The 57,671-nt window shown below is 65.1% G+C and carries 49 protein-coding genes and 1 tRNA gene (2 of these 50 only partly in view); 23 read left to right on the forward strand and 27 right to left on the reverse strand.

Going from position 1 to position 57,671, the window contains the following annotated elements; genetic code table 11:
• The 4 genes in view from KUV74_RS03695 to KUV74_RS03710 are tightly spaced (at most 60 nt apart) and all read left to right on the forward strand, a layout consistent with a single transcriptional unit that may run on beyond the window.
• Positions 1–486, forward strand: the 3' portion of a protein-coding gene (locus KUV74_RS03695; RefSeq protein WP_045991771.1) for a (2Fe-2S)-binding protein. Its footprint begins 60 nt before the window's first position; the window shows 486 of its 546 coding nt (coding positions 61–546); the start codon falls outside the window, past its left edge; the stop codon is at positions 484–486.
• Positions 473–2,848 carry a xanthine dehydrogenase family protein molybdopterin-binding subunit gene (locus KUV74_RS03700; protein ID WP_222515649.1) on the forward strand — a complete coding sequence of 792 codons (2,376 nt, stop codon included), beginning with the start codon at positions 473–475 and terminating at the stop codon, positions 2,846–2,848. The genes KUV74_RS03695 and KUV74_RS03700 overlap by 14 nt, the downstream gene beginning before the upstream one ends.
• Positions 2,849–2,908: 60 nt before the next feature.
• Positions 2,909–3,913 carry an XdhC family protein gene (locus KUV74_RS03705; protein ID WP_222515650.1) on the forward strand — a complete coding sequence of 335 codons (1,005 nt, stop codon included), beginning with the start codon at positions 2,909–2,911 and terminating at the stop codon, positions 3,911–3,913.
• Positions 3,903–4,568: an NTP transferase domain-containing protein gene (locus tag KUV74_RS03710; protein WP_222515651.1), complete on the forward strand. Its 666-nt coding sequence runs from the start codon at positions 3,903–3,905 to the stop codon at positions 4,566–4,568. Before KUV74_RS03705 ends, KUV74_RS03710 begins: the two co-directional genes overlap by 11 nt.
• Before the next feature lie 50 nt (positions 4,569–4,618).
• On the opposite strand, the gene denD is transcribed toward KUV74_RS03710, so the two are convergent.
• The 5 genes from denD to ltnD all read right to left on the reverse strand — a co-directional run bounded on the left by denD (position 4,619) and on the right by ltnD (position 9,519).
• Positions 4,619–5,590 carry a D-erythronate dehydrogenase gene (gene denD / locus KUV74_RS03715; protein WP_222515652.1) on the reverse strand — a complete coding sequence of 324 codons (972 nt, stop codon included), beginning with the start codon at positions 5,588–5,590 and terminating at the stop codon, positions 4,619–4,621.
• Between the two features lie 112 nt (positions 5,591–5,702).
• The gene (gene otnI / locus KUV74_RS03720) at positions 5,703–6,500 is read right to left on the reverse strand and encodes a 2-oxo-tetronate isomerase (RefSeq protein WP_222515653.1); all 798 of its coding nucleotides are present in this window, start codon (positions 6,498–6,500) and stop codon (positions 5,703–5,705) included.
• Positions 6,501–6,583: 83 nt separating this feature from the next.
• On the reverse strand, positions 6,584–7,231 hold the full coding sequence (gene otnC, locus KUV74_RS03725; RefSeq protein WP_045990915.1) for a 3-oxo-tetronate 4-phosphate decarboxylase: 648 nt from the start codon (positions 7,229–7,231) through the stop codon (positions 6,584–6,586).
• On the reverse strand, positions 7,228–8,520 hold the full coding sequence (otnK, locus tag KUV74_RS03730; RefSeq protein ID WP_124802841.1) for a 3-oxo-tetronate kinase: 1,293 nt from the start codon (positions 8,518–8,520) through the stop codon (positions 7,228–7,230). The genes otnC and otnK overlap by 4 nt, the downstream gene beginning before the upstream one ends.
• 57 nt (positions 8,521–8,577) lie before the next feature.
• The gene (gene ltnD / locus KUV74_RS03735; protein WP_045990913.1) at positions 8,578–9,519 is read right to left on the reverse strand and encodes an L-threonate dehydrogenase; all 942 of its coding nucleotides are present in this window, start codon (positions 9,517–9,519) and stop codon (positions 8,578–8,580) included.
• A gap of 502 nt (positions 9,520–10,021) precedes the next feature.
• On the opposite strand from ltnD, the gene KUV74_RS03740 reads away from it, so the two are divergent.
• Positions 10,022–11,053: a LacI family DNA-binding transcriptional regulator gene (locus KUV74_RS03740; protein WP_045990911.1), complete on the forward strand. Its 1,032-nt coding sequence runs from the start codon at positions 10,022–10,024 to the stop codon at positions 11,051–11,053.
• Between the two features lie 106 nt (positions 11,054–11,159).
• Here KUV74_RS03740 and KUV74_RS03745 read toward each other — a convergent pair whose 3' ends face one another.
• The 3 genes from KUV74_RS03745 to zapE all read right to left on the reverse strand — a co-directional run bounded on the left by KUV74_RS03745 (position 11,160) and on the right by zapE (position 13,490).
• A complete protein-coding gene (locus KUV74_RS03745) occupies positions 11,160–11,363 on the reverse strand; it encodes a CsbD family protein (RefSeq protein ID WP_045990910.1) in 204 nt (67 codons plus the stop codon).
• A gap of 187 nt (positions 11,364–11,550) precedes the next feature.
• Complete coding sequence (locus KUV74_RS03750; RefSeq protein ID WP_222515654.1) at positions 11,551–12,027, reverse strand: GNAT family N-acetyltransferase; 477 nt, start codon at positions 12,025–12,027, stop codon at positions 11,551–11,553.
• Positions 12,028–12,155: 128 nt separating this feature from the next.
• On the reverse strand, positions 12,156–13,490 hold the full coding sequence (gene zapE / locus KUV74_RS03755) for a cell division protein ZapE (protein WP_222515655.1): 1,335 nt from the start codon (positions 13,488–13,490) through the stop codon (positions 12,156–12,158).
• 153 nt (positions 13,491–13,643) lie between these two features.
• Here zapE and KUV74_RS03760 point away from each other — a divergent pair, with 153 nt between their 5' ends.
• Positions 13,644–14,234 (forward strand): DUF2946 family protein, encoded by a 591-nt coding sequence (locus KUV74_RS03760; RefSeq protein ID WP_222515656.1) that lies wholly within the window; start codon positions 13,644–13,646, stop codon positions 14,232–14,234.
• 73 nt (positions 14,235–14,307) lie between these two features.
• Positions 14,308–15,681: a PepSY-associated TM helix domain-containing protein gene (locus KUV74_RS03765; protein WP_222515657.1), complete on the forward strand. Its 1,374-nt coding sequence runs from the start codon at positions 14,308–14,310 to the stop codon at positions 15,679–15,681.
• A gap of 343 nt (positions 15,682–16,024) precedes the next feature.
• On the opposite strand, the gene KUV74_RS03770 is transcribed toward KUV74_RS03765, so the two are convergent.
• Positions 16,025–16,954 carry a DUF808 domain-containing protein gene (locus KUV74_RS03770; RefSeq protein WP_108131280.1) on the reverse strand — a complete coding sequence of 310 codons (930 nt, stop codon included), beginning with the start codon at positions 16,952–16,954 and terminating at the stop codon, positions 16,025–16,027.
• A 95-nt stretch (positions 16,955–17,049) separates the two neighbouring features.
• Here KUV74_RS03770 and KUV74_RS03775 point away from each other — a divergent pair, with 95 nt between their 5' ends.
• The 5 genes from KUV74_RS03775 to KUV74_RS03795 all read left to right on the forward strand — a co-directional run bounded on the left by KUV74_RS03775 (position 17,050) and on the right by KUV74_RS03795 (position 25,204).
• On the forward strand, positions 17,050–17,424 hold the full coding sequence (locus tag KUV74_RS03775; RefSeq protein ID WP_261395057.1) for a hypothetical protein: 375 nt from the start codon (positions 17,050–17,052) through the stop codon (positions 17,422–17,424).
• A gap of 335 nt (positions 17,425–17,759) precedes the next feature.
• Positions 17,760–18,905 carry a non-hydrolyzing UDP-N-acetylglucosamine 2-epimerase gene (gene wecB, locus KUV74_RS03780; protein ID WP_261395058.1) on the forward strand — a complete coding sequence of 382 codons (1,146 nt, stop codon included), beginning with the start codon at positions 17,760–17,762 and terminating at the stop codon, positions 18,903–18,905.
• Entirely contained in the window at positions 18,898–21,090 is a 2,193-nt protein-coding gene (locus tag KUV74_RS03785; RefSeq protein ID WP_222515659.1) for a glycosyl transferase family protein, read from the forward strand. Before wecB ends, KUV74_RS03785 begins: the two co-directional genes overlap by 8 nt.
• Entirely contained in the window at positions 21,087–24,236 is a 3,150-nt protein-coding gene (locus KUV74_RS03790) for an NfrA family protein (RefSeq protein WP_222515660.1), read from the forward strand. Before KUV74_RS03785 ends, KUV74_RS03790 begins: the two co-directional genes overlap by 4 nt.
• A gap of 44 nt (positions 24,237–24,280) precedes the next feature.
• Positions 24,281–25,204 (forward strand): DUF4434 domain-containing protein, encoded by a 924-nt coding sequence (locus KUV74_RS03795; protein ID WP_222515661.1) that lies wholly within the window; start codon positions 24,281–24,283, stop codon positions 25,202–25,204.
• A gap of 78 nt (positions 25,205–25,282) precedes the next feature.
• On the opposite strand, the gene astB is transcribed toward KUV74_RS03795, so the two are convergent.
• Genes astB through KUV74_RS03820 form a run of 5 tightly spaced genes read right to left on the reverse strand, consistent with a single transcriptional unit; the run spans position 25,283 to position 31,479 of the window.
• Positions 25,283–26,638, reverse strand: coding sequence for an N-succinylarginine dihydrolase (astB, locus tag KUV74_RS03800; RefSeq protein ID WP_222515818.1), 1,356 nt, complete (start codon positions 26,636–26,638; stop codon positions 25,283–25,285).
• 5 nt (positions 26,639–26,643) lie between these two features.
• Complete coding sequence (astD, locus tag KUV74_RS03805) at positions 26,644–28,113, reverse strand: succinylglutamate-semialdehyde dehydrogenase (RefSeq protein ID WP_222515662.1); 1,470 nt, start codon at positions 28,111–28,113, stop codon at positions 26,644–26,646.
• Positions 28,113–29,156 (reverse strand): arginine N-succinyltransferase, encoded by a 1,044-nt coding sequence (gene astA / locus KUV74_RS03810; protein WP_045990904.1) that lies wholly within the window; start codon positions 29,154–29,156, stop codon positions 28,113–28,115. The genes astD and astA overlap by 1 nt, the downstream gene beginning before the upstream one ends.
• The gene (locus KUV74_RS03815) at positions 29,156–30,226 is read right to left on the reverse strand and encodes an arginine N-succinyltransferase (RefSeq protein ID WP_222515663.1); all 1,071 of its coding nucleotides are present in this window, start codon (positions 30,224–30,226) and stop codon (positions 29,156–29,158) included. Before KUV74_RS03815 ends, astA begins: the two co-directional genes overlap by 1 nt.
• A 38-nt stretch (positions 30,227–30,264) precedes the next feature.
• Positions 30,265–31,479, reverse strand: a complete 1,215-nt coding sequence (locus tag KUV74_RS03820) for an aspartate aminotransferase family protein (RefSeq protein ID WP_108448006.1) — start codon at positions 31,477–31,479, stop codon at positions 30,265–30,267.
• A 266-nt stretch (positions 31,480–31,745) separates the two neighbouring features.
• Here KUV74_RS03820 and KUV74_RS03825 point away from each other — a divergent pair, with 266 nt between their 5' ends.
• Positions 31,746–32,477: a class I SAM-dependent methyltransferase gene (locus KUV74_RS03825; protein ID WP_222515664.1), complete on the forward strand. Its 732-nt coding sequence runs from the start codon at positions 31,746–31,748 to the stop codon at positions 32,475–32,477.
• A 91-nt stretch (positions 32,478–32,568) separates the two neighbouring features.
• Here the strand turns inward: KUV74_RS03825 and KUV74_RS03830 are convergent, their stop codons facing one another.
• The 6 genes from KUV74_RS03830 to fabV all read right to left on the reverse strand — a co-directional run bounded on the left by KUV74_RS03830 (position 32,569) and on the right by fabV (position 38,694).
• Positions 32,569–33,063: an isochorismatase family protein gene (locus KUV74_RS03830; RefSeq protein ID WP_222515665.1), complete on the reverse strand. Its 495-nt coding sequence runs from the start codon at positions 33,061–33,063 to the stop codon at positions 32,569–32,571.
• Between the two features lie 357 nt (positions 33,064–33,420).
• Positions 33,421–33,645 carry a hypothetical protein gene (locus tag KUV74_RS03835; protein WP_124802861.1) on the reverse strand — a complete coding sequence of 75 codons (225 nt, stop codon included), beginning with the start codon at positions 33,643–33,645 and terminating at the stop codon, positions 33,421–33,423.
• A 722-nt stretch (positions 33,646–34,367) separates the two neighbouring features.
• Positions 34,368–34,589, reverse strand: a complete 222-nt coding sequence (locus KUV74_RS03840; protein WP_045990898.1) for a hypothetical protein — start codon at positions 34,587–34,589, stop codon at positions 34,368–34,370.
• Between the two features lie 442 nt (positions 34,590–35,031).
• Positions 35,032–35,544 carry a DUF417 family protein gene (locus KUV74_RS03845; protein ID WP_045990897.1) on the reverse strand — a complete coding sequence of 171 codons (513 nt, stop codon included), beginning with the start codon at positions 35,542–35,544 and terminating at the stop codon, positions 35,032–35,034.
• A gap of 793 nt (positions 35,545–36,337) precedes the next feature.
• Positions 36,338–37,315: a GlxA family transcriptional regulator gene (locus tag KUV74_RS03850; RefSeq protein ID WP_181248576.1), complete on the reverse strand. Its 978-nt coding sequence runs from the start codon at positions 37,313–37,315 to the stop codon at positions 36,338–36,340.
• Between the two features lie 182 nt (positions 37,316–37,497).
• Positions 37,498–38,694, reverse strand: coding sequence for an enoyl-ACP reductase FabV (fabV, locus tag KUV74_RS03855; protein WP_045990896.1), 1,197 nt, complete (start codon positions 38,692–38,694; stop codon positions 37,498–37,500).
• A gap of 256 nt (positions 38,695–38,950) precedes the next feature.
• On the opposite strand from fabV, the gene KUV74_RS03860 reads away from it, so the two are divergent.
• Entirely contained in the window at positions 38,951–39,340 is a 390-nt protein-coding gene (locus KUV74_RS03860; protein WP_108131267.1) for a hypothetical protein, read from the forward strand.
• Between the two features lie 12 nt (positions 39,341–39,352).
• Here KUV74_RS03860 and KUV74_RS03865 read toward each other — a convergent pair whose 3' ends face one another.
• Positions 39,353–39,838 carry a glutathione peroxidase gene (locus KUV74_RS03865; protein WP_045990894.1) on the reverse strand — a complete coding sequence of 162 codons (486 nt, stop codon included), beginning with the start codon at positions 39,836–39,838 and terminating at the stop codon, positions 39,353–39,355.
• Between the two features lie 84 nt (positions 39,839–39,922).
• Positions 39,923–40,474, reverse strand: a complete 552-nt coding sequence (locus tag KUV74_RS03870) for an NUDIX hydrolase (RefSeq protein ID WP_315900715.1) — start codon at positions 40,472–40,474, stop codon at positions 39,923–39,925.
• Between the two features lie 171 nt (positions 40,475–40,645).
• Here KUV74_RS03870 and KUV74_RS03875 point away from each other — a divergent pair, with 171 nt between their 5' ends.
• Positions 40,646–42,292: an acyl-CoA dehydrogenase family protein gene (locus tag KUV74_RS03875; protein ID WP_222515666.1), complete on the forward strand. Its 1,647-nt coding sequence runs from the start codon at positions 40,646–40,648 to the stop codon at positions 42,290–42,292.
• A 52-nt stretch (positions 42,293–42,344) separates the two neighbouring features.
• On the opposite strand, the gene KUV74_RS03880 is transcribed toward KUV74_RS03875, so the two are convergent.
• Positions 42,345–42,953, reverse strand: coding sequence for a LysE family translocator (locus KUV74_RS03880; RefSeq protein ID WP_083970155.1), 609 nt, complete (start codon positions 42,951–42,953; stop codon positions 42,345–42,347).
• Between the two features lie 248 nt (positions 42,954–43,201).
• Here KUV74_RS03880 and KUV74_RS03885 point away from each other — a divergent pair, with 248 nt between their 5' ends.
• On the forward strand, positions 43,202–43,924 hold the full coding sequence (locus KUV74_RS03885; protein ID WP_108131263.1) for a response regulator transcription factor: 723 nt from the start codon (positions 43,202–43,204) through the stop codon (positions 43,922–43,924).
• 525 nt (positions 43,925–44,449) lie between these two features.
• Here the strand turns inward: KUV74_RS03885 and KUV74_RS03890 are convergent.
• A complete protein-coding gene (locus KUV74_RS03890) occupies positions 44,450–44,854 on the reverse strand; it encodes a GreA/GreB family elongation factor (RefSeq protein ID WP_045992777.1) in 405 nt (134 codons plus the stop codon).
• A gap of 366 nt (positions 44,855–45,220) precedes the next feature.
• Between KUV74_RS03890 and KUV74_RS03895 the strand changes: the two genes are divergently transcribed.
• Complete coding sequence (locus tag KUV74_RS03895) at positions 45,221–45,826, forward strand: exopolysaccharide biosynthesis protein (RefSeq protein WP_108448535.1); 606 nt, start codon at positions 45,221–45,223, stop codon at positions 45,824–45,826.
• A 149-nt stretch (positions 45,827–45,975) separates the two neighbouring features.
• Here KUV74_RS03895 and KUV74_RS03900 read toward each other — a convergent pair whose 3' ends face one another.
• Entirely contained in the window at positions 45,976–47,679 is a 1,704-nt protein-coding gene (locus KUV74_RS03900) for a dihydroxyacetone kinase family protein (protein ID WP_222515667.1), read from the reverse strand.
• A gap of 369 nt (positions 47,680–48,048) precedes the next feature.
• On the opposite strand from KUV74_RS03900, the gene KUV74_RS03905 reads away from it, so the two are divergent.
• Entirely contained in the window at positions 48,049–48,654 is a 606-nt protein-coding gene (locus KUV74_RS03905; protein ID WP_222515668.1) for a hypothetical protein, read from the forward strand.
• Positions 48,655–48,732: 78 nt separating this feature from the next.
• Here the strand turns inward: KUV74_RS03905 and KUV74_RS03910 are convergent, their stop codons facing one another.
• Together KUV74_RS03910 and KUV74_RS03915 are read right to left on the reverse strand one after the other, a co-directional pair.
• A complete protein-coding gene (locus tag KUV74_RS03910) occupies positions 48,733–50,394 on the reverse strand; it encodes an amidohydrolase (protein WP_222515669.1) in 1,662 nt (553 codons plus the stop codon).
• Between the two features lie 1,133 nt (positions 50,395–51,527).
• Positions 51,528–51,614: transfer RNA gene (locus KUV74_RS03915), tRNA-Leu, on the reverse strand.
• A gap of 344 nt (positions 51,615–51,958) precedes the next feature.
• Here KUV74_RS03915 and KUV74_RS03920 point away from each other — a divergent pair.
• From KUV74_RS03920 to secD, 5 genes are all read left to right on the forward strand, one after another.
• Positions 51,959–53,413, forward strand: a complete 1,455-nt coding sequence (locus tag KUV74_RS03920) for an SLC13 family permease (protein ID WP_249742803.1) — start codon at positions 51,959–51,961, stop codon at positions 53,411–53,413.
• Positions 53,414–53,599: 186 nt separating this feature from the next.
• Entirely contained in the window at positions 53,600–54,628 is a 1,029-nt protein-coding gene (gene queA, locus KUV74_RS03925; RefSeq protein ID WP_108131254.1) for a tRNA preQ1(34) S-adenosylmethionine ribosyltransferase-isomerase QueA, read from the forward strand.
• An 87-nt stretch (positions 54,629–54,715) separates the two neighbouring features.
• Complete coding sequence (gene tgt, locus KUV74_RS03930) at positions 54,716–55,852, forward strand: tRNA guanosine(34) transglycosylase Tgt (protein ID WP_045992762.1); 1,137 nt, start codon at positions 54,716–54,718, stop codon at positions 55,850–55,852.
• A 66-nt stretch (positions 55,853–55,918) separates the two neighbouring features.
• A complete protein-coding gene (gene yajC, locus KUV74_RS03935; protein ID WP_045992761.1) occupies positions 55,919–56,257 on the forward strand; it encodes a preprotein translocase subunit YajC in 339 nt (112 codons plus the stop codon).
• Positions 56,258–56,442: 185 nt separating this feature from the next.
• Positions 56,443–57,671, forward strand: the 5' portion of a protein-coding gene (gene secD, locus KUV74_RS03940; RefSeq protein WP_108131253.1) for a protein translocase subunit SecD. The gene runs 622 nt beyond the window's last position; only the first 1,229 of its 1,851 coding nucleotides appear in the window; the start codon lies at positions 56,443–56,445; its stop codon lies off the right edge, out of view.

Raw genomic sequence — 57,671 nt, forward strand, 5'->3', positions numbered from 1 at the left:
CTGCTGTGGGTACTGCGCGATACCCTGGGCCTGACCGGCACCAAGTTCGGCTGCGGCATCGCCCAGTGCGGCGCCTGCACCATCCACTTCAACGGCTCGGCCACGCGTAGCTGCGTGCTGCCGCTGGCCGCCGCCGAAGGTGCCGAGATCACCACCATCGAAGGCCTCGACGCCGACGGCAACCACCCGCTGCAACAGGCCTGGCGAGAAGAGCAGGTGCCCCAGTGCGGCTACTGCCAATCCGGTCAGATCATGCAGGCGGCCGATCTGCTCAAGCGCAAGCCTTCCCCCAGCGATGACGAGATCACCCAGGGCATGAGCGGCAACCTGTGCCGCTGCATGGCCTACGTGCGCATCCATCGCGCGGTGAAACGCGCCTCCTCGCTTCAGCAGGGTGGCGTCGAGACCTTCGACCCCGCCTCCGCTACTGCTGCCCGCAGCGAAACCCGTACCAGCGCCGAGGAGCCCCGCCATGAGCCGGTTTGATGACACCCTGGCGGCCCATCGGGGCGCTTCCGCAGTCCGCAGCGATACGTCACCAGCCGACCGCCAAGCTGGCCCCGGTCTTAGCCGCCGCGGCTTTCTGATCGGCACCCTGGGCGCCAGCGCAGTGCTCGCCTTTGGCCTGCCCGGCATGGCCTTCGGCGCCGCCGACGCGGCCAGCGAGGCCCTGGCCAAGGGTCGCTTCGAGCCGACCCTGTGGTACGCCATCGACGCCCAGGGTCACGTCACCCTGCACTGCACCAAGGCCGAGATGGGCCAGCACGTGGGCACCAGCCTGGCCCGCCTGGTGGCCGAGGAGCTTGAGGTTGACCCGGCGACGATCGCCATCGAATACGTCGACAGCGACCCCAAGTGGGGTTACATGATCACCGGGGGCAGCTGGTCGGTGAACCACAGCTTCCTGCCGCTGTCCCGTGCCGGCGCCGCCGGACGCCAGGCGCTGATCGAAGCAGGTGCGCGCCTGCTCGAGGTCGACGCCGCCGACTGCCAGGCCCGTGACGGTCAGGTCATCAGCGGCGACAAGCGCATCGGCTACGGCGAGATCGTTGCCAGCGGCACCCTGTCGCGCAGCTACAGCGCCGAAGAGCTTGAAGCCATCGAGCTCAAGCCGGCCTCCGAGCGCCGCGTGCTGGGCACCTCCGGCCGGGCCCAGGACATCCCCGCCAAGACCACCGGTGAGGCCGTCTTCGGCATCGACGCCAAGGTCGAAGGGATGCTCTATGCCCGCCCGGTGCTGCCGCCTACCCGTTTCGGCTCCCGCGCCACCTCCATCGATGACAGCGCGGCCCAGTCCATCGCCGGCTATCGCCAGACCATCCGTCTGGAAGACCCCTCGGGCCTGTGCCAGGGCTGGCTGGCGGTGATCGCCGACAACTTTTCCGCCGCCATGCGTGCCACCGATGCGCTGAAGATTGAATGGGAAAACGGCTCCGGCATCTCGATCACAGAGGCCGACATTCTCGATGAAGGCCGCCGTCTGACCCAGTCACCGAGCCGTGACAACGGCGCCCTGTTCGTCGATATCGGCGAGGTGACGTCCACCCTCGAGCAGGCCGCGTCCGCCGAGGACGTGTCGCTGATCGATGCCACCTACACCACGTCCAGCGTGCTGCACTTCCAGCTCGAGCCGGTCAACGCCACCGTGGTCGAGCGCGACGGCCACTGGCACGTCCACTGCGGCAACCAGCAGCAGTCCGTGGCGGTGCCCCTGGTAGCCAAGGCGCTGGAAGTCGACGAGAGCCAGGTGACCTTCCACCAGTACTATCTGGGCGGCGGCTTCGGACGCCGTCTCTATGGCGACTATGCCGTGCCTGCGGCGCTGGCAGCCAAGGCCGTGGGTGCCCCGGTCAAGATGGTCTTTACCCGCCCCGATGACAGTCGCATGGATTGCGTGCGCTCACCCTCGGTGCAGCGGCTGCGCTCGGCCCTGGCAGCCGACGGCGCCATCCAGGCCAGCGAACACGCCGCCGCCGCCGGCTGGCCCACCGCCGATATCGCACCCGGCTTTCTCGGCGAATTCGTCGAAGGTGGCGGCAAGATCGATTCCTTTGCCATCAGTGGTGCCGACCACTGGTACGCACTGGGCGCCCAGCGGGTGTGGGCCCAGCAGAACCACAAGGCCCACGAGGCCTTCGTTCCCGGCTATCTGCGTGCGGTGGGGCCAGGCTGGACCACCTGGGCGGTGGAGAGCCATATCGACGAACTGGCACTGGCCGCCGACCAGGACCCTGCCGAGTTCCGCCGGAACCTGCTCAAGGCCGAAGGACGCAACGCCGGCGAGGCGCCCAACAGCGTCGGCGGCGCCGAGCGCCTCAAGACAGTGCTCGAACGCACCCTCGACAAGGCCGGCTGGAACGAGCGCGACGCCCTGCCCGAGGACACCGGTCTCGGTGTGGCGCTGAGCTTCGGCCAGGAACGCCATATGCCGACCTGGGTGGCCTGTGTCGCCCGCGTCAAGGTGGATCGTGCCAGCGGCGAGGTGACGGTCGAGAAGCTGACCTCGGTGGTGGATGCCGGCACCCTGGCCCATCCCGACGGTGCCATGGCCCAGTTGGAGGGCTCGCTGCTATGGGGCCTGTCGATGGCCCTGCACGAAGGCACCGAGTACGCCGAAGGCCAGCCTGCGGACCTCAACCTGAACAGCTATACGCCGCTGCGCATGCATCAGGTGCCGGAGCTGGACCTTGAATTCGTCGACAACGACCACACCCCGGTCGGCTTAGGCGAACCTGGCACCTGCGTTGTAGCGCCGGCCATCGCCAACGCCATCGCTCACGCCACCGGCGTGCGCCTGCGCGACCTGCCGATGCGGCCGGAGGCGCTCAAGGCCGCACTGGGGGCCTGACCCGCCACCCGAGCGCCACGCTGATCGCGTGGCGCTCGTCACACACAGGACACGCTGACCATGCAACATCTGGATCTTACGGTGGTGCGACGTGCCCTCGCCTGGCTGCGCGACGGGCGCACCCTGTGGCTGGCCACGGTGCTGTCCACCTATGGCTCCTCACCACGCGAACCCGGCGCCTGGCTGGCTGCTACCCGTGACGGTGATCACGTTGGCTCGCTGTCCGGCGGCTGCGTCGAGGAGGACTTTCTTGAGCGCCTTGGGCAGGGTGATTTCGATACGCCGGTCAGGCGGGTGCGCTACGGCGCCGGCGATGGCGTCGACTACCCGGCGCCCAGCCTTCCCTGCGGCGGCGTGCTCGATGTGCTGGTCGAACGCTTCGCCCCCGACCAGGCGGCACTGGCGCACTTCTCGGCCCTGGAGGCGGCGCTGGAAGGACGCAAGCCGCTGATTCGCCGGGTAGACCTGGACACCGGCACGCTCTCGCTCACTCAGGACGATGGCCTGGGTGATCGCGTCGTTCTGGTCGATGGGAATGGTGAGGCCAGTGCGCAACTGCGCGTCGGCCCGGCCGCCCGACTGCTGCTTGCCGGGGTCTCGCCGGTGGCCGTCGCCTGCGCCCAGTTCGCCGTGGGGCTCGGCTTCGAGGTGATCGTCTGCGACCCTCGGGAAGGCATGCTGGAGTCCTTTATCGATGAACTCGGGGGCGCCTCCGGCAACATCGAGAAGGTGGCGACCCTACCGTCACGCTTTATCGCCGAAGGTGGCTGCCATGCTGCCACGGCGGTAGTGGCGCTGACCCACGACCCGCGCATCGATGATCTGGCGATGATCGAGGCGGTACGCTCCGAGGCGTTCTACATCGGGGTGATGGGATCGCTGCAGACGTCCCGGGCGCGGGCCGAGCGGCTATTCCGCAGCGGTGGTCTGAGCGATGACGAGATCGCGCGTATCCATATGCCGATCGGCTTGAACCTGGGCAGCAAGACCCCGGCGGAGATTGCCCTGGCGGTGATGGCCGATATCGTTCGGGTACGCCGGGGCAAGGACCGCCATGCACTCTAGCGGCCAGTCGGGCACTCCTGCTTCAACCCCCTCTCGTGAGGATGGCCGCCATCCGTCCCACGCCACCCCGCTGATCTGTGTAGTAGCGGCGGCGGGTCGTTCACGGCGCTTCGGCGCCGCGGACAAGCGCCATGCACGCCTCAAGGATGGTCGTCGACTGCTGGCGGCAAGCCTTGCGGCGGCGGCCGAGCTGACCCCTCGGCGGCTGGTGGTGCTGGGCCCGGGCGAGAGCCTCTCCGACTGGGACCTTGCACCGTCAGCCAACCTCGAGCTGCTGTCGCTTGAACGTCCCAGCGACGCCCTCGGCGACAGCCTGTCGGCGGCCTTTCGCTGGCTGCTTCAGCAACGCCAGCAGCAAAGTCCTGAGCTCACCGCAGCGGCGGTATGGCTCGGCGATATGGCCTGGATCTCGGCGCCGACTTGCCGCCGGCTTGCCGCCAGCGCCAGGGCCGACCGACTGGTCCGGCCGCGCTTTCACGGCCAACCCGGCCACCCGGTGATCGTTGGCTGCGACTTCTGGTCCGAGATGACTCAGCTTCACGGCCAGGACGGCGCCCGAGCGTTACTACACCGCCACCGCCAGGCACTGCTCGAGATCGACGTCGATGATCCCGGCGTGGTGCGCGACCTGGATACCCCCGAAGACCCACGCTAGGCTCCCTCGCCAGACCCTGGGCAACCACCGTCAGCCCCGATTCCCCACCGCTAGCCCGTCGCCTGATCCTCGACAAAGGCCTCGACGATGGCATCGAAGTCGCTGTCACCGACAAAGCCAAGGGCCTCGGCCTTGTCGGTACGAAAGCGCCCAGGCCAGCTCTCGACGATGGCGCGGATACGCTCATCCGGCTCGAAACTCACCAGCTCCCGCGCCTGAGCGCCACCCTGACGCTCCAGCGCGTCGAGCATGGCCGCCACGCTTACGCTGATACCCGGCAGCATGAAGGCGCGGAAGTCACCCAGGGCATCGGCGGCGACTTCGGCGCCGTGGACCAGCGCCTGAACCACCTTGCCAGGCGACATCACGAACAATTCGAGTTCGGTGGGCACCGGGCACACCGCTGCCTCGCCGTTCAGGGGCTCACGCAGGATACTCGAGGCAAAACTCGAGGCCGCGGCGTTGGGCCGGCCTGGACGAATGACGATGGTCGGCAGGCGAAGCACCAGACCGTCGACCAGGCCGCGCCGGCTGTAGTCGTTGATCAACAACTCGCACATGGCCTTCTGGCTGCCGTAGGAGCTCTGGGGCCGCAGCGCGGTCATGTCGTCGAGCACCTCGGGCAACTCGCCGCCGTACACCGCCACCGAGCTGGCCATGATCACCCGGGTCGCGGCCAGGCCACGCTGGCGACAGCCATCGAGCAGCGCCCGGGTGGCGTCGAAGTTGACCGCAAGCCCCAGCTCCAGATCGGCCTCGGCGGCGGAGCTGACCACCGCCGCCAGGTGGTAGATCACGTCCGGGGCGCCATCCAGCAGGGCGTCCCAGGCTCCCTCTTCGGTAAGATCCCGAGCGGTGGACGTCACCGCCACCTGGCCCGCGTCATGCGGGTGGGGCGGCGTGCTCTGGTCGACCAGGGTCAGGCGCGAAAGCGGCTGGCCGTTGACCTCGCCCTTGGCCAGCAGCGCCTGAACCAGACGTTGGCCAAGGAAGCCGGCTGCACCAGTAATCAAGATATGCATGGGTGTTCTCCTCCTTTAGGGACGATGGCCCACGCCGGGCGCTGCCCCAGCGATACACCAGAGGCACCAGTCATCAAGATATGCATGGAAGCCCTCCTCCTTCTGCGGCGAGTTATTTGGCAACAACACCATGGGCGCGCGCCCAGCCCAGGCCATCGACGGTGTCACCTGCGGGGCGGTATTCACAGCCGACCCAGCCGTCATAGCCAAGGGCGTCGAGACGCTCGAGCACCGGGCCAAAGTTCACCTCCCCCTGGTCCGGCTCATGGCGCTCCGGGACCCCGGCAAGCTGCACGTGTCCCACCACATCGAACTGGGCTTCCAGGGTACGGATCAGGTCGCCCTGGACGATCTGGCAGTGGTACAGGTCGAACTGCAGCCGGAGGTGGGGCGAGCCGACGCGCTGGATCACTTCCCTGGCAAGCTCCTGGCGCTGCAACAGGAAGTCCGGCATGTCGCGGCCGTTGATCGGCTCGATCAACAGGGTACGCCCGGCCCGGCCACAGGCCTCGGCGGCATGGGAAAGGTTGTCGACGTAGGTGGCCAGATGAGCCTCTCGGGTGGCCTCGCTGGCGCCTTGCGGCAGCAGCCCCGCCATGGCATGCAGGCGCGGACAGTCGAGCGCCGCGGCGTAGTCGAGCGCACGCTCGAGCCCCTCGCGGAACTCCCCCTCGCGCCCCGGCAGGCTGGCAAGGCCTCGCTCACCTGCCTCCCAGTCGCCGGGGGGCAGGTTGAACAGCACCTGCGTCAGCCCATGTTGGTCGAGCCGCTCACGCAGCTCGTGCGCCTCGAAGTCGTAGGGGAAAAGGTACTCGACGCCGGCAAAGCCCGCCTTGGCGGCGGCGCCAAAGCGGTCGAGAAAGGCGTGTTCGGTGAACATCATGCTGAGGTTGGCGGCCAGGCGGGGCATCTCGCTCTCCTGATTGTCATTGTCGTGCGGGCCTCGCGTCGGGGGCCCAGTATCGAGGCATTGCCGACGCCAATAGCCCCGGGTCAGTCTCGGGGGAAGCGCGCTTCGAGTTCCTCTACCTGTTCTGGCGTCAACCCTCGAGGATTCTGGCCGCGCAGCAGCAGGAACAGCTTGGCGGTCTCCTCGAGCTCTTCTGTGGCGTAGACCGCTGCCTCCAGCGACTTGCCCGCCACCACCGGGCCGTGGTTGGCCAGCAGCACCGCGCTGTGCTTGCCGGCGAGCCCACGTACCGCGTCGCCAAGGCTGGGGTCCCCCGGCACGTGGTAGGGCACCAGCGGCAGGCGACCGACGCGCATCACGTAGTAGGCGGTCAGCGGCGGAATACAGTCGTGGTGGTCCACATCCGGCAGGCAGGATACAGCCACCGAGTGGGTCGAGTGCAGATGGACGATGGCCTCGGACTGGGGCCGCTCGGCGTACATCGCCATATGCAGGAAACTTTCCTTGGTCGGCTTGTCGCCATCGAGCCATTCCCCCGTCGCCGACAACGTCGAGATGCTGGCCGGATCGAGTCGTCCCAGGCAGGCGTTGGTCGGGGTCATCAACCAGCCGCCGTCGTCCAGACGCACACTGATATTACCGCTGGAGCCCATGGTCAGGCCGCGGTCGAACAGCGACTTGCCGTAGGTCGCGATCTGCTCGCGCAGACGATTGACGTCACGTGCACTCATTGGCTCATCTCCTTGAGCACCTTAAAGCCGCGGCTGAAGATATCGACGCCCCCGAAGTTGCCGGACTTGAGCGCCAGCGACAGGGTCGACCCGCCGACGCGGGCCTGGGTCCAGGGCACCCCGGCATCGATCTGCCCGCCGATATGCAACTGGTCCAGCGACAGCGCCGAGACCACCGCACCGGAGGTCTCGCCGCCGGCCACCAGCAACCTGCCGACACCTTCGTCCACTAGGGTGGCGGCCAGGGTCGCCAGGGCCCGCTCGACCAGCTCGCCCGCCTTGGCCACACCCAGGCGCTGCTGGGCGGCCTTGACCCGCTCGGGTGCAGCCGAGGCGTAGACCAGCACCGGTTCATCCGGCGAGTCACGATAGTGGCGACGCACGAAGTCCAGCGCTTCGGCGATGGGCGCGTCACCCTCGGCCAGCGCCAGCGGGTCCAAGGCGATCCCTGGATGGCGCTCGAGGAAGTGCTCGACCTGGGCCAGGGTCGCCCGCGAGCAGCTACCGGAAAGCACCAGGGCCTGCCCCTGGGCCGAGGCCAGCCGAGCCGCGTCGTCGACCGCCTCAAGCCAGCCCTTGCGCCGATACTCGGCGGGCAGCGCCTGGCCAAGGCCCGAGCCGCCGGTGACCAGGGGCAGCTCGACGCAGGCCGCAGCCAGCACCTCAAGGTCGGCGTCATCCAGGGTGTCACAGATGACGTGGCGGACCTTGTCACCTCCCAGGCGTTCGAGGTGGCTGGCACAGGCCTCGGCGCCCTGGCGGATCACCGAGTGGGACAGAAGCCCCACCGCATGCGACGTCTGCGCGCCCAGCACCCGCACCAGATCGGCGTCGGTCATCGGATTGAGCGGGTGATCCTGCATGCCGCTGTCGTTGAGCAGGCGATCGCCGACGAACAGGTGACCCTGATAGACCGTGCGTCCGGTGGTCGGAAAGGCCGGCACCATCACCGTCTGATCGCCGCCCAGACGCTCGAGCAGGGCATCGGCTACCGGGCCGATATTGCCCTCGGCGGTGGAATCAAACGTCGAGCAGTACTTGAAGAAGACCTGGCGTGCGCCCTGTTCGGTCAGCCAGTCCAGCGCCGCCAGGCTGTCGGCCAGCGCCTCCTCCACCGGGCAGGTGCGCGACTTGAGCGCGACGACCACGGCGTCGACACCTTCAGGCAGCGGCTTGCCGGTAGGCACGCCAAGCATCTGCACGGTGCGCATGCCGGAGCGCACCAGATTGTTGGCCAGGTCGGTGGCACCGGTGAAATCATCGGCGATGGCGCCGAGTACCAGAGTCATGGTCAGTCCTCGTCAAATACGGTGAATAAAGGGGAGGAACACAGCCGCGACGCGGCCTTATCCGGCGTCGTCGTCATTGGCCGCGGGCAGTGCGATCCCTGCGGTGGCGGCGTAGACCTTGACCACCGCGGCGTCGTCTTCGCGTCCCAGCCCCATGCCGCTGGCGGCGGTAAACTGCTGCAGGGCGCTGGCCGCCACTGGCATCGACAGGCGCAGTTCGCGGCCGGTGTCGTGGACGATGTTGAGGTCCTTGACGAAGATGTCCACGGCCGACAGCGGGTGATAGTCGCCGTCCAGAATGTGCGGCACCCGGTTCTCGAACATCCACGAATTGCCCGCCGACTGGGTAATCACCCGGTACAGCGCGCGACCGTCGATGCCCATCTTCAGGCCCAGCGCCATGGCCTCGGCGGCGGCGGCGATATGCACCCCGGCCAGGTGCTGATTGACCAGCTTGACGCTGGAGCCAGGCCCCGGCGCGTCGCCCAGCCGGTGGACCGTGGCCGCCATGGCACCAAGCGGTGCCTCGGCCAGGGCGAAGGCCTCGGCACTCCCGGAGGCCATCACCGACAGCTCTCCGCTGGCCGCCTTGGCCGCCCCGCCGCTGATCGGGGCGTCGAGCATCATCAGCCCAGCCTCTGCCAGTCGGCGTCCCAGGGATTCGGCGAAACTCGGAGCCACGGTGGCGCACTGGATCACCAGGCTGCCCGACGCAAGCGTCGCTGCCAGGCCATCTTCTCCAAACAGCACCGCCTCGACCTGATCGGCGTTGACGACCACCAGCAGCACCACGTCACAGCGCGGCGCCAGCTCGCGGGCCGACGCCACCGCCTCGCCACCGGCTTCCTCGAAGGCCTGACGGGAGGCGCTGGAAACGTCGCAACCGATCACCTCAAGGCCGCCACGCAGAAGGCTTCGGGCGATGCCCATGCCCATGGCGCCAAGTCCCACCACGCCACAGACAGGGGATCCGGCGGATGTCGTGGATGATTCGCTCATGCTGCTCTCCGGTAACGAGGCCGTCAGGGCCGACAAACAAGAGTATGGCCTGCTTCGACTTCATCTGCGGAAGGAGCAGGGAGGCGGTATCTGTCCCCGGCACACCGAAGGCCAGCGACCAATACCGATAACAGGACGATAGGGAATCCGGTCGGCGATGATGGGTGAAGATCAGCGCTGCTGCCCTGTAAAATGTTAGCGCTAACATTTTTAGTCCAGAGTCCCTTGTTGCACAAGCACGAAAGCGATAGGCATCGACCAATGTCTAACTACCGCCGTGATCCCGGTGTCGGGACCATGGGTGCCCCGAGGTGTGCAGCGCTTGATCCAGGGTGCCCTGCATGAAGCGCTCGGCATCAGCCGCTCGAGGCCGAGGCGCTGGGCCATGTCCCCACTGACCTGCGACGCAGGGACAGCCTGGGAACGAGCGAGCCAGCGCGCCCCATTCGGCATACCATGGAAGGCAGGCGTCCCTCTGATGCCATCGATCAAGGAGAGTCCGATGAACGAGACCCAGGGCGGTGATCGCCGCCGCCGCAAGGGCCTGGACAACCCGACGCTTGACGACGTCGCCCGTGAGGCTGGAGTTTCCTCGATCACCGTGTCCCGGGCGATTCACCGCCCGGACAGCGTACGCGAGACCACCCGCAACAAGGTGGAAGCGGCGATCGCCAAGGTTGGCTACGTGCCTAACATGGTGGCTGGTAGCCTGGCCTCGGCCAGCTCGCGCTTCATCCCGGTGATCGTGCCGTCGCTGTCCAATGTGGTGTTCGTCGAGGTCATCCAGGGGCTGCAGGCACAGTTCGACCAGCACGGCTACCAGATGCTGCTGGGCAACACCGACTACAGCATGCAGCGCGAAGAAGAGCTGATCCGCACCTTTCTCGGCTGGTCCCCCACCGCCCTGGTGACCACCGGCCTGCGCCACCAGCCGGGGCTAAGCGCGCTGCTGGAACGTTTTCCTCGACCGCTGGTGGAAATCATGGAACTGGGCCCGGCGCTGGACATGAACGTCGGCATGGACCACGAAAAGGCAGGCGCCGCCATGGCCGATCATCTGATCGCTCGGGGCTACCGTCATATCGTCTTCGCCGGCACCCGGCTCGAGTCCAACTATCGCGCCGCCCAGCGCTACGCCGGCCACCGCACCAGGCTCGAGAAGGCCGGACTTGCGGCCCCGCTGATGGAGTGGCACCAGGACAGCCACTTCGACCTCGGCGCCACGGCGCTGGACGAGGTCCGTCGCCACCACCCGGGCGTCGAGGCGATCCACTTCGTCGACGATGTGATGGCCAGCGGCGCCCTGCTGGGCGCACAGCGCCAGGGCCTGCGAGTGCCCAACGACATCGCCATCGCCGGGTTTACCGGGCTGCCCTTCGGCCGCTCGCTGATGCCGCGTCTGACCACCATCTCCTCCCCCCGCGAGGCCATCGGCCGGCTCGCCGCCTCGCAGATCATCGACCGTCTGGAGGGCCGTGACCCCGAACGCCAGATCGACGTCGGCTTCGCCCTGCTGGAAGGTGAGAGCACCTGAGGACACCAGACCTGACCCACAACGAACAACGGGGAGTCACGATGACTCCCCGCTGGTACAAGACGCTGCCTGCCCGCACGGGCGACAGAGCCCGCGGCACTCGCCGCTACTGATCGAGCCGACCCTTGAGCTTGTCGAACTCCTTCTCCACCTCTTCTCTGGCCAGGCCAAACTTCTGCTGGATGATGCCGATCAGCTTTTCCTTGTTGCCTTCGGCCTGCTGAATCTCGTCGTCGGTGAGTTCTCCCCACTTTTCCTTGGCGGCACCGCTCAGTTCCTTCCACTTGCCTTCGATGGTGTGCTTGTCCATGGCATGATCTCCGGGTCAGTCGATCTCATAAAGGTAGATGGCATACTCCTGACGAAGGCTAGCCTGCGGCAAACCCAGCGGCTAGCCCACCCCACCACACACCTTCGTTTTTTATAAACAATTCAATCAGATAACTTCCGTAAAAGACTGTTTGAGCACAGTCCATCCTCCGACCGACCTTTTCACTTCACCCATCAATCAGCCGCCGCCGCATGATGGTGACCCGCTCACCCAGATAGTCGAGCTCTTCGAGTTCTTCCCATCCCAACCGGCGATACAGTGACTGCTGATCCGGCGTGTAGAGGTGAAGCCACTCGATGCCGTGGTCGCGGGCCTCCCGCTCCACCCGTCGTACCAGCGCGGAGGCGAGCCCCTGACCGCGTTGTTCGGGCGGCACGTAGACCGAGGCGAGCCACGGTGACAGTTCCCGGCGAATACTCATGTCATCCGGCGACAGGCTCGCCGTGCCCAGGGCCTGTCCCTCCTTCATCGCCACGAACACCGAGGGCACCCCGGCCGGACCGCACATCTGAGCCACCGCCTGGCGCCAGCCGGCGATGTCGGCCTCCGGATGCAGGTGCCCCCAGGCGTCAAAGGTCCAGTCGGCGACCTGGTCAAGCTGTTGCGAAGCGGCGCTCAAGCGCTCGATGGTGATCCCGTTCATCTGTCGATTTTCGTCCATTGCTGTCCACTTCCGTCTATTGCCGTTCACTTGTGAGCGTTATTGTCCTTGCCGACACTTTTCGACGGCGCCTGCCGATCACGGCCTCGCCCAGGCTGACGCCGCAAGGATCAAGGCAACCGGCGCTGCCCGAAGCGCGCCAGCTGCATTTCGCCAAGCCGGCTCAGAGTGCGCCGGAAGGCAAACGCCAGATAGCCATCGGGATAAAGCTCCTCCATCGCCACCGACGCCTCGATCACCAGCGGTACCCGGCGGTCGTAGCATTCGTCGACCAGGGCAATAAAGCGACGCACGCTGTCGTCCCTGGCCCCCAGCGGCGGCAGTACGCGATCACCGGCGGCCACCCGCTCACTGGCGTCTTCTGTGCCACGAGCGATGGGACGCGGGGCGCCCGGTTGCCGATCCGGCGCGGCTCTGCCGTCGCTGTCATCCTCATCAGGCCTCGAAGCCAGGCACGGCACCTCCCCCAGCAACAGCGTATCGAAGCGATCACATAGCGCGATAAAGTCGAGCGCCGCCAGCGGCGCCTCGCACAAGGCCGCGAAGTCGCACCAGAGTACCTGGCCTTCGAGGCCTCTGGCCTCCAGCTTGCGGCCACCAAGCGCCAGTGTTCGGGACGTCGCCGCCTTGCCGCTCAGCCGAACAAACTGCTCGGACAGGATGCCGGGGTCGCCGGCCCTACGCACAAAATAGCGCTGGTGAACGTCGCCGGGATGGCGGCGATGATCCTGACCGCCATCCAGTTCGAGCACCTGAAGATGGGCCTGCATGGCGGCGATGGCCGGCAGGAAACGCTCGCGATTGAAGCCATCGCGATAGAGCTCGGCCGGCGGCTGGTTCGAGGTGGCCACCAGCGTCAGGCGTCTGGCGAACAGCTGCTGCATCAGCCCGCCCAGCAGCATGGCGTCGGCGATGTCCTCGACGAATACCTCATCGAGACACAGCACCCCGACCTCGGCGGAAAGCTCCTCGGCGAGCCTTGCCAGCGGGTCGGGCTGTCCGCGCCAGTAATACTGACGCTGGTGCACCCAGCGCATGAAGTGATGAAAGTGCCAACGACGCACCGTCACCGGACTGCATTCGACGAACAGATCCATCAGCCAGGTCTTGCCACGCCCCACCGGCCCCCAGAGGTACAGGCCCCGGCTCGTCACGCCGCCAGCGAGCTCCTGCTGCAAGGCGTCCAGCGCCTCGACCGCCCGGGCCTGGGCGGCATCGGCAACCAGATGTCCCTCCTCCAGCAGCGCCTGATAGCGCAGCGACAACGGCTGACATCGAGACTGGTTCAACGGCCCATGGAGCGGCCGATCCAGCCGTTGACTGCCAAGCGATGGCGCCTCTCGGTCCGGCCCAGGATGCGGTTGCAGGCCTTCACCGCTTGCTTCATCGATCCCGCCGCCGATCCTGTCACCGGTCCCTTCGCCCTCTTTGTAGCCGTCACTCATCGATAGATCCCTGGCTGGTGGTATCGACCCGTGTGCCCCCATTGCCGCCGGCACAGGTCCCTCGGAAGAGCATGCCTCCACCGTGGGCAAACGCCAGGCGCTGCACTATAGTGGCCCGTCTGCATATTCCCGATCGCTAAGGTTGCCTCTTTCATGCCCTCAGCCGCTCGTCTCTTGAGCTCCCGACCCCGCCGTCAGCGCCGGGTCTGCCTGCTGGCGGTGCTGGCCATGCTGATGCTCTTCGTGGGCCCACTGATCAGCCAGGTCCAGCGCCTGGCGATGGAGGACGAGGCCGGTCGACAACACCACCATGGACATGGTCACCACCAAGGCCTGGCTCAAGGCACCGGACAAGGCCATGCCCAGCATGATCCCACGCCGAGCGCCGCGGAAGTAGAGGGGCACGGCACGTTCGAGCCTTCCGCCGAGGGGGCGGTCGGCAAGGTCGAGGGGCACGGCACGTTTAAGCCTGCCGCCGAGGGGGCGGTCGGCAAGGTCGAGGGGCACGGCACGTCCGAGCCTGCCGCCGAGGGGGCGGTCGGTGACGCCGGGCATCATCACCTGGCCGCCTGTGGCTACTGCGTACTGTTTGCCCAGGTGCCGTGGCTGGCCCTGCTGTTGCTGGTATTGGTTAGCCTGGCGCCGCGGGCCCCGCCGGCACGTTGTGCTGCAGGCATTCCCCCCGTTGTCAGCGGGCGCTTCCAGCGTCCGACTCCCCGCGCCCCTCCCGCGTCATTGTCGTGATCCATCGAGGCCACCGCCTCCAGAGCCACCGAACGGCATCGCCGTCGGCAACTCCGCCTTCAAGAGAATGACCATGACGACGCACGCGAAACCCGTTGCGCCGGCGCTGAAGACGCTGGTGATACGACTGCACTTCTATATCGGCCTGCTGGTCGGCCCCTTCATCTTCTTCGCCGCCCTCACCGGCACGCTCTATGCGCTGACCCCGGCACTGGAGCAGGCACTGTACCGGGACGCGCTGACCACCGGTTCGGACAGCGCTTCCGCGACCTTGGCCCGGCCATTGTCACGCCAGATTGCAGCGGCCCAGGACTATCTCGATGATTCCGCCCTGCCCAGCGCCGTGCGCCCGGCCCCCGAACCCGGCGCCACCACCCGGGTGATGTTCGCAGACCCAAGCCTTGATGCCGGCGAACACCGGGCCATCTTTGTCGACCCGCAAAGCCTCGAAATCCGTGGCGACATGACTGTCTACGGTACCAGTGGGGTACTGCCGCTACGCCGGATCATCGACCAGATCCACCGCAGCCTGATGCAGGGCGATCCCGGCCGCCTCTACAGCGAGTTGGCCGCTTCCTGGATGTGGCTCGCCGCCTTGGGCGGGCTGACCATCTGGGCGGTCACCCCCTCGCCCCGAGTGCAGCCCGACAAGCAGACCCGCACCGCCCGTCGCTTGCGCACCCGCCGACGCCACAGTCTGCTGGGGCTGTTCCTGTTGGTCGGCCTGCTGGCCCTGTCGGCCACCGGCATGACCTGGTCGAAGTACGCCGGCGACAACTTCTTCACCATGCTCAAGGCCGCAGGCTGGGGGACGCCTCGGGTGTCCCAGTCGCTTCAGGCCCACGACGTCGCCTACGACGCACACGCCGACCACGCCATGCCCGGCGCTCACCCGACCGTATCGGGGTCGCTTGAGGCCTTCGACGCGGTCGAACGCCAGGCCCGTGAGGCAGGCCTCGACGCCGGCAAGATCGAGCTGCTGGTGCCCGGCGACAATCAGGCCTGGAAGGTGCGCGAGATCGACCGTAGCTGGCCGTCCCAGGTGGACGAGGTGGCGATCCATCCGCAAAGCTTCCAGGTGCTGGATCAGGTGAGCTTCAACGACTACCCGCCTGCGGCCAAGCTCACCCGCTGGGGCATCGACGGCCATATGGGCATCCTCTTCGGCCTGCCCAACCAACTGCTGCTGGCCTCCCTGGGTATCGGCATCATGACCATGGTCGGCTGGGGCTACGCCATGTGGTGGCGCCGCCGTGCCCTGACCCGCGACAGCCAGACGCTGTGGCAGGCCCTGCTGGAATTGCCGCTGTCGGTGCTGGCGCTCATTTCGCTGGTGGCGCTGCTGCTGGGACTGGCGATGCCGGTAATGGGGGTAAGCCTGGTGATATTCCTGACGGTGGACGCCCTGCGTACCTTGGTCGCGGCCCGCCGACGCGCTACCGGCTAGGCCCCACATCAGTAAAGACAGGAAAGGGCCATCGGCAAAGCCAGGAAAAGGCCATCCACCACACAAGAAGGGCGACCCACGGGTCGCCCTTCTTGCTTGATGCCAGGAGCACGCTCCGCCCCTGTCTACCTATCCACGATCAGTGGCCCTTGCCCCGAAGCCGCTGGACGCCGGTCCAGATGGCGACCAGGCCAGCACCCACGGCCAGGCCGAACGAAGCATGATCGATCAGCATTGGCATTCAGTGGCCCTTGCCCCGAAGCCGCTGGACGCCGGTCCAGATGGCGACCAGGGCAGCACCCACGGCCAGGACGAACGAAGCATGATCGACCAGCATTGGCATTCAGTGGCCCTTGCCCCGAAGCCGCTGGACGCCGGTCCAGACGGCCACCAGGGCAGCACCCACGGCCAGGCCGAACAGGCCGTTCCCCAGCATTGGCACCAGCCCGTGCATGATGGCGTCGAGGCCGGGAAGGGCTACCTCGGTCTCGGCCAGCCCCTCGATCCAGTGCCCGACCACCGGGATGCCGTGGGCAAGAATGCCACCGCCGACCAGGAACATCGCCAGGGTGCCGAAGATCGACAGCCCCTTCATCAACAGCGGTGCGCCCTTGAGCAGTCCTCGGCCCAGGGCCTGTGCCAGGCCGCCGTCCTTCTGCGTCAGGTAGAGCCCCAGGTCGTCGAGCTTGACCAGCCCCGCCACCAGGCCGTAGACACCCACGGTGATCAGCAGGCCGATGGCTACCAGCACCGCGATCTGCTGGCTCAGGGGGGCGGCGCTGACGGTGCCCAGCGCGATGACAATGATCTCCGCCGAGAGAATGAAGTCGGTGCGGATGGCGCCCTTGATCTTGTCGCGTTCAAAGGCCTTCATGTCGGTTTCGCCGTCGGCCAGCGCCGCCAGTCGCGCCTGGCGCTCCTGCTCGGCGTCTTCCTTGTGCAGGAACTTGTGGGCCAGCTTTTCCGCGCCCTCGAAGCACAGAAAGGCCCCGCCAAGCATCAGCAGTACCGTCACCAGCCAGGGCACGAAGGCGCTGATCAACAGCGCGCCGGGAATCAGGAAACACTTGTTGAACAGCGACCCCTTGGCCACCGCCCACACCACCGGCAGCTCGCGATCCGCCGCCACGCCGGTGACCTGCTGGGCATTGAGCGCCAGATCGTCGCCGAGAACACCGGCGGTCTTCTTGGCCGCCACCTTGGTCATCACCGAGACATCGTCGAGCAGGGTGGCGATGTCGTCGATCAGAGTTAACAGGCTACTTCCAGCCACAGGGCATCCCTCCTTGGCCTGGGAAAACTTGGGTAGACTCAGCATAACCGCTCGGCCCCTTCGCCGCCGCAGCAATTGCCCCGGAGGTCTATGCCATGTCGCAAGCATCCACTGGAAAGCCGGCAGCATCAAAGGCCCATCCAGACTTGCCCGATGCCAGGCCGCAGCCGGCTTCAGATCCCGCTGCTGACGATCTGACAGCCGACAAGCTGACGCCCGACGACCTGGCGCTCTTGCTCGAAGCTGTGCCCGAGGGCTACAGCGAGGTGCACTACCGGGGACGCCGCTACGCCATGACCCGACGCACCTTCAATCGAGGGCGCTCGCTCAAGGTGTTCGCCCGGGAGTTGGGCGGCAACGATGTGGTCAGTCTCAACGGCTACCTGACCGCTCGTGGGTGGCAACTGAAGCCCTGCGAAATGAGCGAGCACAAGGTGCTCGACTTCCTTGTGCATTGCAAAACCGGCTGAATGGCTGGGTCGTACCGGGATTCGATTCCCGCCGCCGCTCTCTCTCCAGGCTCGCCGCTACCCTCTCTCCACGCTCGCCGCCACCCTCTCTCCAGGCTCGCCGCCACCCTCTCTCCAGGCTCGCCGCCACCCTCTCTCCAGGCTCGCCGCTACCCTCTCTCCCAAGAGTCGCTCCGCCTCTCCCTTACGAGGTGTCGCCCTCTCGCCGCTTTCGGCAAAAAATATCCTTTTGTTGACCTAGATCACCGCGATAGCGCCCAGTTCGCACCGAAGTATGCTGAGATAATCAAAGAATACTTTACTCCGCTCCCATGGGACGTCTCATGCCTGTCGTCATGCTCGTTGTTGGAACCCGTCCCGAGGCGATCAAGATGGCCCCGGTCGCCCAGGCCATACAGGCATGCCCGGCACTGTCACTGCATCTGTGTGCCAGCGGCCAGCACGACGAGATGCTGTTCCAGGCACTGTCGCTGTTCGACCTCACGCCGGACAGCAATCTGGCGGTGATGAGACCAGCTCAGACCCTCAACGGTCTGATGCAGGCCATGATCCAGGCACTCGACCAGGACATGTCACGGGTGGCCCCCGACCTGGTGATGGTCCATGGTGATACCGCTACCTGCTTTGCCGCGAGCCTCGCGGCCTTCCACCGGCGGGTCCCGGTGGCTCACGTGGAAGCCGGGCTGCGCACCGGTAATATCGCGTCGCCCTGGCCGGAGGAGGCGTACCGCAGCATGGTGGCGCGTATCGCCCAGCGCCACTACGCCCCCACCGCGTCGGCGCGTCACAATCTGCTGCGTGAGCAGGTAGCGCCGGACTCCATCCTGGTGACCGGCAATACCGTCATCGATGCCCTGGCCTGGATGAAAAGCCGCCTCGACCGCCAAGGCTATCGCCCGGCAGCCCCCTCACCGCTTGCCGCGCTGCGCGACGACGCCAGGCTGGTGCTGATCACCGGCCACCGCAGGGAAAACCACGGCGATGGCATCCGTACCATCTGCACCGCCATCGCCGCCCTCGCCGCTCGCTACCCGGATGTCGACCTGGTCTACCCGGTCCATCTCAACCCGGCGATCAAGGACGTCGTCGAACACGCCCTGGCGGGCATCCCCAACGTGCTGCTGGTGCCCCCCCAGGACTACCGTGACTTCGTCTGGCTGATGGGCCGCGCCTGTCTGATCCTCACCGATTCCGGCGGCATCCAGGAGGAGGCTCCCGCCCTCGGTGTGCCGGTGCTGGTGATGCGCGAGCACACCGAGCGCAGCGATGCCCTGAGCGCCGGTACCGTCATCCTCACCGGCAGTGACAGCGATGCCATCGTGGCCGCCTCGGCGCGCCTGCTCGACGATGAAAAGGCGCGCCGGCGCATGGCCGCGATCCCCAATCCCTACGGTAGCGGCGACGCCGCCAGGCAGATCATCGCAGACCTCAACGATTGGCTTGTCCGCGCCGTCGAGACACTCGAGGCCGGCGATGCCTGAGTTATCTCCCGAGCTGTCACTGTGGCTGGTCGACGCCACCATCCATGTGCTGTACGCCCTGAAGTACGTCGCCATAACGCTGTGCCTGCTGATGCTGGCCATGGGCATCGATGATCTGTTTCTCGATCTGATCTACTGGACCCGGCGTGGCTGGCGCTACTGGTCGATCTATCGCGATAACCCCAGGGCCAACGAGGAGCGCCTGTATCAGGCCCGGGAGAAACCGTTGGCGGTCATGGTGCCGGCCTGGCAGGAAGTCGGCGTGGTCGGCCAGATGGCCCAGCTGATGGCCAGCACCATGGACTACGAGAACTATCAGATCTTCGTCGGCACCTACCCTAACGACCCCGAGACCCAGGCCGAGGTAGATGCGGTCTGCCAGAGCTTCAGCAACGTGCACAAGGTGGTCACGGTACGCCCCGGCCCGACCAGCAAGGCCGACTGCCTGAACAACATCATCGAGGCCATCGCGCGCTTCGAGAAGGCCGCCGGGATCGAGTTTGCCGGCTGCATCCTGCATGACGCCGAAGACGTCATTTCGCCGATGGAGCTTAGGCTCTACAACTATCTGCTGCCGGACAAGGACCTGATCCAGGTCCCGGTCTACCCCTTCCGTCCACGCTGGTATCAGCTCTCCGGCGGCCACTACATCGACGAGTTCTCCGAGTACCACGGCAAGGACGTGCTGATTCGCGAGGCCATGTGCGGCCAGGTGCCCAGCGCCGGGGTCGGCACCTGCTTCAGTCGTCGTGCGCTGGCCCACTTGAGAGAGCTCAATGACGGCATCACCTTCGACATCTGGAGTTTGACCGAAGACTACGATATCGGCTTTCGCCTGCACGAAAGCGGGCTTTCCTGTGTCTTCGTGCGCTACAGCGTCGAGCGCGACGAGCTGTCGCCTCGGCGCGAACACGCCCACGGCCTGTCGATTCGTGACAGCAAGGTGATCTGTGTGCGCGAGCATTTCCCCACGGCGCTGGGCGCGGTAGTCCGGCAGAAGTCACGCTGGATTACCGGTATCGTCTTCCAGGGTTATCAGCATCTGGGCTGGAGCCGCACCAACTGGCGTCTCAACTACTTTCTGTGGCGCGACCGTCGTGGCCTGGTGGCCTACCCCCTGGCGCTGGTCGCCACCCTGCTGATGCTGATCTTGGCAGGGCTTTGGCTTTACGCCGTGCTGTCGCCACAGGCCTGGCACTTCCAGTCGATCCTCGGTGGCTGGTTGCTGGAGACCCTGCTCACCATCAATGGCCTGTTGCTGGTCAACAGGGCCTTCCAGCGCTTCTACTTCGTCAAGATCTACTACGGCTGGCGTCAGGGCCTGCTGTCCTTTCCACGCATGCTGTGGAGCAATCTGGTCAACTTTCTGGCCAACGTGCGGGCCTGGAAGCTGTTCTTCACCCGGGCGCGCCACCGCACCTTCGCCTGGGACAAGACCACCCACGACGTCCCCCAGCTCGACGACACCGTGCAAGTCTCGCTCGAAGCCCTGTTGATCGAGGATGGCGTTGTCACCGCGAGCGATATCGAGCGCATAGGTGTTGAAGTCGGAGCACGTCGGCTACCCAGGGAGCTGATTGCACGAGACCTGGTGTCCGGTGCGACGCTGGCCAGGCTTGAAGCCAGACGGCGGGGCATCGCCAGCGTCGAGATCCATCCGCTGGTGCTGTCGCCCGCGCTGATCGACGCCCTGCCCCGGCATGTCGCCCTGCGCTACGCCACGCTGCCCATCGGCGAGAGCGGCGACAGCCTGATCATCGCCACCGAGACCGCCTTGAGTCCGGTCGCCATCGGCGCCATTGGCCGGCGCATCAAGCGTCCTGTCGAGCAGCGTCTGGTCCCGCTCGGACGCGTCACCCTTGGCCTGCGCCACTGGTACCTGGGAGAGCTTGGCGACGTCGACCGGGACCGGCTGCTTGAGCTGGATGCAGACGCCGACGCCGCACGCCTCGATGGTTACTGCGCTCACCAGTACCTGCTCGGAGAACTGTTGCTGGAGCAAGGGCTTATCACACCCGCCCTGTTCGGCCAGGCGATGATCGACTTCGACCCTGAACAGGGTCGTCTGGGCGACTTCCTTGTCGCGCGCGGGATGATCGAATCGAACGACCTTGAGCGAGCGCTCGCGCTCCAGGCGGACCACCGCCGACAGGCGGCCCGCAGTCTCGAGGATGTGGCGGTATGAAGGCCAAGGCGATGTCGCTGCTGATCGCCGTGTCGCTGGCTCCGCTGCTGGCTCAGCCACCGGCCTGGGGGCTGAGCCAGTTCGAGGAGTTTCACAGCTACCCCTATCTCGACAAGGCCTACCGGGCAGCAGAACAGCGCGACTGGGCGCAAGTCCAGCAGCTGATGGAGCACCTGATCAGCCAGGTACCCGAGAACGTCGAGGCCTATCGCCTGCTGGCCCAGGCACTGGCGAAGCAGGGCAATCTGGATGGTGCCATGGCGGCGCTGGGGGCGCTGGACGCCAACGTGGCGGCGGTCCAGATCAATGCCCTGCGCCAGGCCTGGATCGCCGACGGCCACGCCAGCGAGGGCGAGTTGACGCTATGGCTCAGCGAAACGTCGGGCAGCGCCCGGGAGGCCCTGTGGAGCGCCCAGGCCGACTATCTGCGCGCAACCCGCGGCGCCCGGGCAGCGCTGGAATGGCTTGCTACGGTGCCCGCCCGGCAGGACGCCCTGGCACGGGACCGCTACCGTGCCGCCCTGGCCGAGCAGATCCAGGACTGGAACGGCGTGATCGATGCGCTGGTGCCCCACGCCATGGAAGATGCGCTGAACGACGACGACTGGCGACGCCTGTCGATCGCCATGATTCAGACCGATGATGCACGCGGCATCAATGCCTTGATCGCCAGGCTTCCCGAGGGCGACGTCCGCCATTTCGTGCTGCGCGCAGGCGCCGATCGCGCCATCGCCCTGGGCTACTCCGGGATCGCCCAGCGCTGGCTGGCCACCCTGGAGCAGTCGGATCAGCTGGACGCCAGCGACACCCGCAAGCTGCTGCAGACCTCGCTGGCAGTGGGCGACACCGACAGGGTCCGCCAGATGGCCAGCCGCCAGGACATGGATTGCCTGACGCTGGTGAGCTGGCTCAGCGATCATGGCGACCCCGAGGCCTTGAGCACCTTCACCGAGTGCGACGCAAAGGAAGATCCGCAAAGCTGGCTGATACTCGCCGATCGTCTCGATGCCCTCGACCTGCTGGAAACCACGGAACTGCCGGAGGCCTGGCACCAGCGACGCGATCGGGTGCTGCTGGATCGCTATCGCGCCGACGGGCTGGATGACAAGGCGCTGCGCCTGCTGACACGTCAGCCACAGACGCCGGCGATCCTGCGCGAGCGCGCCGAGTTGACCCAGCGGCTGGGACGCCCCGAGGCCGCCGAGCTATGGCAGCAGCACTATCATCTGACCGGCGATTCCGGCTCGCTTGAGCAGGCAAGCTATCTGTATCTGGCATCACAGCGGCCCCAGGCGGCCCGGCGACTGCTGGAGCAAGCCTTCAAGCTTGCCCCCAAGCGGCTATCGGCGACCTCACTGGCGCGACTGGCCCAGCTTTACGCCGACGACAATGCCGGCGTCACCGATTCAACGCTGGAAGCGCTGGTACGCCAGCCCCGACTGGCCGATACCGAGCGCAACAACCTGCTCGAGCAGCTTGCCCGCCACGATCGTTGCACCGTCGTTCGCAGCGTGGCCGACGCCAGCACGCCACCCTGGGCGGCCCTCGGGATCTGCTCGCAAGACAGGCCCGCCCAGGCCGCCGCCTATTTCCAGAGGGCGCTGACACAGCTCAGCCCGCGCCAGCCAGACGCTGGCGCGGTGACGGCTGCAATGACGCAGCCAGAGATCCAGGCCCGCAAGCGACTGGCCTTCGCGCTGTTTGCCGCCGGCGACCCCGACGCCGCCTGGCGTCAGTGGCGAGCGTTCGAACGCGACGGCGCCAGCGACGGCGAACTCGACCAGACAGACCGCCTGGCCGGCGCGCGCAGTGCCCTGGCAAGTGGCGACGCCGAGGGCGCCTGGCGCTGGTGGCCCGAGGATAGCGACAGCCCTGAGGCGAGGCTGCTCGGCGCGCGCATCGCCTTGGCCCGCCACGACGCCGCCGGCGCCATGGCACTGGCCAGAGGCGCAGTAACAGCCGCCGGCGGAAAGCCCAAGACCGACGCCGCCGTCCTGGAAGGCGCGAGCCAAGTGGCCCGCCAGGCCGGAGACCCGACCCTCGCACGCCGCTGGCTGACCCAGGCCCAGGCGGCCTCGCCGGGCTCGCCAAGACTTGCCCGGGAGCTGGGACTGACGCTCGCTGCAACGGAGGAAGCAGGTGCTCGGTCAGAGGCCATTGCGCTGCTGGAGCGCGCCCGTCCGGCCTATCCAGAGGACTACGTCAGCGCCGCCACCCTGGGGAACCTCTACAGCACCATTGGCGACAACGCCCGCTCCATGACGCGCATCGAGGACGCCATCGACCTGCAGCCCTTCGACCTGGCGGTGGGCGAGGACAGCCTCGAGGCCATGGCCGAGCGCCGCTACCGGCTGCGAAGGACCCACGAGACGCTGACGCGGCGCGACCGGATCACGCTGACCAGCAGCTGGTCGCCAACCAGCCCGACGCCGGGGATACGCAGTGACCCATCGAACCACGATAACGACGACGATAGCGGCCACGATATCAACACCCAGGTGGTTCAATGGGACCACGCGCTTGGCCACGATCCGATCCACCAGGGACGGGAGCTGGCCGGCTACATGAGGGCCATCATCGGCGGCGATGATCGTGACGACTACGGGCGAGGACGCTCCCTGGGCCTGGGACTGCGGGCCAAGCCGTTGGCCCGTCACAACCTGAACCTGTACGCCGAGATGTTCGCCGAGTCCCAGAAAAACGATGACGAGCACACCGACTACAATCTGCTGCTGAGGGCCACCGGCTCCTTTCTGGATCAGGGCGATTACAGCAGCGAATGGCGCGTAAGCCAGGAGCAGTGGAATGAGCGCTCGCTCTATCTCGACGCCGCCTGGTGGACCCAACGTGGCGATGTCCAGCTGTTCGGTCGCTACCGCCAGGGCCGCACCTTCAAGCTGCCGACCGGCTCGGCCCAGACGCTAATGCCCTACGCCAGTCTCCAGGCCACCAGCCACGACACCACCGGCTGGGACGAGGATGTACGCCTCGCCGCCGGACTGCGCTGGGAGCTGTGGTACGACGAGGATCACTACAACGCCTTTCGCCGCAAGCTGAGCGTCTCCACCGAGTACCAGCAATCCCTGGGGGGCAACCTCTACCAGGAACGCGACGGCTGGATGATCCATCTGGAGCTGAGCCTGTGATGAACTCAAGCATTCTTGTGGCCGGACACCTCAAAGGCACCGCGGTGCCAGTCCCATTCGCTGGCATTGTCGCGCCACTGACCCTGACGGTGGTCCTTGCCATCCCCGTGGGGACGGTCGCTGCCGCCGACGACAGCCCCCTGACAAGAGCCGCCGAGGCCTACCGCAGCGAAACCCTGTTCTACCAGCCTCAGAATCGCGATGCGACGCTCAGCCGACAGCAGTGGCAGACGCTGTGGCGGCGTACCCGCGAGAACGGCGTCCACACCTTGATCGTGCAGTGGACCCAGTACGGCGAAGAGACCTTCGGCGGCGCCGATGGCTGGCTGTCCAGCGCCCTGGTCGATGCCGAACGCCAGGGACTCGAGCTGATTATCGGTCTTTATCAGGACCCCGAATACTACGAAACCCTCCCCGACAACGCCCGCTTCCGTCACTACTGGTACCAGCAGTTGGCCAAGGCGCACGCGCGACAGCAGCAGATCCAGCGCCAATGGCCACTGACGCCGGTGGGCTGGTACCTGCCGGAAGAACTCGATGACTGGCTGTTTCGTGAACCCGGCGTACGCCAGGAACTGACGCGCCAGTTGGCCAGCGCCAGCCAACAACTGACGGGCCCGCTGCACCTGAGCATGTTCAGCGGAGGCTTCGTGACGCCAGGGGTCTACGCGGCCTGGGCCGAGGACATCACCGAAAGCGGCTGGCAGGTGTGGTGGCAGGACGACGAAGGCACCCGCAACCTGGATCCGCCCATGCGCCAGGCCTACCGCGACGCCCTGAGCTGTCGCATCGGCGTCGTCCGCGAAGCCTTCGCCCGCACCAGCGCGACCGAATCCGACTTCCAGGCAAGCCCGGCGACCCCACGCCAACGCGGCAACGACTGCCATCCGGACGCGGTCTTTTCGCTGCGTTACATGCCCTGGGCAGAAGCGCTGCACCAAGGCCCACCTGGCGCTCTCGCTCAATAAAAAACCCCACCGGGGAGGGTGGGGTCGAATCGACAAACAGCAACCAGGATACGCGTGTTCATTTGAGCCCATCGCGGCTCAGTTGCCAGCTCCCTGGAAGGGGTACACAGGGCCCAGCGCGAGGAGGGACGTCAGCTCGTCCAGCGCCGCCAATGTCTCCTCGGCGAGTCTGGGGTCGGCCAGGTCTTCCGGTGCCAGACGCTCGCGATAGTGACGCTCGACCCAGGCGACCAGGTCGGCGTAGAGGGCGTCGTCGAGCAGCACCCGGCCGGACAGCGCCTCGCGCTCGGCCTGGCTCAGCACCACCCTGAGCCTCAGGCAGGCCGGACCACCGCCATTGCGCATGCTCTGCTTGACGTCCTTGACCACCACTTCGCCGATCGGGTTGTTGCCGGCCAGCAGGTGATCCTGGATGCACCGCCACACCGCTTCACGCTCCTGACACTCCCCCGGCACCACCAGGGTCATGCTGCCGTCGTCATTGGACAATAGCTGGGAGTTGAACAGGTAGGAGGCCACCGCGTCCTCGAGGCTGACCGCCTCAAGCGGCACCCGCACCGGAATCAGCGGCGTCGACATCTTCTCGCGCAGCGCATCAAGCGTGGCCTCTTCGTCACGGAAGGCCAGCTCGTGGTAGAGCAGCACCGGGCCATTGCCCACGGCGATGACGTCGTTGTGGAAGACCCCTGCGTCGATGGCATCCGGGTGCTGCTGGGCGTAGACCACTTGATGCTCAGCGAGCCCATGCTGGCGGGCGATGGCCTGGCTGGCCTCCAGGGTCTGGCGCGCCGGAAAGCGACGCGGCTCGACGCCGTCACCACCGAAGGCCTGACGCCCGTAGACGAACAGGTGCACCCCCGGCTCGCCGTGCTCGCCGCACAGCCGGGTGTGGTTGGCCGCGCCTTCATCGGAGAACGCCGGCGTCGCCGGCAGCACCGGGTGATGGGCGAAGTGGGCGGGATCGGCGAAGATCGCCGCCAGCACCCGACCGGTGGTCTCCGGCTCCAGAAAGCGGTGGAAGCTCGACTGCAGGTTGGCCGGGGTGAAGTGCACTCGACCGTCAGCGGCATCCAGGCTCGGTGTCACGGTGCCGGCGTTGGCCGTCCACATGCTGGAGGCGGAGCACACCGCGCGCAGCAGTTGCGGCGCCTGGCTGGCGGCCTGGGCCAGCACCTGACCGTTGTCGCCGGCAAAGCCCAGCGAGCGCAGCGCCCCCAGGTCAGGGCGCTGCTGCGGCGGCAGTACGCCCTGCACGTAGCCTGCGTCCTTCAGCGCCTTCATCTTGGCCAGGCCCTGCAGCGCCGCCTCGCGGGGGTTGGACACCAGGCCACCGTGGGACATCGACGCCACGTTGCCGTGGGCCAGCCCCGAGTAGTTGTGGGTTGGCCCCACCAGGCCGTCGAAGTTGACCTCGACCACGTCCCGCTGGCTCATATCGCTCACAGACTCACCCCCGGTGGCAGCTTTTCGGGCAGGTTGAGGGCTTCGCTCTCGACGGAGGCAACCGGGTAGGCGCAGTAGTCGGCAGCGTAATACGCACTGGGGCGATGGTTGCCGCTGTCGCCGACGCCGCCGAAGGGCGCGTCGCCGGAGGCGCCGGTGGTCTGGCGGTTCCAGTTGACGATACCGGCGCGGATGCGCAGCAGGAAGTCGTCCCAATCGGCCCGCTCACCACCGATCAGCCCGGCGGACAGGCCATAGCGGGTGTCATTGGCGAGTGCGATGGCGTCGTCCCAGCTCTGGTAGCGGTAGACCTTGAGCAGCGGCCCGAAGTGTTCCTCGTCCGGCACCTCGACCCCGGTCACGTCAACGAGTCCCGGTGTCAGCAGGCTGGTGCCCGGCTCGACCTGGCGCATGCGCGACAGCACCTTGCCACCGCGAGCCTCCAGGTCTGCCTGAGCGGCGAGCAGCCCCTCGGCCGCCTCGACGCTGACCAGACCACCGTAGAACGGCGCCTCCTCGGCAAAGGGCTCGGCCACGCGCAGGCGCTCGATGGCGCCGCTCAGGGCGTCGATCAGGCGATCACCGGCCTCGCCCTCGGGCACGATCAGGCGGCGGGCGCAGGTGCAACGCTGGCCCCCGGACAGAAAGGCCGACTGCAGGATGGTCAGCACCGCGGCGTCCTCGTCCGGCACGTCCTTGACCACCAGCGGGTTGTTGCCGCCGAGCTCAAGCGCCAGCACCTTGCCCATCTGGCCGGCGAACTGCTTGTGCAGAAGGCCACCGACCTTGGCGCTGCCGGTGAACAGGAGGCCATCGATACCGGCATCGGCGGACAGCGCCTGGCCGACCTGTGCCGCGCCCTGGACCAGGTTGATGACGCCCGCCGGCAAGCCGGCCTCGAGCCAGCACTGCAGGGTCAGGTCGGCGGTCAGCGGGGTCTGCTCGCTGGGTTTGAACACCACGGTATTGCCGGCCAGCAGCGCCGGCACGATATGCCCGTTGGGCAGATGGCCGGGGAAGTTGTAGGGACCGAATACCGCCATCACGCCATGGGGGCGATGGCGCAGTACCGCTCGGGCGTCACCCAGGTCACGCTCGCGCTCGCCGGTGCGCTCCTCACGGGCACGGATGGACAGCGCCACCTTGCCGATCATGGCGCCGACCTCGGTGCGTGCTTCCCACAGCGGCTTGCCGGTCTCGTGGGCGATGCTCGCCGCCAGGTCCTCGCGGTGGCTTTCAAGCACGCCACGGAAGCGCTCGACCAGGGCCTCACGCTGCTCAAGCGAGGTCAATGCCCAGTCGGGAAAAGCCTTGCGTGCGCTGGCAACGGCCTGGGCGACCTGCTCGTCGCTGGCGGCCTTGCCCTGCCACAGCTCGGCGCCGGTGATCGGGTCGAGCTTGGTGAAGGCCTCGGCGTCGCCGGACATCCACTGTCCATCGATAAGCAATTGTTGTGTGGGTTGCATCACGCCTCCTCGTCGGAATTCAGCACGCGCAGGGTGTCGCCGGAGGCGACCTCCAGCCTGCGCGCCTCGTTGTCATTGAGCACCAGCACGCCGTCGGCGTCGGGACCGCGCCCGACCCAGGCGGCACGGAAGTCGGCCATGCGGGTGGTCGCCGCCAGCCACTGGGGCCGCTCGGCGCTGTCGGCGTTGGGGTCGACCTCGACACGCACGTGCCGCGACAAGCGCACGCCCTTGACGTCGTCGATGTAGGCCTCGACCGTGGGACCGCCGTCGAAGATGTCGATATAGCCTTCCCAGCGCAGCCCCTGCTTCTTGAGCATGGCCAGCGCCGGGCGGGTGTGCTCGTGGACCTGACCGATGCAGGCACGCGCCTGCTCCGAGAGAAACGGCGTATAGATCGGGAACTTGGGCATCAGCTCGCCGATAAAGCTCTTCTGGCCAAGGCCGGTCAGCCGATCCGCCTCGTTGAAGTCCATGGGGAAGAAGTTGGCCCCCAGGCAGTCCCAGAAGGCGCTGCGTCCGTTCTCGTCGAAGCGTCCGCGCATCTCCGCCAGCACCTTCTCGGGAAAACGATCGCGAAACTCGGCCATGAACAGCCAACGCATCATCGACAACAGCGCGCCGTTGCGCTGATGACGGCGATCGGCACCCCGGAACTCCGGGCGCAGGAACAGCGAGGCGACCTCGGCGTCGCCGGTGTGATCCGAGCTCAGAAACAGCGTATCGACGGTGCGATGCAGGTCGAGCTGCTTGGACGAGTGCGCCAGGGTGCCCACGCGGTAGTGATAGAACGGCACTTCACGCCCGACCTGCCCTTCGATGGCGCAGCAGCCGGCCAGATGCCCGCTCTCCTCGTCCTCCAGCACGAAGAAGTAGAGACGCTGGTCCACCGGGGTCTGCTCGTTGAACGCGCTCGTGGCGGAGGCGATCTTGTCCGCCAGAAACTCGCGGTTATCGGGAAGGGAGGTGAAGCCGACCCCGGTCTCCCGAGCCAGCGCCTGGAGTTCGTCCAGGTCCCCTTCCATGATCGGTCGCATGCGCATTACAGCTCTCCCTCGTCGTAGCCCGGGTCGAGCCCGTCATCGCTCAGCCCCAGCGGCGCCGCTAGCACCGCACGTCCTTCTTCCACGCCCAGCAGTTCGGCGTGGGCCGGCGACAGCATCAGCTGGCCGGTGGGCGACAGCGCGTAGCGCGCCACCGTGCAGCAGAAGCCGTCCAGGCGCTGGTTGGCGACCATCGCAGGCTCGGCATCGGGTAGAGCGTGCTCTGGGCGGATGCGTACCGGGTGCCAGGCGGCGCGACGGAAGGACTCGAGGCGCATGCGATCGCCCTTGATCACCGGGCCTGCGTCGAACAGGTCGACGTGGCGCGAGCGCAGGAAGCCCTCGGCCAGCATCTCTTCCAGCGCCGCCTCGTGGGCCGGGTGCTCGCGTCCGATGGCCGCGCGCGCCTGGGGCGTCAGCAGCGCCAGGTATAGCGGGAACTGCGGCATCACCTCGGCAATGAAGCTCTTCGAGCGCACGCCTGCGGTGTAGTTGATCTCGTGGTAGTCGCGCACGAAGAAGTGGCGACCGACACTGTTCCAGAACGGCGACTCGCCGTCGTCGTCCAGATACCCCGGGAAGGCCATCGCCAGCACCTCGGCGAAGCGCTCGGGGTACTGGGCGATGAACATCAGCCGGGCACGGCGCAGCAGGCTCTCGGCGCTGGTGCCCTTGTACCGCGGATCCAGCGACAGCGCGCACAGCAGGCTGGCGTCCGAGACCTCATGGGACAGCGCCAGGGTCGGCACCTCACGGCGAACATTGAGCTGCTGCGAGGCGTGGATCAGGGTTTCCTGGCGATAGGTGTAATACGCCTCGGTGGCCCCGGCCAGGGCGCGGATGGTCGCCGTACCGACCACCTCGCCGCGCTCGCGATCCTCGAGCACGAAGGTGTAGTGTTCGTCGCCGGGTACCTCGGCCTCACTGGCAAACGCCCGCTGGGAGCGCGCGATGCGCTCTTCCAGGCGATCACGGTGGGCCGGCAGGTTGGTCAAACGTGGCTGGGCAGAACCCGCCAGGCGCTCCAGCGCCGGCAGGTCACCTAGCCGCACAGGGCGAACGGCCAGCATCGGATGCCCTCCCGTCAGCTCATGTTGATCGGCACCTTTCACGACGCGCTGACCATCCGTGCGATGGCGCGTTCGAGACGCTCGAGTCCCTCGACGATGTCGGCCTCGGGAATCACCAGCGACGGCGCCATGCGCAGCACGTTGGGGCCGGCGATCAGCGCCATCAGACCTTCCTCGATGGCCAGCGGCAGGATGTCCTTGGCGCGACCTTCATACTCGGGGGCCATTTCGGCACCGATCAGCAGTCCCATGCCACGAATTTCCTTGAACACGCCGTGCTTGCGGTTGATCGCTTCCAGGTGCTCGCGGAACAGGTCGTGACGCTTGGCGACGCCACCAAGCACTTCCGGCGTGTCGATATGACGGATCGCCGCCAGGGCCACCGCCGAGGCCAGGGCGTTGCCGCCGTAAGTGGAACCATGGGTGCCCAGCACCAGCACCGGGGCGACGCGATCGGTGGTCAGCATGGCGCCCACCGGGAAACCACCGCCCAGGCTCTTGGCGCTGGTCAGGATGTCCGGGGTGATGCCGTAGTCCATGTAGGCGTACAGCGAGCCGGAGCGGCCCACGCCGGTCTGCACCTCGTCGAACACCAGCAGGGCGTCGTGCTCGTCGCACAGGTCACGCAGGCCCTGGAGGAACTCGGGCGTGGCCGGCACGATGCCGCCCTCGCCCTGCATCGGCTCGACCATGATGGCGCAGGTGTCGTCGCCGACCAGTTCGCGCACGCTGTCCAGGTTGTTGAACTCGGCGTGGAGCACGCCTCCGGGCACCGGCCCGAAGCCCTGGGAGTACTTGGGCTGGCCACCCACGCTGACGGTGAACAGGGTGCGACCATGGAAGGACTGACGGAAAGAAATGATCTTGTCCTTGTGGGCCCCGTGCTTGTCATGGGCCCAGCGACGCGCCAGCTTCAGTGCGGCCTCGTTGGCCTCGCCACCCGAAGAGCACAGATAGACCTTGTCGGCGAAGGTACGCTCGGTCAGCTCCCGGGCCAGCTCCAGTGCCGGCTCGTTGGTGTAGACGTTGGACAGGTGCCACAGCTTGTCGGCCTGGGCCTTGAGGGCCTCGACCAGCACCGGGTGGCAGTGACCCAGCGAGTTCACCGCGATGCCGCCGGCGAAGTCGATGTACTCGCGGCCTTCCTGATCCCACAGACGGCTGCCTTCGCCGCGCACCGGGATGACCTTCTGAGGAGCGTAGTTGGGCACCATGTACTGGTCGAAGTCGGCACGGCTCGGGGTATGGCTCATCGGGGATCTCCGCTGTGGTTGGCGTTGCCCGTCGTCGGACGGGAGCGCGCAGCTTGCGCGCTACTGCAAAGCATGAAATGGATCGATGCTTCGAGTATAGGGACGCCCTCGCTCCACGGCTTTCAGCAATGGGACCCGCTTTTTCACAAAGCTCTGTCCTTGCGCCCTGCCCTTGCACCATCGTCATGACGCCTACCCAGGCTTCGTCTAGGCTGAAGACTCCCGCAGGACCTGACCCGATCACTACCACCTCCAGGGGCTCCGCCATGCTCAACACCACCGTCTGGAACCGCTGGCGCTATTCGCTTTATGCCCCCGTCTACGACACGGTGGCCCAGCGTACCTTTGCCAGGGCGCGGCGGCGTGCCCTGAATCAGGTGTGCTGGCAGTCGGGGATGAAGGTACTGCTGGTGGGGGCCGGCACCGGCCTTGACCTGCCGTGGCTACCGCGAGACCTGGAGATCCACGCCAGCGACCTGTGCCCGGCGATGGTCAAGCGTCTCAAGGATCGCGCCTGTCGGCTTGGCATCGACGTCGAGGCCAGAACCATGGATGCCGAGCGGCTGGACTACGCCGACAACAGCTTCGATGTGGTGGTGATGCACCTGATCCTGGCGGTGATGCCGGATCCGGCAAAGGGGCTCACCGAGACCCATCGCGTCCTCAAAGGCGACGGCCAGCTATGCGTGATGGACAAGTTCCAGAGCGACGAGCGGCCCTCGGGACTGGCGCGCAGGGGGCTCAATCTGCTGACATCCGCCATCGCCACCGATATCACTCGCCAGGCCCGGCCATTGCTGGACCAGGCAGGGTTTGTCATCGAACAGGACACTCCGGTGATGATGGGCTCGTTGTTTCGTGCGTTGATCGCCGCCAAGGCCGACCACGCCGAGCCTCGACCAGCGAAACCGCGACCAGAAGAACCTCGACCAGAAGAACCTCGACTAGCCGAATCTCGACCAGCAGAACCTGGGCCTACTGAACATCAGTCCGGCTGAGCCTGCGTCCACTGGCGATGCTGGCGGCGCCACCGGGCAGGCGTATCGGCTTCAAAGCGCTTCCACAGCCGGCGCAGCTGACGTTCGTCGCTCACCCCCACCCGCTCGGCGATGTCTCGCGGATGTCGCTGGCGCTGAAGGTTCGCGCTCCCCGCTGCATGGCAAAGGTCAGGGTCGCTTCACTGACGAAGTCCACGGCGTATCCCAGATCGGAGGCCACCCTGGTGGTGGTCTCGCAGCACTGCTCGGTGCGAATACCGCTAATCCATAGCCGAGACACTCCTCGACCGCGTAGCCAGCGGTCCAGCCCCGTATCGGTGAAGGCGTTGTGGGCGGTCTTGTAAAAGGTCACATCAGCGGGGTCTTCGAAGCCCTCCATGGCTCGGGTCAACCCATTGTCGGGATCAAATGCGCCCTGGCTTCCCGGCTCCGTATGGATGATTCGCACCATCAACATGCCTGCCTCGCGTGCCAGGTCGATCAAGGAGCGCTGAGCGTCCGGCCAATCACCGAGTCGAGTGGCATCCCAGTAGGGGCGCGCGAGAAACGAGGCCTGAACATCGATGACGAGAAGTGCTGTGGTCATGTCCAATCTCCAGCAAAGGGGGGGGGGAGATTGCAGACTAGTGCCCCGCAGCAGCGATGCGCAGTACAAGGCCGGCCCTGAAGGGGGCAGATTCGGACATGACGTTACTGTCGAGGGTTCTGTCCATCGGCATCAGCATAGGAATCGGTATCGGCTGCCCTGCCCTGACCTTCCTCCCATCAATAGACGAGCGCTGGTTACCAGCAGACCGCAGCAGCGTAGCCACGGTTGAGCATGTCATGAACGCAGGAGCATTCGAACGCAGCATCCTTCAAGCGCTAAAAAGGCCCACCTGAGTGAGCCTTTCACGTAGCGGTCGCGAAACGCGACAACACTGCTGCCGTCTTTGCTGACGACTTACATATTCGCTTCCTGGAACGCCGCGATGGTCTCGCGCAGCAGTTCCTTCAGCTCTGCAACCTCCTGCTCGAGGGCTGCAATCTTGGCCTGGCGCTCTGCGCTTTCGGCATTCTCCTGGATCCGTTGCATGTTTTTCTGCAAGGTATCGGAATCCATGGCGAAGGCTGAGCCGACGGCCATCATCGAGACCAGCGCTGCAGTTGCCAACATCTTGGTTTTCATGTCTCTCTCCTCGTTTTCGTCGAACATCCTTCGACCACTTGTCCTGACCGCCGCCCCTGGATGGCGCTGCCGGGTGGTGGCAGGAAGCGGTAATCAACCAACGTTAGTGAAAGCCAAGGTGCGTCACGGCCACCGACAGGTAGGCGCTTCGACGACCACTCCCGAGCTCTTCCGCCGGACATCCAATGTCACGCTTCAATCGCTCTGCAAGACCGCGTCCCTGCGGCCAGTGAGCCAATCCTTCGACTCAAGTCCTTGAGGCGCTCGGTCCATGAACGTCCACCTGTCGGCGAACAGGTATCGATATCCGTTCGAAAAACACTGTTCACAAATCGACAAGATCAATCTAAAGGGCACCATTTCAGCACGCAACCGACGCTTGCTCTGCATGACCAGACTTGCACAGTCCGAACATTGGTTTGACCACTAGCGCTTTTGGCTGGCGGCATCTATCCAGCGGAAACCGCCAGCGTATTGATGCCCAACGTCTTGTCACAACCAACCCAAAGAGCGCTTCAAACCCGCAAGGCAAGACGGCGTCCCTGCCGCTGTAGATAAGGGAGTCATCAAGATGAGCACACCTTTTCTATCACCTTACCGACATTTCCCTTCACGCTTGCATGTCCTTTTGGCTAGTTCATGCGCTGCCAGGGCGATCCTCTCGAGTTGCAGAGCGAGCGCCCTTTACGTCAGCGTTCCAGCGTGTCTTTCTCCAGCTTGTGTTACTGGGACTCTTCCAGGCTCTCTACGGTCATCTGCAGCAGGTCCTTGAGCTCAGCCACTTCCTGCTCCAGGGCCTCGACCTTCTGCTCTTCAGACGCTTCGGTGCTGCGCTCTTCGATTTCCTGCATGCGCTTTTGCAGGGTGTCGGAGTCCATGGCATAGACACTGCCAGCGGCAAACATGGAGGCCATCACTGCGGCAAAGATCATTTTGGTTTTCATGTCACTCTCCTTGGAGTCGTCGATAGTATTTCGACGTTGAATCATTCTGATATTTTGTGCGTTATCGAGCATCCCTTGGGATCATCTTCCTGGACGCGCCGACACTCTGCCCTCTACCTCTATCTTCGATCTAACCACTTTCCGTCTTTCCGACTCTCGTCGTAACGTTTTGTTACCCGGCAACATCAAATCTAATCGGCATCCCTCATATTGGCAATTGCAAATATGTCCATCTAATCATTCAGGCACAATATTCGTTTAAGCTGCTGATTTAATTCACCCAAACTTCTTGATTGGAAAGGTGCGCCGACGCGGACTCTTGCGCCCACACACCTTGGTAGCCATGTCCTCCACCAGCGCCCCTTCACAAAGGGACCAGGCGCGGAGCGGGCTTTCCAGCCCGGGAAAGCCACATTCCCGAGACCGAAAAGCCCTTTCATTTCTATGCAGCATCAGCAACCAGAGCGTCGTCCTGAGCATGCTGTGCACTGCGCTCTGCACTCACTGCCTGCCAGGCTGAGCCGGTGATCACCAGCGATGCGCCGAGCAGTACCAGATCCTTGGCCAGGAAGCCTCCGAACAGGGACGGGAATGCCAGGGTGTCACCCGACAGGCTGCTGACGTGCAGCACACCCGGCGTGGTCAACAGGAAGCTGGTCGTTGTCAGAAAGATCACGCTTGCCAAGGCACCACCCACCAGGCCGGCCTTTTTCGAGATGGGATAGGCGGCTACCAGCAGACCGACGATAATCTCGGCGGTTCCGATCGCGGCCGATACCTGATTGACACTGGCGACATCATAGAGCCAGGCCATCAGTGGCGAACTGGCCACAATGCCCTGGATCGCTGCAGCTTCATCGGGGTGATACTTGAAAAAGCCGATCCAGAAAAGAATGGCGACGACGCCGTACAGGGCCACATAGAAACCCAGTCGAGAAATGGTGGTGTGGTTCATGTCTAACTCTCCGTCTTCACTTTTTTAGTTTGCGTGGATGGCATCCTGACGCCTCCACTTTTCTGCTACCGTTTCATTCACGCTTCGTTCGAATATGCACAGAATTCCGACCTCAATAGCGGCAGGCTTCCGAGCAACTCGTCTGTTGTTCATGGTGGTTGGTAGGTGTTACCTGCGACTTTCTTACACGCCTTCTTCATTTTTTTCGTCCCGGGCCGCTATCGACACGCCCATCGACATTCCCGGGACGAAAGCAGAGCCATTTGCTTGGCCGTTGCCTGACCTCGGCCAGCGGACAAGCCGCAACGGCTCCAGGAGTTACGGTATCTATGTAGCATTTATTGGAGATTCCTTACGCGCCCATGCTGTGCCGGCCTATGCACTCGGCGACGCAAAAGAAGGAAATACGCCAATTGTTAGCGGGTAGGCACATCGGGCAGTGCACAGTAGAGATAGCAAGAGGCGAAACGATAGGACGACAGAAGCCGGGGAGAAAGGAGCGAGAAAGGAGCGAGAGATGAGCGAGAGGAGTCGTGCTGGAGATGATGTAGAGCGCAGAGGCGAGTGGAGCACGTACAGACGGGGCGACGAGTGCAGACGGGGCGAGTGCAGACGGGGCTAGAAATGCGGGAGTGAGCAGGGGCGAAGCGAGAGGGTCGGAGCGAGAAGCTGAAACGCGACGGAGGGGAGAAGCACGGTGAAGACAGCAGCCGTTACCCTCAGGACCAGACCATTCCGACAAGCGTCGCTCATCAAGGCCTGAAGACGTACCGGATACAGAAGGCGTCGAGCGTCAGCCCAGTCGCTCTTCTCTCGGGGTCATGCCGAAGTGGTTGCGATAGGCCGTGGAAAAGTGGGCGGCAGAAGAAAAGCCGGTCTGCAGTGCGATCTCGCCCGCGGGCTGGTCGGTATCGCGCAACATTCGACGGGCCTTCTGCAGGCGCAGGTCCAGATAGTAGCGGCTCGGCACCGACTTCAGGTACTTCTTGAACAGCCGCTCCAACTGACGGCGAGAGATCCCCAGGTGCTCGGCAAGTTCATGGGTAGACAGCGGCTCCTCGATGTTGGCTTCCATCAGCTGGACCGCCTCGACCAGGCTGTCCGGCGCATGGGCCAGGCGTGAACGCAGGGGGATCTGCTGGGGCTCGTCCCCCATGCGGATGCGCTCCATCACGAAGTACTCGGAGATACGAGTGGCAAGGCCTGAGCCGTGGTGGCTTTCCACCAGGGTGATCATCATGTCCATGGCGGCGGTCCCCCCACCGCAGGTGATCCGGTCACGGTCGATCTCGAACAGCTGCTGTGACAGGCGCACCCTGGGATGGGCCGCCGCGAAGGCCTCGAAACGCTGCCAGGGTAGCGTTGCCTGGTAGCCATCCAGCAGGCCCAGCCGGGCCAGGGCTTCGGTGCCACCGCCGATACCGCCAAGCACCACCCCGGACGCCGCCAGACGCCTGAGCCAGGCGGCCAGGTCATCAGGAATGCCCCCCGGCAGCTTGGCCGGACCACACACCAGCACCATGTCGGGTTGCGACTCCGCCTCCCCCAGCGCGGCGCGTGGCAACACCGTCTGCTGGGAGGCGCTGGTCACCGCGTCGCCGCCGCTGGCGTAGCTGGTCAATCGATACAGGGTTCGCCCGTGCAGCAAGTTGGCCACGTGCAGCGGTTCGGTGGCACAGGCGTGCGCCAGCAGCGAAAACCCCGGCATGACCACGACCCCGACCTGTCGAAGCAAATCCGGCGAACGTGTTGTGCTGACGGTGTGTGGCATGGGGGGTCTCGAGGAGTGTGCGCGAGGCATATATTACGCCACTGATCTGCGAGATTCAGCGCCCATGTCCGTTGCGCATGGGCTACACCAGGTCGACACCCAAGGTCTGCGGGCTTCACATCGAAGGAGGCCGCGACCTCTCGGTCGCGGCCTCCTTCATCGCCGAACGGCAGTCCTCTGGTTTACAGCTGCACCACGTCGAACTCGGCGACAGGATCAACGTCGGCGTCGTAGTCGACGTCATCGCGCTCAAAGCCAAACAGCTTCAGGAATTCGTGCTTGTAGCCGGCGTAGTCGGTGATGTCGAACAGGTTGTCGCTGGTCACCTGGGGCCACAGGTCCTTGCACGCCTGCTGGACATCGTCACGCAACTCCCAGTCATCCAGGCGCAGGCGCCCGACGTCATCGGTGGTCGCCTCGCCGCCGTAGAGGCGCTCGCCGAACAGACGATTGAGCTGATCGATGGTGCCTTCGTGCAGACCCTGCTCCTTCATCACGCGGTACACCATGGCGATGTACAGCGGCATGACCGGAATCGCCGCACTGGCCTGGGTCACCACGGACTTCAGCACCGCCACGTTGGCGCCGCCACCGCTCTGCTTGAGCGAGTCATCGATGGCGGAGGCTGCCCGGTCCAGGTCTTCCTTGGCCTTGCCAAGGGCGCCGTGCCAGTAGATCGGCCAGGTGATCTCGGTACCGATGTAGCTGAACGCCACACTGCGAGCGCCGGGTGCCAGCACGCCGGCCTCGGACAGCGCCTCCATCCACAGTTCCCAATCCTGGCCACCCATGACGTCGATGGTGTCGGCGATCTCCTGCTCGGTCGCCGGCTCCACCTGGGCTTCGATGATGGTGTCCTTGTTGGTATCGATGGCGGTAGCGCGATAGGTCTCGCCGATGGGCTTCAGGCAAGAGCGCTTGAGCTCGCCGGAATCGGGCAGCTTGCGCACCGGGGAAGCCAGCGAGTAGACCACCAGATCGATCTGGCCCATGTCGGCCTTTATCAGCTCGATCGCCTTGTCACGCGCCTCGTGGGAGAAGGCATCGCCATTGATGGACTTGCTGTAGAGCCCTTCTTGCTTGGCGAACTTGTCAAACGCGGCAGAGTTGTACCAGCCCGCCGTGCCCGGCTTCTTCTCGCTGCCCGGCTTCTCGAAGAACACCCCCAGGGTATCGGCGCCGTAGCCGAAGGCCGCGGTGACGCGCGCGGCCAGACCGTAGCCACTGGAGGCGCCGATGACCAGCACCTTCTTGGGCCCTTTGGATGCATCGAGGCCGCGCGCACGGGTCGCCTCGATCTGCTCGAGGACGTTCTTCTCGCAACCGACGGGATGGGTGGTGGTGCAGATGAATCCGCGTACCTTGGGCTTGATGATCACGACAGACCTCTTCGTTACTCGCGGCTCCCGAGGGAGAGCCATCCAATGTGTAGAGCGTGGTCGCGATATTCTAGCGGCACAGCGCCGCCCTGTCCGCCTTTGTGCACATGCCCCTGACTTCCCGCGCTTTTCCTTGCCGCGCATTGCGCCTGAACACACCAGGGCCCTGTCCGGCTGTGCTGGCGATCGCGTCGCTCTCTTGCCCACCGGCACGGGGTCGGGCAGGATGCTGCCCACCGCTTGAGGAGACCGCCCGATGGATGCACAGACCCTGGTCGATGAACGCGGCGAGCTGTGGCTTGCCCTGGCGCCCATGTGGCTCGAACGCGAGCCCAGAGAGTCCGACTATGCGCGGATGGTCGAGGTGATCGAGCGCGACGGCATCGCCCTCAAGGACCTGGAATGGGTCTTTCGGATCGAGCTGGCGCCGGTATTGTCGCGTCAGCAGATGTCGGTCGCCGGTGAGTGGCGCAAGTTCGATGACCACCAATTGATGCGCCGTCTGGTCGCCCACAACCTCCGCCTCAAGGGCTGGCGACGCAAGTTCTGGGCGCTGTTTTCGGGCCTGACCACCATGATGGTGCGCCATCGCTACAACGAACTGGTGGAACGGCTGGTGGTGGCGCGCGGAGGAGACATACGCTGAGCGCCAAAGAGGTCAGGATTCGTCCAGTGCCCGCTCGAGGTCCAGCATCATGGCGTCGCCCCCATCGCGAGGCCCATAGCGCTTGAGCACGCGGCCGTCTCGGGCGACCAGAAACTTGGTGAAGTTCCACTTGATGGCGCGTGTTCCCATCCATCCTGGGGCTTCGGCCTTCAGGCGTTTGAACAGCGGATGGGCCTTGGCGCCATTGACCTCGACCTTTTCCATCAAGGGAAAGGTGACACCGAACTCACGCTCACCGAAAGCGCAGAACTGCTCTGCGGACTCCGGCGACTGCCGTGCGAACTGATTGCAGGGGAACCCGAGCACGGTAAAGCCGCGCTCGCGGTGTTCACGATAGAGCGCCTCCAGCTCCGCCAGTTGAGGGGTGAAGCCACACTTGCTCGCCACGTTCACCACGAGCAGCACCTGGCCACGCAGGGCGCGGAGGTTGAAGGGCTCGCCGCTATGGGTGCGGCACTCGACATCATGCAGGGTCATGGGATGAACTCGCGCTTACTGTCTTCACGATGACATGCCAGACGTCATTGCGCCAGTCGCAACGCCCTGGCGGCAAAGCGGCATTCAGTTGTCCCCCTCGCGCTCGAGCAGCAACTCGAGGGCCAGCCGCGTATCCGGCGTCACGCCGGCGAGCTCGAGGGCTCGACGCGGTGACATCCATGCCACACTGGCGACCTCCTCGGCCTGCAGCGACAAGGGGCCGTCCCACTCTACGCAGTAGACGCTGCCGAAGATGCGATACCCGTCCTCATCGTAGCGGAACTCCAGGCAATGGCGCAGCGCTACTGCGCGGATACCGAGCTCCTCGGCCAGCTCACGACGTGCCGAGACGTGGACCGCCTCCCCGGCGCCGACCACGCCTCCCGCCGCCAGATCCAGTCCACCGGGAAAGGCTTCCTTGGTCAGCGTTCGATGCTGCACACACAGTTCACCACGGCGATTGCGTACCACGATGTAGGTGGCGCGGTGCCAGAACCGATAGCGGCGCATTTCAGCGCGCCAGGCGCTGCCACAGGGACGATTGCGGGCATCCACCACCTGCACACGCTCCCGGGCGATCACCGCCGCGGGCGCCTCGCGCTGGCTGTCAGGGGACGCCTCGCCAGCATTCGTCACGCCAGAGGCCGTGGGAGCCGAGTCGAAAGAGGAAACAGGGCACATCGAAGGGCTCCACCGAGAAAGCCCCAAGACTACCCATCCCGTCCCGTTGCGTCATCCCTCTCGTTTGACCCGAGGGGCACAGCACACCATGCTGAATATCAGGTCTTTCGTCATCAGGACAGGGCCATGCATGACCAAGCTCCGCGAGAGTGCCTGGCGAGCCACCGGGTCGACAATCAGCCGTACTCTCTTCCCTTCGACGCCTTCGCCGACGACGCCGTGCTTCAGTTCTGGCTGGCCCATCTGGCGCCGGCCTGGGTGAGTTGCCGACTGTCCCTGCTGGGCCAGGATGTCGGTCGTGCGGAGACCCAGCGACTGGCTGACGAGGCCAACCGCCACCCACCCTCATTGCGACTTTTCGATCGTCATGGTCGCCGGCTCGACGCCGTCGATTACCACCCGGCCTACCACGCCCTGATGCGCCTGGCTACCACCCGTGGCGTCCATACCATGGCCTGGACGGAGGAGGGGCGCGGCGGTCATCAGGCGCACGTGGCGGGACTCTATCTGCTGACCCAGGCCGAAACTGGCATCTGCTGCCCGGTGACCATGACCCATGCCGCCTACCCGGTGCTGCGTCGAGAACGCTCGCTGCCGGATTGGTGGACCTCTCGACTGCTCGTCGAGGACTACGATTCCAGGGCACTACCGGCGAGCGACAAGCACGCCCTGACCTTCGGCATGGCGATGACCGAGAAGCAGGGTGGCAGCGATGTGCGCACCAACACCACCCGAGCCGAACATGGCGAGGACGGCTGGCGCCTGTACGGACACAAGTGGTTCATGAGCGCCCCCATGTCCGACGCCTTCCTGACCCTGGCTCAGCGAGACGAAGGCCTCAGCTGCTTCCTGGTGCCTCGCTTCGCCCCTGATGGCGGCCGCAACGCCATCGAGATTCAGCGACTGAAGGACAAGTGCGGCAATCGCGCCAATGGCTCCGCCGAGATCGAATATCGGGGGGCCTGGGCCCACCCGCTCGGCGCCCCTGGACGCGGCATCGCCACCATCCTGGAAATGGTTCAGCAGACCCGTCTCGACGCCGCCAGCGCCCCGGTGGGCATGATGCGCCAGGCCTGGCGCGAGGCCTGGCAGCATACCTGTCAGCGTCATGCCTTCGGGGCGCCCTTGGCCGAGCAGCCGGTGATGCGAGCGGTACTGGCGGATCTGGCGCTGGAGGTGGAGGCCGGCGTGGCGCTGATGCTGCGCACCGCTCAGGCCTTCGACGGCGCCAGCCGCGGGGATGAGCAGGAGCGCGCCCTGGCCCGGCTGCTGCCGAGCCTGGCCAAGTACTGGCACAACAAGCGCGCCCCCGGCTTCATGGCCGAGGCCATGGAGTGCCTCGGAGGCATCGGCTACGTCGAGGAAGCACCGCTGGCGCGGCTCTACCGCGAAGCGCCGGTCAATTCCATCTGGGAAGGGTCCGGCAACGTGATCTGCCTCGACGTGCTGCGGGTCATGGCGCGACACCCCGAGGCCATGGCGGCCCTGTATCAGCTGTTCGAGCATGCCCGAGGTGGACATCCGGATCTGGATCGCGCCTTGGCCCTGCTGCCTCAGCCACAGACCCGCGAAGACCTGGTGCCCAGGGCCCGCTGGCTGACCCAGTGGCTGGCCCAGTGCACCCAGGCAGCGCTGCTGGTCCAGCACGCGCCCCACGAGGTGGCGGATACCTTCTGCCGCACCCGCCTGGGCCAGCACCCGAGCCCGGCCTATGGCGTGTTGCCGACGGCAAGTCCGCTGGACGCCATCCTCCATCGCTCGGCGCCAGCATGAACCGACATCGCCAGCAGCCTCGGCCACGAAATGCTCGCAGCCGGCGGCGGCCTTATCCCGCCAGCACCCTCAGCGCCAGCCCCAGCAGCAGCACCCCGCTGATGCGATTGATCCAGTGGGCGCGAGCCTGGAGCCAGGGCAGCACGCGGGAGTGCGATAGCCCCAACGCCACGATGACGTACCAGCCACCGTCGATCAGCATCGCCGTCAGCACAATGATGGCACGCTCGATCGAGGACATTTCGGGACTGACAAACTGACTGAGCAGCGCGACGAAGAACAGGATCAGCTTGGGATTACCCAGGGCAACCAACAGCCCTTCTCTCGCAGCGACGCGGTGACTGGCGGCGGTGGGTCGGGCGCCCAGCGCTCCGCCACGCCCGGCCCTCAGCGCCTTTATGCCAAGCCAGGCCAGATACAGTGCCCCACCGATCGTGATCACGCGAAAGGCGGAGGGATGGCGTTCGATCACCTCCCCCAGTCCCCAGACGGTCAGCAAGGCGTAGAGGCCGACGCCCAGCGCATGGGCGATCGCCGCCACCACCCCGGAGCTGCGCCCCCCTCCCAGCGTATGACGAAGCACCAGGGCCAGACTTGGACCAGGAGACATGGCCCCCATGGCACAGATGGCGGCCAGAGACATCCACAATGACAGCGGCATCACACTCCCTCGTGAGAATTCCGATGGACTAGACGACGAATGGCGCACAGTTCAGCGTGCTGACACCTACGACCCACGGCGCTCAGCGGCCATCCTTTGCGGCCTGAATCAAAAAAACCATTCTTCGGAAATGACAAAGTTCACGCCCAATGGTCATTTACAAGCATATTAGTATCGATAACGATACTAAATCGGCATCACCAAAAAACGATAACGATCAATCATCGCATGGGAACAGGGAGGGGACGATGTCTGCCCTTCAGGAAGGTCCGATCGTCCGGCTGATCACGCACCCCAACGTGCAGTCGCAGTTGTTCACCCATCACCTGAGCCAGGTACTCGACTGCCAGGTCAGTCCTCTTGCCCCGGAGGCGGTGTCCGGCCTGGAAGCGGAACTGTCGAACTCACCTCCTGGTGTGCAACTGTGGCTACTGGACGCCGATCAGCTATCGCACAGCGACATGCATCGCTGCCACGAGCTCAAGGCACAGTTTCCCGACATTCTGCTGGCGGCGTTCAACCTGGCCAACCAGGAACAAGCCGCTGAATTGTTGGCGTCATTGCACCTTCAGGGCATCTTCTATCGCCGCGACGAACTGGACAATATCTGCAAGGGAATCATCCAACTCCTCGATGGCGCCCTGTGGATGTCGCGTCCGCTGCTACAGCAGATGTTCGAATATTTCCGACGACAGCAGTTCAACACCTACCGTCCCGTCGCCGGTCTGACCCAGCGGGAGCTGGAAATTCTCGGCTTCATCGGCAACGGCGCGTCCAACCAGGATATCGCCACCCAACTGTTCCTGAGTGAGCATACGGTCAAGTCTCACCTGTACAACATCTTCAAGAAGATCAAGGTGCATCACCGCGCCGAGGCCGCACACTGGGCGCGCAAGCACTTGGGCATCCCGCCCCCCATGACCAAGAATTCACATCGCAGCCGCCTGCCCCGGGAGCTCGAGCCTCGCTGAACCGATCACGACATGGCCTTGCGGCCAGGCTCACTGCAACGAGAACAACATCGTCGCCCCGGCACCACTGCTGGACGAGGAAGAACGATTGCCGCGCCCGGTGACCAGCACCTCCAGCCGGCCCCCGGACGCCTGCTGGATGACGGTCATGCTGAACCTTCCGTCAGGCAGGCGTTCTACCCGAGGCGCCCGTCCCGCCCAGGTCCCACTCCTGTGCTCCTGCCCTGGGCCCGTCCACTCCCACTGAGCGGTGAAGGGAATGCCCTGAGTCCCTGAGAACCGCACGACAATATCGGCCACGGCAACGCCTGTACCCGCGAGGAAAAGCCCCAGCCCGAGGACACACCCTGAGAACCGGTGAGTGAATCGGCCCATCTCCCTCCTCCTTTGCTCATCCAGGCGATGCCAAAGGCTGCGGCTGCTCTGCTCACTGGGCCTTGAGCGAGAAGTCGATGAGCGAAAAGTCGACGAACGACGGTGCTGTTCGGACAAGCCCATTAGACAAGCCCAGCGATTCAGACAAGCCTAGCGATGAAACTGACGCTCTCGCTCCGGCTGCCACAGTATCTCTTCCACCCGCCAGCGCCCTGGCTTCCCCAATGCCACCTGGGTCGTCCACTCTTCCCCGACCCGACGGGTCAACAGCTCGGCGCCCAGCGGCGCCATCACCGATAGACCATCTTCGGTCGTCGCCAGCGCATGAGGATAGACCAGCGTGCGCGTCAGAAGTCGGTCCGTGTCGACGTCCCTGAGCACAACCTTGCTGTTCATGCTGACCACGTCATCGGGCATCTCGTCCGGGTCGCGAATCTCGGCACGCTCCAGTCGCTCTTCCAGCAGGTCGGCGGCAGCCCGTTCGGTTCCGCAGGCTTCATCGATCAGGCGCTGTAAACGCTCCGCATCAAGACGGTTGGCAAGTCTCAACGACATCCTTGGCACCTCACTGCTAAACGTCGGCCTGCGTCGAAGACAACGATCGAGAATCAGGCCTGGCAACAAAAAAAGCCCTCCCCGATATAGGGAAGGACTCGTATCAGTTTCAGCATACGACAACTTCTAAAAATAAGAAACTACTTATATTAAACTCGCACCCGCCTCGCCCCTTGCCTGGACACCGTTCTGTCGCCGTCGTATCGACAAGCGCGGACGCAGTTGACGACCGATGTGACAGGCCAGACAAGTCTGCCTCTACACCGCCGCCTGCCTCCGGAGGCGACGAGCGCGCTGGGTTCACGGCATGGACAGGCGGCTTTTCCAGCCCCCATACTACGTCGCTTTACCCACGCCCGAGGCCCCATGCCGACGAGTTCCACCGCTTCAGAGTCCTCTCCTGAATCCTTGACCGAACTGCTCGACCAGCTACAGGCCGCCAGCCAGGACAAGCGCTGCCTGAGCCTGGCTGAGGTCATCAACGCCGTCGGCAGGCGCAGCTTTGCCCCCATCCTGCTGGTCGCAGGCCTGGTCACGCTCACTCCGCTGATCGGTGATATCCCCGGTGTGCCCACCATGATGGCGCTGCTAGTCGTGCTTGCTGCAGCACAATTGCTGGCCGGAAAAAAGAGCGTCTGGCTTCCGGCCTGGCTGGCGCGGCGTGAGGTGGAGACCGACAAGGTCGAGCGAACCATCGGCTGGCTGCGCAAGCCGGCCGCCTGGATCGATCGGTTGTTGAAACCGAGGCTGACTGTATTCACCGGTCAGATCGCCCGTTACCCCATCGGCCTGGCCTGTCTGGCCATTGCGCTCGCCACGCCACCGATGGAACTGATTCCATTCAGTGCCACGCTCGCCGGCGCGGCTCAGACCATGTTCGGCCTGGCCCTGCTGGCACGAGACGGACTGATGGCGCTACTGGGCTATCTCTTCACCCTATCGACCGCCTGGGTGGTGCTGGTGGCGCTCTAGCACGAAGCCCCCCTTCTTTAGAGCAAAGCCGGCGCGGCCCCCTCTCTCTGATCACTGTTCGGCCTGGCCCTGCTGGCGCGAGACGGCCTGATGGCGCTGCTGGGCTATCTCTTCACCCTATCCACCGCCTGGGTGGTACTGGTGGCGCTCTAGCGCTGGCCGCAGGACCGGTCGATGGCCTCGAGCCATTTTGCCACCGCCTCGGCGCCACCGTCGGGCACGCCCATCACCCGATCGCCGAGGTAGGCCGCGCGACCAAAGCGTGGATGCATGCGGGCCGAAGCCTCGACGCCGCGCCAGGCCGCCTCGACCGCCCGAGCAAAGGCCTGAGATCCGTCCAATCCCTCTGCCAGCGCGGCCTCGAAGGCCTGGCTGGCCGGCACCAGAGCATCCAGCATGGTGCGATCCCCAGGAGCAGCACCTCCGATCTCGGCGATAGCGTCGCCGGCGGCCTTGAGCGCTCTTGCCCAATCCTGCGCCGCGACCTCCCCTTCGCTCGGCAATGCCTGCGACGCACGCAGCAGGGCAAAGGCGTAGAAGGGACCTGAGCTTCCTCCGATCGCTCGCCTCAGGGCCTCCCCGGCTCTGGCCAGGCAGTCGGCAGGCGCACCAAAAGCGCTGTCCGGCAGCTTGCGCAGCGCCTGGGCCGCGCGCACCATGCTGGCCCCCAGGTCGCCGTCGCCGGCGGCACTGTCGAGCTCGGTCAAGCGCTCCTCGCTGGCCACCATGGCGCTCGCCACCGCCGCCACCGCTCGCTGAAGTCGCTCGCAGGGTGGTCCAGCCTCGTCGGCGCCCGGCAGCGGCTCATCAAGCACGCTGGCAGTCACACTCTTCACCTCCGCTGCCACTTCGGCACTGCCTGGCCAGATGCGTACCTCGGTCGGCGACGTGAGCAAGTCCTCGCGGGCTTCGTCGAGCACCATCAACGACAGCGAGCACCCCGGCATTTCCAACGCCGTCATGAAGTTGCCGCACCACCCCAGCACCGGCTCGGCCCCCAGCTCACGCAGCCTGGTCAAGGCCCGTCGCGCCACGATGGCAAGCTCCATCGGCGGTGTGCCGCCGAGACCATTGACCAGCACACCCAGACGACACCCCTTCACCGACAACGCCTGGCTCAGAGATTCCAGCATGCTATCGACGATGGTATCCGCCGGCAGCATAGCCGACTTGCGAACCCCTTTCTCGCCATGGATGCCCAATCCGAATTCGATCTCGTCATCACCGAGTTCGAACCCCGGCCGGCCGACCGCCGGCACCGTGCAGGCACCCAAGGAAATACCCATGGTCGCCACCGATTCGGCCGCTCCCCGAGCCAGCGCGGCGACCTCCTCGAGGGGTAGACCACGGGCCACAGCGGCACCGGCGATCTTGTGCACCAGTACCGTCCCGGCCACACCACGACTCTGCTCCCGGGGTAGTGAATCGCGCAGCGCCACGTCATCGGCGACCATCACCACCTCTACTGGAAGCCCCCGGACCCTTGCCAGTTCAGCGGCAAGGCGGAAGTTGAGACGATCCCCGGTATAGTTCTTTACCACCAGCAGGGCCCCACGTGGGCCGGCGCAGGCAAGGATCACCGCCAGCACGGCATCGACGCTCGGTGAGGTAAAAACGTCTCCCGCCACGGCGGCCGTCAACATGCCGCGCCCGACGTAGCCAGCGTGGGCCGGCTCGTGTCCGCTGCCGCCGCCGGATATCACCGCCACCGGCCGACGCTCAGGGTCTTCAGGCAAGCTAGCGTCGATGACCACGTTTTCTTCATCCATCAGCGCAAGCCCGGGATGAAGGGCCACCATGCCTTCCAGCATCTCGCGAACGCTGCCTCTGGGATCATTGATCAGCTTCTTCATGATGAGCCTCCTGCCCGACGGTGGATTCAGAATGGCAACATGGATGAGCCTCGACCCCTTGTAAAGCCGGCGCACAAGACTCGCCCCGCGCTTCACGCACGGCCAGGGTGCGCTGAAGCGAAGAGCTGGCCACAGGTTTTTCCGCCACACTGGGCCAGTTGTGCCCAAAAAACAGCAAAGTAGCGCTATCGCACAACCATGCTCATGGCCACCTGATCATGGTCAAAGGCACAGCCGTCCAAGGGGGCTATTCTGATCCTGCCGACCAAGGATTGGTCGAGTGACAAGTCACCGACGGCATGGACGCCGTCGCCTCGCCTTTCGGGGGCAAGAGGCGGCATTCCGTCCCTCTTCCCAGCAGGGACCGATATGAAAACCTCTCACCATGACCTGAAACTGTCCGACCCGCTTCACGACTACCTGCAGCACCCTTCCACACGACACGCCGTGGACGCCCTGCTCGCCCATGAGCTGGAGCACCTGGCGGTCGGCATGCAGTGGGACGAACTCATCAACCACTGCAATACGCTGATTCTGGCGCATCAGATCCGCAACGATTATCTAGAAGTCCTGCTGAAGGCGTCGAAGCGCATCTGGAAGCCATTGATCAAGGGCACCATCTGGCGCGAGCTCTCCATCGGAGAACTCCCCCCAGAACAGCAACCGAGCCCCCAGAACGTCTGGACCCAAGGGTTGTTTCGGTGCTTCATCAAACGCGACAACGGCCTGCCACTGACCACCTTGCTGAGCTGGCATCAGGGCGAAGGGCTGGTGGCCGCGTTCAGCATCGAACCGCGGGATATTCACGACATTCCGCCAGGGTGGGAGATCGATGGACAGGACTCCCGCTACTGGCGGACCCAGCCTGGCCTAGCCGAGTATCACCACTCTTCGCTGTTGGACATTTCATCGCTGGCAGGCCTGGCCGAGACCGCCATCACCGCCCTGAGTCAGGCTGAAATCGAGCCATCGTGAACGAGTAAACCGGCGCCCCCCTTCGCCGCAAACAAAGCATATCGGCCTTGCTCCATGCCTTGCGGGGCGCCTTTCGGCCTATTGGTCCCGCACAAATACTCGCTCTCCGGCAATCCAGGTTTCACTCACCCGGGTTTGCCAGAGCTCAGCCGGATCGGCACGCAGGATATCGGTATCCACCAGTACGAAATCCGCCCACTGCCCCGGCATCAAGCCACCCAGGCTACCCTCCTGGTGCGCCGCGTAGGCCGCATCGACGGTAAAGCCGCGCAGGGCTTCGGCCACGGTGAGCTTCTGCCCGGGTAGCCAGCCTCCTTCGGGCTGGTCGTCGCGGTCTTCCCGAGTCACGGCGGCGTGCAGGCCGTAAAAGGGGTTGGCTGGCTCGACCGGAAAGTCGGAACCCGCGGCGATACGGCTACCACTGTCCATGAAAAAGCGCCAGGCGTAGGCACCGGCAAGACGCTCCTGGCCTAGCCGGTCGCCGGCCATGTTCTTGTCACTGGTCGCATGGGTGGGCTGCATCGAGGGAATGACGCCAAGTTCCGTAAATCGCGGTATATCATCGACGTTCACCACCTGCGCATGCTCGATGCGATGGCGAAGCTCACGCCGCTGGGGATCCTGCTCCAGGCTACGCGCATAAACGTCCAGAGCGACACGATTGGCGCGGTCGCCTATCGCGTGCATATTGGCCTGGAATCCCTGGCTGCTGACCTGATCGACCAGCGCCTGCAGGGCGTCCTGATTCTGGATCATCAGTCCGCTGGAATCGGGTCGATCACTGTAGGGCGCCAGCAGCGCCGCTCCTCTACTGCCGAGGGCGCCATCTGCATAGATCTTGACGCTGCGAATATCCAGCCAGTCTTCGGGGTCGTCGTGGATGCCCTGCGCGAGAATCTCGTCAAGCTGTGGGTCGCTTGATGACACCATCGGGTAGATGCGTACCCCCAACTCACCTGCATCGGCCCTGGAGTGGTACATCTCAAGCTCAGCGGCGCTGGCGCCGGCATCGTGCATTCCAGTGATGCCAAGCTCCTGCAGATGTGCCACAGCGGTATCGAAGGCCTTGGCCATTTCCTGTGCACTGCGCGGGGGAATCTTGTCGGTGATAAGCAACTCGGCATTGTCGATGAAAACGCCGGTCGGTGTGCCGGCATCATCACGAATGATCTCGCCCCCTTCCGGTGCCTGGGTCTCGCCATCCACGCCTGCCATTTCCATGGCCTTGCTGTTGACCCAGATCGCATGCCCATCCACTCGACTCAGCACCACGGGGCGATCGGCAATCACTTCATCGAGCACTAGCGCGGTGGGAAATGCCTTGCCGTCCCACAGCACCTGATTCCATCCCCTGCCGCGTATCCATTCCAGATCGGGATTTGCCGCGGCGAAGTCGGCGACTTCATCAGCGCTCTGCTCGGCCGACGCCAGGCCACGCAGCTCGACCTCGAGCAGGCCATAGCCGAGCCCCATCAAATGTCCGTGGGCGTCGATCAGGCCAGGCAACAGCGTGCGGCCACCCGCATCGATCGTTGCCTGTGGTTCAGGGTACTCCGATAGCAGTTGCTCATCGCCTCGTGCCACCACCTTGCCATCCTCCACGACAAGGGTGGTAAAGCTCACCAGCTGACGATGGACATCGAAACCGTAGCCGTTGGCATCATGAATCACGATGGTATCGGCACAAACACCAAGACTGGCGCCGGCAACCGACAACGCAAGCAACGTTTTATTGAGCATGGGCCCACCCTTTCATCTTGTTGTCATAAGGCCTGAATCAACTTTCAGCCTAGCCGTATTGTTCGGCGGCACCCTACGAGCATGGGGGATACAAGGAAGGACTATTACTTACAAACACCGAGGAAAAAGAAGGCAAATAGACGAAGACAAGACCACCAACCTGGCATACAACATCAGCGCGCCCAGTCACCGCTGTCGACGGAGAACCGTGCGGTGCATGTCTTCGAATCAGGCTTGAGCGTCCTGAAGGTCTTGAGCGGATAAGGCGCTCGATTTATCGAACGGGCTGATAAAACATGGTCAGGCGAGACAAGCGCCAGAATGGGTACTGGGCTTGTTTCGAGGCTCGCGACCTTTCGCGTGGACGATGGTCGGGTCGTGACAACACCGACCCTCATGATCTGCCGACCCGAGCTTGAACGGTCTCTCAGGTTGCCCATCGAGGGTACTGTTCTGGCCTATCTCGAGTCGCTAGTGCCGAGACTAGGCGCTGTCCGAAAAGTCGACGAGCGAAGGTTAGACAAGGCAAAAATCGGTGAGAAAGCGCAGTTTACGGGGTGTAAATGAGTATTTTGACCGGGCTGGCGTACCAGACGATTTTTAACGCCGTATTGCCGAGCGCAGGCACTTTTCAGACAAGCCCTAGCGGCTCGGGCGAGCTTGACGCCATCCACTGCCAGGACTAAGTTTCCGGCATCCACGCCCCTGGCAGTAAGCCATCCCATACATCCCGGGATGAACCGAGCCCTGGGGCGTTTTCGTTTTTGGAGAACGGAAGGTGCCAACAGCGATACGTGTAGACGGCGTCTACTTCATCAAGCGCCTCCGCCGGATAGAGCCCGAGAACGCCCAAGATGCGAAACATGCAGCTGACTGCCTGTACCGGTGGGCGGTCATGCATTGGACTTCCCGGGACTCAATGACATTTCCCCAACCAGAAAAAGCATGGTCACTGATGCAAGCGACGGCATTGCGACTCGACGAAATCTCGATGCCACAAACCACTGGTCGGCTTTAGTCGGTTGCATGGACTCATGACGTTCATCGCGACATACGTTCAGGCTTTGAAACTAGGGAACTGCAGATAGGGGGAAAACGAGCGTAAGGAGGGAATACACGAACTGCATTGGGAATGGTGCCGGTGGTCGGACTCGAACCGACACACTGTTTCCAGCGGCGGATTTTGAATCCGCTGCGTCTACCAATTCCGCCACACCGGCAACGGGCGAGGATTATACGTGGGTGGCGCCAGAGGTCAATTCCCCTGAGCCGCTCGGTGGCGCCTGTCGGGGTCGATGGCGCCGTTGTCGAGGCGACTCCCGCCCCTGTCGGGCGCGGCACCCACCGCATCCGGCCGAGCATCGACCTGGGATCGGCCTCGGCCGTTGTCAGCCGAAGCCCCACCGGCCGTCGGTTTCGGCACCCTGGCGGCTAGTGGGTCATTCCTCCATGTCTTGACGCTCGCCCGCTCGGGTTAGACCTTGGTAGACTGCGCTCCGCCTGCCCCAGGTCAACCAAGCCCCTGGTCAACGAGACCCGCGTCCAGCCCAGAATGGAGTCGCCCATGGCTGACACTCGCAATGAAGCCGTTCCCCATCCGTCCATCGCCAGCCGCATTGGGCTGGTGCTGGGTCCGCTGTTGTTGATCGCCACCCTGGTGCTGCCCCCGCCCGGCGACATGTCCCAGGCTGCCTGGGGCTGCGTCGGCATGGCACTGCTGATGGCCAGCTGGTGGTCCACCGAGGCGATCCCGATCCCGGTGACCTCGCTGATCCCCCTGGTGCTGGCCCCGGCGGTGGGCATCGGCAGCATCAAGGAGGTCGCGGCCAGCTACGCCAATCCGATCATCTATCTGTTCCTCGGCGGTTTCCTGCTCGGTATCGCGATGCAGACCTGGAACCTGCACAAGCGTATCGCCCTGCACGTGCTGAAGGTCGTCGGCAGCGAGCCCAAGCGCCAGATCGCCGGGTTCATGATCGCCACCGGCTTTCTCAGCATGTGGGTGTCCAACACCGCCACCTCGATCATGATGCTGCCCATCGGCATCTCGGTGCTGAGCCTGCTCGAGGATTCCGACCCTGATGAGCTGCGCCGCTTTGCCACCGCGCTGCTGCTGGGCATCGCCTATTCGGCCAGCATCGGTGGTGTGGCCACATTGATCGGCACGCCACCCAACGCCCTGCTGGCGGGCTATCTGGCCGATGATCGCGGCATCGACCTGGGCTTCGCCCAGTGGATGCTGGTCGGGGTACCGATCAGTGTAGTGATGATGGCGCTGACCTGGTGGTGGCTGTCCCGCGGCGGCTTCTCGCTGAAGGTCGGCAAGGGTGACAGCGACAACCTGATCAAGGACCAGCTCACCGAGATGGGCCCGATGAGTGCCGCCGAACGCCGTGTCGGCCTGCTGTTTCTGGCCGCGGCGACGCTGTGGATACTGCGCCCGCTGCTCAATGACATGGGCGCCTCCTGGCTGTCCGACACCACCATCGCCATCGTCGCCGGCATGGCGCTGTTCCTGATTCCTTCCGGCCGTCGTTCCGGCGAGGCGCTGATGGTATGGGAAGACGCGGTGAAGCTGCCCTGGGGCATCCTTCTGCTGTTCGGCGGCGGCCTGGCGCTGGCCGGCGCGATCAGCAAGTCAGGGCTGGCCGAGTGGATCGCCAACCAGCTGTCGATCCTCGGCGCCCTGCCGGTGCTGGCGATCATCGGCGGCGTGGTGCTGGTCATCATCTTCCTCACCGAGGTGACCTCCAACACCGCCACCGCGGCGGCCTTCCTGCCGCTGCTCGGCGCCCTGGCGCTGTCGCTGGATCTGCCGGTGATGCTGATCACCGTGCCGGCCGCCATCGCCGCCAGTTGCGCCTTCATGATGCCGGTGGCCACACCGCCCAACGCCATCGTCTTCGGCACCGGTCACATGAAGATCCAGTCGATGATTCGTGCCGGCTTCGCCCTCAACCTGATCAGTACGGTGGTGGTGACGCTGATGGCCTACGGTCTGATCCTGCTGCTGTGGTAGCCACCCCGATGGCCCCTGGTCGTCGACCCGACTGCGCTGCTCACTTCGCGGATGGCCGATACGGGCTGACGCCCATGGCGTCGTCGTGACAGAAGATCGACGCCGTTTCCTGACGTGGCGGTCAGGAAACGGTATCCTTGTGCGCCTTTGGCATCCTTCATCCCGCCTGACGACTTGCGAATTCCCATGCAGCGCGCCGACTTTCATTTCGAGCTCCCTGAAGAGCTGATCGCCCGTTACCCGTCCGACGTTCGCAGCGACTGCCGCCTGCTGTGCGTCGACGGCGCCAGCGGACACCTCGACCACCGCCGCTTTCCGGACCTTGAGCAGTTGCTCGAGCCCGGCGACCTGCTGGTGTTCAACGACACCCGCGTGATCCCCGCCCGCCTGCACGGCCACAAGGCCAGCGGCGGCAAGGTGGAAATGCTGCTCGAACGGCCGCTGGACGCCCATCGGGGGCTGGTCCATCTGCGTTCGAGCAAGTCGCCCAAGCCCGGCACCGAGCTTCACTTCGAGGGCGGCATCCAGGCGGTGGTCGAAGGCCGCCGCGACGCCCTGTTCGAGCTGCGCTTTCTCGGCGATACCCCGATGATCGCGCTGCTGGAACGCCACGGCCATATGCCGCTGCCGCCGTACATCACCCGCGACGACGAGCTGTCCGATCGCGAGCGCTACCAGACCGTCTACGCCCGGCGCGACGGGGCGGTGGCCGCGCCGACCGCCGGGCTGCACTTCGACGAGCCGCTGCTCGAGCGGCTGGCCGAGCGGGGCGTCGAGTCCGCCTACGTGACCCTGCACGTGGGCGCCGGTACCTTCCAGCCGGTGCGCGTCGACAATATCCACGAGCACCACATGCACAGCGAATGGATCGAGGTGGGTGACCAGGCCTGTGCCCAGGTGCGCGCGGCCAAGGCTCGCGGCAACAAGGTCATCGCCGTCGGCACCACCAGCGTGCGCTGCCTGGAGACGGCCAGCCAGTCGGGCGAGATCGCGCCCTTCTCCGGCGACACCGACATCTTTATCTACCCGGGCTACGAGTGGCGCTGCGTGGACGCCCTGATCACCAACTTCCATCTGCCGGAATCGACCCTGCTGATGCTGGTGTCTTCCTTCTCCGGCTACGACACCGTGATGAAGGCTTACCGCGAGGCGGTAAAGGAACGCTACGCCTTCTTCAGCTACGGCGACGCCATGCTGCTGACGCCGGCACGCTGACCCTATTTGCCAGGCGGTGGCTGCTCGGCCGAGCGGTCCACCGTCGTCAGGCTCGAATCAACGCCCCCAAGGGGCACGGAGAGACCCATGCGCGAGCAATGCTTCATGCGCTTCGACAAGCTGGCCGAGGACGGCCGGGCCCGCCGAGGTCGCATCACCTTTCCCCGCGGCACCATCGAGACCCCGACCTTCATGCCGGTGGGCACCTACGGCACGGTCAAGGGCATGACCCCGGCCTCGGTGGAAGAGATCGGCGCCGAGATCATCCTCGGCAACACCTTTCACCTGTGGCTGCGCCCCGGTACCGAGGTCATCGAGGCCCACGGCGACCTGCACGACTTCGCCCAGTGGCACAAGCCGATCCTCACCGACTCCGGCGGCTTCCAGGTGTTCTCGCTGGGCGAGACGCGCAAGATCACCGAGCAGGGCGTGCACTTCCGCTCGCCGGTGGACGGCTCCAAGGTGTTCATGGGACCGGAAGAGTCGATGGCGGTGCAGCGCTCGCTGGGCTCCGACATCGTCATGATCTTCGACGAGTGCACCCCTTACCCCGCGACCCACGACGAGGCGCGCCGTTCGATGGAGATGTCGCTGCGCTGGGCCCAGCGCTCCCGCGATGCCCACGGCGACTCACCGTCGGCGCTGTTCGGCATTATCCAGGGCGGCATGTACCCGGATCTGCGTGAGGCTTCGCTCAAGGGCCTCGGCGACATCGGCTTCGACGGCTACGCCATCGGCGGGCTGTCGGTGGGCGAGCCCAAGGAAGAGATGATCAAGGTGCTCGACTACCTGCCCGAGTGGATGCCGGCGGACAAGCCGCGCTATCTGATGGGCGTCGGCAAGCCCGAGGATCTGGTCGAAGGGGTACGCCGCGGGGTCGACATGTTCGACTGTGTGATGCCCACCCGCAACGCCCGCAACGGCCACCTGTTCACCGCCGAGGGCACGGTCAAGATCCGCAACGCCAAGCATCGTCACGACACCCGCCCGCTGGAAGATGACTGCGACTGCTACACCTGTCAGAACTTCTCGCGGGGCTATCTGCACCACCTGGACCGCTGCGGCGAGATGCTCGGATCGATGCTCAACACGATCCATAATCTGCGTCACTATCAGCGTGTCATGGCCGGTTTGCGCGGTGCTATCGAAGCGGGTACATTGGCTGACTTCGTGGAAGGGTTCTATGCCAGGCGTGGCCTGCCGGTTCCCCCCGCCCCGAATTGATGACCCGGTCGGCAGCCGCCGGCCGTCTGACTCCCTTTTCCCCACGACTTCAGGAGACCGTCGTACATGTTGGACTTCTTCATCTCCCCGGCCCTGGCCCAGGATGCTGGCGCTGCCGCCGGTGGTGGTATCGCCCAGATCGTGATGCTGGTCGGCTTCGTGCTGATCTTCTACTTCCTGCTGTGGCGTCCCCAGGCCAAGCGCGCCAAGCAGCACAAGCAGCTGATCGCTGGCCTGTCCAAGGGTGACGAGATCGTCATCGGCGGTGGTCTGATGGGCCGCATCACCCGGGTCAGCGACGACAGCGAGTTCCTCGCCATGGAAATCAGCGAAGGCACCGAAGTCAGCGTGCAGAAGAACGCCGTGGCCGCCGTGCTGCCCAAGGGCACTATCAAGTCCATCTGATTGGTGTCATTCCCCTTCGGCCCTGTGCGCCGAAGGGGGCCCCATGCTGACGCGGGGGGAGCCGATCGGTCGGCTGTCGCGCGTTGGCGAGGCAGCCGCACCCTTCGCTTTGGAAAGTCCCCGGAGCACCTCTCGAGCGCCCCCGGCTTTCCCTTATTTGTCAGCAACCTGAGGGCAGAGCCCCGATGCTCAATCGTTACCCTTTATGGAAGTACCTGCTGATCCTGGTGGTACTTCTTGTCGGCCTGGTCTACTCCCTTCCCAATCTGTTTCCCGAAGACCCAGCGGTCCAGATCAGCAGTGATCGTGGCGAGCTGAGTTTCAGCCAGTCCCAGCAGCAGAGCCTCGAACAGGCCCTGGCCGAGGCGGACATCGACGTCAAGACGGTGGAACAGGAGCCCAACAGCCTGCTGATCCGGCTGAACGACGCCGAGGACCAGATTCCCGCCCGCGACCTGATCGCCCAGCAGCTCGGCGATGACTATGTGGTCGCGCTGAACCTGGCAGAGTCCACCCCCGAGTGGCTGTCTTCGCTGGCGGCCTCGCCCATGACCCTTGGTCTGGACCTGCGTGGCGGTGTGCACTTCCTTTTGGAAGTGGACATGGAAGCGGCGGTCAATCAGCGTCTCGAGGTCAACGCCAGCGCCATGCGCGAGACCCTGCGTGAAGAGCGCATCCGCTACCGCAACACCGAGATCGACGGCCGCACCATCTCGCTGGACTTCATGAACGCCGAGGACCGCGACGCTGCCGAGACGCTGATTCGCCGCGAATTCCCCGACTTCCAGTATCAGGACGTCGAGCGTGAACGCGGCGCCAGCCTGGCGATGACCCTGACCGACGCGTCCGTGGACGAGATCCAGGACTACGCGATCAACCAGAACCTGACCACCCTGCGCAACCGCGTCAACGAGCTCGGCGTGGCCGAACCGCTGGTACAGCGTCAGGGCCCGGATCGCATCGTGGTCGAGCTGCCCGGCGTGCAGGACACCGCCGCCGCCAAGCGTATCGTCGGCGCCACCGCCAACCTGGAGTTCCGCCTGGAGGCGCGCACCGACACCCCGTCCAACGAGACCGAGGCGCTGTCCTTCCGCAACGAGCCCGGACGCACCGCCGACCTGATGCGCGACGTCATCATCACCGGCGACAGCGTGTCCAGCGCCAGCCGCGGCTTCGACGAGAACGGTCGCCCCCAGGTCAACATCAACCTGGACGGCACCGGTGGCACCCTGATGAACCGCGCCACTCGCACCAACATCGGTCGCAACATGGCGGTGGTGTTCATCGAGCACAAGACCCGTGACCGTACGGTGATGGAGGACGGTGAGCAGGTAACCGTGCGTGATCCCTACACCGAACGCGGCATCATCAGCCTGGCCACCATCCAGAGCGCGCTGGGCAACAGCTTCCGCAT

It is taken from the genome of Halomonas sp. DP1Y21-3 (assembly GCF_019801245.1).
GTDB classification, from domain to species: domain Bacteria; phylum Pseudomonadota; class Gammaproteobacteria; order Pseudomonadales; family Halomonadaceae; genus Halomonas; species Halomonas litopenaei.

Coding starts and splice junctions, on each gene's coding strand:
- KUV74_RS03700 (WP_222515649.1), top strand. CDS start 473: ATGAGCCGGTTTGATGACACCCTGGCGGCCCATCGGGGCGCTTCCGCA.
- KUV74_RS03705 (WP_222515650.1), top strand. CDS start 2,909: ATGCAACATCTGGATCTTACGGTGGTGCGACGTGCCCTCGCCTGGCTG.
- KUV74_RS03710 (WP_222515651.1), top strand. CDS start 3,903: ATGCACTCTAGCGGCCAGTCGGGCACTCCTGCTTCAACCCCCTCTCGT.
- denD (WP_222515652.1), bottom strand. CDS start 5,590: ATGCATATCTTGATTACTGGTGCAGCCGGCTTCCTTGGCCAACGTCTG.
- otnI (WP_222515653.1), bottom strand. CDS start 6,500: ATGCCCCGCCTGGCCGCCAACCTCAGCATGATGTTCACCGAACACGCC.
- otnC (WP_045990915.1), bottom strand. CDS start 7,231: ATGAGTGCACGTGACGTCAATCGTCTGCGCGAGCAGATCGCGACCTAC.
- otnK (WP_124802841.1), bottom strand. CDS start 8,520: ATGACTCTGGTACTCGGCGCCATCGCCGATGATTTCACCGGTGCCACC.
- ltnD (WP_045990913.1), bottom strand. CDS start 9,519: ATGAGCGAATCATCCACGACATCCGCCGGATCCCCTGTCTGTGGCGTG.
- KUV74_RS03740 (WP_045990911.1), top strand. CDS start 10,022: ATGAACGAGACCCAGGGCGGTGATCGCCGCCGCCGCAAGGGCCTGGAC.
- KUV74_RS03745 (WP_045990910.1), bottom strand. CDS start 11,363: ATGGACAAGCACACCATCGAAGGCAAGTGGAAGGAACTGAGCGGTGCC.
- KUV74_RS03750 (WP_222515654.1), bottom strand. CDS start 12,027: ATGAACGGGATCACCATCGAGCGCTTGAGCGCCGCTTCGCAACAGCTT.
- zapE (WP_222515655.1), bottom strand. CDS start 13,490: ATGAGTGACGGCTACAAAGAGGGCGAAGGGACCGGTGACAGGATCGGC.
- KUV74_RS03760 (WP_222515656.1), top strand. CDS start 13,644: ATGCCCTCAGCCGCTCGTCTCTTGAGCTCCCGACCCCGCCGTCAGCGC.
- KUV74_RS03765 (WP_222515657.1), top strand. CDS start 14,308: ATGACGACGCACGCGAAACCCGTTGCGCCGGCGCTGAAGACGCTGGTG.
- KUV74_RS03775 (WP_261395057.1), top strand. CDS start 17,050: ATGTCGCAAGCATCCACTGGAAAGCCGGCAGCATCAAAGGCCCATCCA.
- wecB (WP_261395058.1), top strand. CDS start 17,760: ATGCTCGTTGTTGGAACCCGTCCCGAGGCGATCAAGATGGCCCCGGTC.
- KUV74_RS03785 (WP_222515659.1), top strand. CDS start 18,898: ATGCCTGAGTTATCTCCCGAGCTGTCACTGTGGCTGGTCGACGCCACC.
- KUV74_RS03790 (WP_222515660.1), top strand. CDS start 21,087: ATGAAGGCCAAGGCGATGTCGCTGCTGATCGCCGTGTCGCTGGCTCCG.
- astB (WP_222515818.1), bottom strand. CDS start 26,638: ATGAGCCAGCGGGACGTGGTCGAGGTCAACTTCGACGGCCTGGTGGGG.
- astD (WP_222515662.1), bottom strand. CDS start 28,113: ATGCAACCCACACAACAATTGCTTATCGATGGACAGTGGATGTCCGGC.
- astA (WP_045990904.1), bottom strand. CDS start 29,156: ATGCGCATGCGACCGATCATGGAAGGGGACCTGGACGAACTCCAGGCG.
- KUV74_RS03815 (WP_222515663.1), bottom strand. CDS start 30,226: ATGCTGGCCGTTCGCCCTGTGCGGCTAGGTGACCTGCCGGCGCTGGAG.
- KUV74_RS03820 (WP_108448006.1), bottom strand. CDS start 31,479: ATGAGCCATACCCCGAGCCGTGCCGACTTCGACCAGTACATGGTGCCC.
- KUV74_RS03825 (WP_222515664.1), top strand. CDS start 31,746: ATGCTCAACACCACCGTCTGGAACCGCTGGCGCTATTCGCTTTATGCC.
- KUV74_RS03830 (WP_222515665.1), bottom strand. CDS start 33,063: ATGACCACAGCACTTCTCGTCATCGATGTTCAGGCCTCGTTTCTCGCG.
- KUV74_RS03835 (WP_124802861.1), bottom strand. CDS start 33,645: ATGAAAACCAAGATGTTGGCAACTGCAGCGCTGGTCTCGATGATGGCC.
- KUV74_RS03840 (WP_045990898.1), bottom strand. CDS start 34,589: ATGAAAACCAAAATGATCTTTGCCGCAGTGATGGCCTCCATGTTTGCC.
- KUV74_RS03845 (WP_045990897.1), bottom strand. CDS start 35,544: ATGAACCACACCACCATTTCTCGACTGGGTTTCTATGTGGCCCTGTAC.
- KUV74_RS03850 (WP_181248576.1), bottom strand. CDS start 37,315: ATGCCACACACCGTCAGCACAACACGTTCGCCGGATTTGCTTCGACAG.
- KUV74_RS03860 (WP_108131267.1), top strand. CDS start 38,951: ATGGATGCACAGACCCTGGTCGATGAACGCGGCGAGCTGTGGCTTGCC.
- KUV74_RS03865 (WP_045990894.1), bottom strand. CDS start 39,838: ATGACCCTGCATGATGTCGAGTGCCGCACCCATAGCGGCGAGCCCTTC.
- KUV74_RS03875 (WP_222515666.1), top strand. CDS start 40,646: ATGCATGACCAAGCTCCGCGAGAGTGCCTGGCGAGCCACCGGGTCGAC.
- KUV74_RS03880 (WP_083970155.1), bottom strand. CDS start 42,953: ATGCCGCTGTCATTGTGGATGTCTCTGGCCGCCATCTGTGCCATGGGG.
- KUV74_RS03885 (WP_108131263.1), top strand. CDS start 43,202: ATGTCTGCCCTTCAGGAAGGTCCGATCGTCCGGCTGATCACGCACCCC.
- KUV74_RS03890 (WP_045992777.1), bottom strand. CDS start 44,854: ATGTCGTTGAGACTTGCCAACCGTCTTGATGCGGAGCGTTTACAGCGC.
- KUV74_RS03895 (WP_108448535.1), top strand. CDS start 45,221: ATGCCGACGAGTTCCACCGCTTCAGAGTCCTCTCCTGAATCCTTGACC.
- KUV74_RS03900 (WP_222515667.1), bottom strand. CDS start 47,679: ATGAAGAAGCTGATCAATGATCCCAGAGGCAGCGTTCGCGAGATGCTG.
- KUV74_RS03905 (WP_222515668.1), top strand. CDS start 48,049: ATGAAAACCTCTCACCATGACCTGAAACTGTCCGACCCGCTTCACGAC.
- KUV74_RS03910 (WP_222515669.1), bottom strand. CDS start 50,394: ATGCTCAATAAAACGTTGCTTGCGTTGTCGGTTGCCGGCGCCAGTCTT.
- KUV74_RS03920 (WP_249742803.1), top strand. CDS start 51,959: ATGGCTGACACTCGCAATGAAGCCGTTCCCCATCCGTCCATCGCCAGC.
- queA (WP_108131254.1), top strand. CDS start 53,600: ATGCAGCGCGCCGACTTTCATTTCGAGCTCCCTGAAGAGCTGATCGCC.
- tgt (WP_045992762.1), top strand. CDS start 54,716: ATGCGCGAGCAATGCTTCATGCGCTTCGACAAGCTGGCCGAGGACGGC.
- yajC (WP_045992761.1), top strand. CDS start 55,919: ATGTTGGACTTCTTCATCTCCCCGGCCCTGGCCCAGGATGCTGGCGCT.